Here is a 57,033-nt window from a genome sequence, read left to right on the forward strand (position 1 = left end):
ATCTATGACTTTTGCATCTGTCATCGTAAAAGATAGCTTTTCAGCAACGCCCGCACCAATTTGGAAATCAACACCACCAGCAGCTGTTAATTTACCAAAAAGATCGTTACCCGCGTAAGTGGTTTCACCCATAATACGCTCAGATTCTAAAATAAGTTGTTGGAACTCTGCATTAAGTGCCGTCATATCAGTTGTCGAGTTCACGCCGTTGGCGGCTTGAGTGGCCAATTCTTTTTGACGGTTAGCGATGTTGGTCAACTCTTCTAGGGCACCGTCAGCAGTTTGTAGCATAGAGGTAGCATCAGAAATGTTACGATTGGCCGTTTCCATGCCACGGATGTTGGCATTCATACGGTTAGCAATCTGTAAACCTGCCGCATCGTCAGATGCGCTGTTGATGCGAAGACCAGTAGATAAACGCTCCATAGCGTTAGTCAGTAGATCGTTGCTCTTAGTAACCGCATTTTGTGAAACCATTGAAGCGTAATTAGTGTGAACTGAAAGCATGGGTATTCTCCAAGAAATTAAAATGTTTCATTGTGATTCACAATAGATAAGACGGCAGTGCAAAAGAAAACTGAAAATAAAAATCTAAAAATTTTTAAATAAATTGATCTAACCTGTCATTCGAGCATCGATCGCCATAGCCGCTGTGGTGGTTATCAACCCCTCCAAAATAAAAAGATGCTAAGAAGACGATACAGAAAAAGCATAACGACACGGCAAGAGTTACCTCATTTTCATGAAAAAGCCGACCCTAGGGTCGGCTGAATATTCTCGCTCACTCATTGAAGTAAATGATCCCAGCAGAAATGGGCACAATTTAACCCAATAGCGCAGTCACTTGATCGCGATTGGCATTGCCCTGCGCCATCAATGACGTCAACTGGTATACAAAGGGTTGCGGCTGCATAAACTTTTCCAGTAATTGTAACTCCGCCTGTGTCGGAATCGTCGCCATCGATGTCTGCATCTGGCTCAGTAATGCGGCGTGGGTGGCTAAGATCCCTTGGATCTGGGCATCAATTTTTTGTTGTGTCTTGGTTACTTTAGCTAAGGTCTGCTTTAAATTGCTGTCGGCCTTTAAACCCCACTCGCGGGGATCTTGCAAACTAAAGCGCTCCTCTAAATGGATATTACGCAGTTCGCCAGCGGGCAAGCGTTGCCCCTCGCCCATCATGAGCAAGCCTTCTTGCACTTGTTGCCACACAGAGCTGGGTGCCTTAAACAGACATTCGCCATTGAGCAATTCAACATTAAGCCCTAAAGGGGCGAGTGCATTAGCTAACACTAGATTAAGCTGTTGCCGATCCAAGCCAGCCGCCAAGGTCACATGTAATGAGCGCTGACCAAGTTGCACCAATATGCGCTCGTCACGTTGCTTCGGCACAGTTAAGTCGACCGAGCGCAACACAAAAGCGTGCGGTGCAGCAGGGGTTTGCGATAGCAGGTTAAAATGGTGATCGAGTAATAGTTGGCCGCGATAATGGGGACGAATTTGGCTCAGACGTTGCCGCTCTTGCTCGGCTTGAAACAACGCCTGTTGACTCATCTCCCCAGAGCCTGAGCGGATAACATGGTATAACTGCTGGCGAATGTGGCTCAACAAGCTTGATGCCTGTTGCAACGCTTGCAATGCCACCTGAGAGGCACTCACCTGATGCTGCTCTTTAGTACTATTGGCCCAGCGGCCATAAGAAGCCAGTCGATGTTTAGGCAGGGCTCGAGTGGGTTGCGGCCCCTGCTGTACAGGGGCTACTGGCGCTGTATGGCTACTGCTAACAGTCTGATTCTGTCGTAACACATTGAGCGAATCACCTATCGCATTAACCATCTAACACACGCCTTATAAATGATTGAACAGAGTTAACTGACTCACCTGAACAAAAGTTTGCTGAGTCACTTTGAGGGCCGTGAGTTTAACATTAAATTCCGCGGTAGCGCTGGCATAATCTAGCTCTTGGGTTTCACCAATCACCTTCTTATTAAACAGCACCATCTCCTCGTGAGAGGTTTTCATCAACGACAGGCTGTTTTGCTTGCCCCCCATGTCGGTGATCGCGCTGTTAATACTGTCTAAAGTATCATTAAGCGAGGTTTGCATCGCATCGGCAGCTGCCGAAAAGGCAGCATCACCAGGCGCAAGCGTAGGATCGTTGAGCACCGCAATATAATCGGCAGTCTGATTTAAAATATCTTGGCTAGCGTTAGAGAACAGAAATTGCTCGGCGGTCACGTTGGCCGTCATCCATGATGAACCCGAGGTTTGCACCTCTCGCTGGCTATTATCACCTTGGTAGACATAACGCCCCGCAGCATCTTGGGTAATAGTCTGCTGCTCGGTGCGATTACCCGAAAACAGATAATTACCGCCATCGTCCTTGGCATTGACGTTATCTACCATCGCCTCGAGTAACTCATCTAACTCTTGAGCATAGGCACTGCGATCTTCTGGCGATAGGGTCGAGTTATTGGTGGCGACGCTGATTTCACGCATCCGTTGTTGCAACTCAACCATGCCCGACAGATAAGTCTCTGAGCGGCCTAAGCTGGTGCTCAGTGAGTCGATATTTTTAACATACTGCTCCATCGACGCTAAATCACGCTCATTAGCCATGACGCGCACCGCACCAATAGGGTCGTCTGAGGGACGCAGTATCGACATTCCCTTAGATAACATCTGGTTCAAGCGGGCCAAATCCATAGTCGTATTTTGTAGACTGTGAATATTGTTAGTGTACAAATTTTGCATTGTCACGCGCATTTTTAGGCCCCCTTAAAAGCTGCTTAGCATGGTTTGAAACAGTTGATCGGCTGTCGATATGACTTTGGCATTGGCCATATAAGACTGCTGATAAATGATCAAGTTAACGCCCTCTTCATCGGGGTTAACACCACTGGTGCTGGCCCACTGAGACTGCGCATCTTTTTGTAACTCAACACTGGTCTTGGCATTAGCAATGGCTTGACGCGACGCAGAGCCTAACTGACCCACTTTGCTGCTAAAGGATTCAGATAAACTGGTGCTCACACCTAAGCTAGTAAAGGCCAAATCTTTGTTGGCTAAGGCCACCAGGGCTTTTAGGTTGCTGTTATCACCTTGGGTGCCATCGGTAGCAAAAGCCAACTCTTCCGCGGTAAAGCCATCAGTCACCTGCAAGCTGCCAGCGGGGTTCCCGGGCTGAAAACTAAATAGGTTTTGAGTTGGTGCAGCACCATTTAAATCGGTACCGCCTGCCAATACAGCATTAAACTCATCGGCCAATTTAACGGCTAATTCATCAAGGTACGCTTGCGAGCCAGCTAATTCATTATCGCGATAATCGAGTAACGCCCCCATGCTGCCACCGGCTGAGGCCTCAAGGGTAAAGTGGCTCTGGCCAAAATTGATGTCGACAAGGCTAACTAGCGGATTGGCCGGATCGGGCACAACTGACAATTTAGCCACGGTATTGCCCGACAACAAAGGTTCACCACGTGCTAGCGAGATGTTCACCATGCCTTTGTCATCTTCGATAACACGTATATCAACAATGGCTGCAAGCTCATCGATAGCCGCATCACGCCCATCTTGCAATGCGGCTGGCACAGTTCCACTGGCGCTGGCGGCCTTTATGTCTTGGTTAAAACGGGCGATGATCTCCAGCTGGGCATTGACCTCTTTGGCCGAGGTGCCAAGCTGACCTGTCACCTGATCGCGCTGAGATACTAAGCTATCGTTAATGCCGTTAATCATCTGAGTTAAGGCTTTCGCCTCGTTTAACACCCCTTGACGATGCGCAATCAAATTGGGCTGCTCCATCGCCGAGTTGAGCGACGCAAATAACTGATCTAATCCGGCAGAAATATTATTGCCTTCAGAGCCAAAGACTTGCTCAGCTTGGCCTAAATAACTGCTGCGCACATTATCAAAGCCCACATCACTGGTGGTCTGCCACAGCTGAGCCACTTCATATTGGTCCGAAATCCGTCTTACGCCATCGATAAACACCCCTGCGCCGCCGCCATAAGCACCGCCACCCACAGAGCTGGTCATTACTTGCTGGCGTGAGTAACCCGCCACCATGGCATTGGCCACATTATTTGAGGTCGCATTGAGCGCCGCCATACTGGCTAACAGCCCAGATTTACCTATGTTCAACATGCTCATTTATTGTCCTTAGCGTGCGGCGGCACAAAAAGTGCGGGCTGCATAGCTGTGGTTGTCATCTGTTGCGGATCATAGGCGACAGGATCGGCGCTCGACTTAAGCGCGCCAGACAATTGTTTAGTCATCACCTCAGACAAGCCCATGCCTTGCATCTGACTCAAACGGCTAGCCAGTTCGGCATCGTGTAGATCGCGATATAAACCATCATTTTTTGACGACAACGGGCTCTCTTCATCGGCCATCGCATCGGAGGCTGAGCGCATCTGCTTTAATACGGTTTGCAAAAACTGCGCTTCAAACTGCTGGCTCACCACTTTAAGGGCTCCCAGCTCGCCATTGCTTTTAATCAGATCGCCAGCATTTAACTGGTTAAGATAACCGTTATTATTTTCAAGTTTCATTAGATCACCACTAACTCAGCTTCTAGGGCGCCAGCTTCATCGAGCGCCTGCAATATGGCCATCAGATCCATAGGCGCAGCACCTAAACTATTAACCGCCTTAACAATCTCTTCGATAGCAATACCCTCTGGCCAGACAAACATGCGGTTATCACCTTGCTCGACCGACACTTGGCTTTCATTGGTCACGACAGTTTCGCCATTATTGTTGCCAAAATAGCCACCATTAGGCTGGCTAACATTTTGCCCTTCAACTATGGTCACCGTTAGGTTGCCATGACTGACAGCCGCCTTGCGCACCACTACATTGCCCCCCATCACAACCGTGCCTGTGCGGCTGTTAAATACGATGCGCGGGCTGCGACGTCCTTGCTCTATCTGTAACTCTTCGAGCATCGACATAAAGGTCACGCGCTCACGGTTCGATTTAGGCGCTTGCACTAAGACTTTGCCGTGGTTTTCCGCTCTTGCCACATTGGGGCCAAATAGCGCATTAACCGCGCGCTCAATATTGCGCGCAGTCTTAAAGCTGGGGTCTTTGAGGTTAAGGATGATATCGGCGTTATCATTAAAGCTACTGCCAATGGCGGCCTCAAGTAAGGCGCCATTGGGAATACTGCCCACGGTAGGCACATTGACGGTGATCGAGGAGCCATTGCGTCCCGATGCCGAAAAGCCACCGACCACTAAGTTACCTTGGGCCACCGCATAAATTTCGCCATCGACGCCGCGCAGTGGCGTCATCAACAGGGTGCCGCCTTGTAAGCTTTTAGCATCACCCAATGATGACACTGTCACATCTATGGTCTGCCCAGGGCTAGACATAGGCGACACGGTAGCGTGCACCGCAACGGCGGCGACGTTTTTCAATTTAGGGTCGCTATTACCATCTATTTGCACGCCAAACTGCTTGAGCATGTTGACCACAGACTGGCTGGTAAATTTCACCTGCGAACGGTCACCGCTGCCATTGAGGCCCACCACGACACCGTAGCCCACCAGCTGGTTGTCACGAATACCTTGTACATCGACGATATCCATCAAATAGCGCGACTGCTCAGCAGCGTTAAGCTGGGCACAGATAAACACTGACAGTAATAAACACAAACGTAGCATGCTAAAAATCCTTGCCTAAAGAGGGAACCATGGGCTGTTGAAATAACGAGAAGCCCAACCCATTGCATTACTGTCGGCAATCGCCCCTTGGCCACCATAAATAATACGTGCATCGGCGATGCGCTGTGACGAGATAGTATTGTCGTTACCAATATCGTCGGTGCGGATAAGTCCTAATAGGCGCAAGTATTCGTCGCCCTGATTGAGCCTGAGCCACTTTTCGCCGCGGATCAGCAGTGCGCCATTGGGCAATACCTTGGCGACGGTTACGGTGATCGAGCCTGATAGCTGGTTTTGCTGGGTGCTTGACCCAGTACCATTAAAACCACGCCCTAAAGACACATCGCCGTCGGCGCCCAGATTATTGGCGCCAATTGAACCACTGGAGCCCGCGGCTAATCCAAAGGACATATCTTGCGCTTTGCTGGTTTTAGTGTCGGCTTTCTTGCTGGAATAGGTTTTTTCATCTAAGGCAACAGTCAATAGATCCCCTTCGCGAAAGGCACGCTTGTCTTTAAACAACGTCAGCATATAACCGGGACGATACAAGCTGCCATCTTTAGCATCTGGCAAACTATAATCTATCTCTGGTGGTGCCCATTCGGCGCCGCCCGGCTTAGTTAACGGCTCTGGTATATGTGAAATACATCCAGATAAAAACAAGGTCATCAGCAAGTAAAACCAACGCATCATACTTCCTTATAACGACTGGTTGAGGAACTTGAGCATATCGTCAGACGCCGATACCACTTTGGCGTTCATCTCATAGGCTCGCTGAGTCGAGATCATCTCGACCATCTCTTCAACTACGTTAACGTTAGCACCTTCCAAGGCACCCTGACGCAAACCGCCTAACGCTTGGTCGCCAGCCACCCCTTCAACAGCCACACCCGAAGCCGCAGTTTCGCGGTACAGGTTATCGCCGCGTGCTTGTAGGCCCGCTGGGTTGGTGAAGTTGATCAAGGTAATTTGGCCCAGCTCTTGTGGGTCCGCTTGGCCTGCCATTTGTGCGCTCACCAAACCGTCGGTAGCGATGGAAATTGATAACGCATCTTCTGGGATCACTATGTTAGGCACTAACGGTAGCCCCTGAGAGGTCACCATCATCCCTTCGCTGCTGCGATAAAATTGACCATCACGGGTATAGGCTAATTCACCATTAGGCTCTTCCACTTGGAAGAAGCCGTTACCTTCAATGGCTAAATCCAGTTGTTGATTGGTGGTTTGCATATCACCCGTGGTGAAGATTTTTTGTGTCCCGACCACGCGGGTACCGGCACCGAGTTGCAAACCCGATGGCAGTTCGTTCATGGCATCGACTTGACCACCAGGTTGGCGCTGTACTTGATAAAACAGATCGTTAAACGCCACACGGTCACGTTTAAAGCCTGTGGTATTCACGTTCGCCAAGTTGTTGGCGATAGTGGTCATTTTAGTATCTTGTGCCGTCAGGCCGGTTTTACTTACCCATAAAGCTGATTGCATGCTGAACTATCCTTTACACATTACGCAGTAGACGGTTGCCGACTTCGGCCAATTTCTCTGCGCTTTTCATTAATTTCACCTGAACTTCAAACTGACGGCTCAAATCCATTGAGGCGATAAGCTCGCTCACCGCTTGTACGTTACTGGCTTCGAGGAAACCACTATTGACGCGCACTTCATCGTCTTGTGGCAGATCAGCGCCGTCACGGCGATACAAGAGACCATCTGGGCCTTTTTGCATTTGCGCCATATCGCTATTCACCAGCTTTAGTCGCCCAACTTCCTCAATCACTCCGCCTTCAGATGGCAAAATGCTGATGGTGCCATCTTCACCGACAAACAAGTCTTTATGCTCAGGCAATACCAGTGGTCCATCGACGCCCAGCACGGGGCGACCGTCAACGGTCAACTGGCCTTCACCGTCGGCGATCATGGCTCCGGCGCGGGTATAGGCTTCGCCGCCATCGACCATGACACTGAACATGCCTTGGTCATGAATCGCCATGTCCAATTTGCGACCCGTGGGGTTCACCGCGCCGCTCTGCTGGCTAAAGCCGCTGCTTTGGGTCAAGGCTAACACTCGGGTGTCAAAGCTACCTGGTGTGTTAGGGATCGCCATGGCGTTCACTCGCTCCAGATCGGCCTTAAAGCCCGTAGTCTCGGCGTTGGCCAAGTTATTCGCGCGAATGGTTTGTGCTTCCATAATACGCGTAGCACCGCTAACGGCTGTATACAGCATCTTGTCCATGTTGTTAGCCCTTAAATAGCGTTAAGTAAGGCTTGCTGCATGGTCGAGTTAACGTCCAGCACCTTAGCGTTAGACTGGTAGTTACGCTGCGCTGACATCAAATTAACCATCTCTGCGGTGGTATCGACGTTAGAGCCTTCTAAGTAACCGCCGGTAACGTTACCCATGGTGCCGGTAGCAGGCGCGCCAAGAATAGCTTGGCCGGCACCGTTTGTGGCAATCCAGGCATTGTTACTGATAGGTTCTAGGCCATTAGGGTTAGCGAAGTTAGCCAGTGCCACTTGGCCCTGTAACTGCTCTTGGCCGTTAGTGTATGTGCCATATAGCAAACCGTTGTCATCGAGACGTACGCCCTTTAGATCACCAGAGGTGTAACCGTCTTGGCTCAGGCTAGAGTTATTGTACGCCGCCGCATATTGGGTGCTCTTATCAAAGCCCACATCGAATGCCATCGCCGTCGCGCCATCTAAGATAGCTGGGTCGTTGATGTTCATGGTCAGGGTATTGCCAGCGGTTAAGATACCGTTTGAATCAAAGGTCATGGTGTGACCGCCAGCAGGTGTCACATCAACACCTTCCATCATGTAGTGCACGCTCCACTCGTTAGAGGCGGTTTTTACATGGTATTGGGTGAGTGCGTGTTCGTTACCTAAAGAGTCATACACACTGACGGTGCTTGATGAGTGGTAGCTGTCCATGTTGGCAGGATCGAAAGGCACTAACGCTGGGTCAATCACATCGACGCGAGCATCAAGGTTTGAGACTAAGCCAACTGTAGTAGTGGCTTTGGCCGCCAAGGCCGCCGTTTGCACTTGCAGATCAGTGGTGTTACCCGCCTGGATTTGACCTGTGGCGCCCGCGGCATAGCCCTGTAAGCGATTACCCACAGGGTCGACGATAAAACCTTGTGAATCCTGATGGAACATACCCGCACGGGCATACATACCGCCGCCATCAACGCCTTTTAGCACGAAGAAACCTTCACCCTGGATCCCCATATCTAACTGGCGTCCGGTGTAAGTTAAACTGCCACCCTTGGAAAAGTTTTGGCTGGTCGACATGACGCTGACGCCACCGGCTTGGCCGCCGTTATAGATGGCGGCAAATTCACTACGGCCACCACGAAAACCCACGGTAGATGAGTTAGCAATGTTATTACTGATGGTGTTGAGATCTTGTGTCGTGGCCTGTAAGCCGCTTAGCGCTATGTTAAATGACATTCTAATACCCTATTAAAATAAATTTATGAAACTTCAGAAATATTCAGCACTGAAATTGTGCCTAGACCATGACCCATCTCGGCCATCATCATTCCTGATGCGCTCGCGAAATGAATTTTTTCGATTGGCGCTTTAATGTATGTGGGTGCCATTAACACCGACTCGCCCACAGTGGCGTTCGCTTTAAGCTCATATTTGCCCGCAGGCAAGCCTAAGGCTTCGGGGTCAATGTTAAAGGCGATATCGCCTTTAGATTGTGCGCCCAGCTTAACGGTTTGCACCACTTCGCCTTGCTCGTTGATCACCTCAATCTCTAGGTCTTCGACGCCGTTTTCTAAAAACACTTTGCCTTCAACCGCTTCATTGCCTAGTTCAAGGCCAGAGGCTGGCACCATGGCACTCTTGCCAATCAGCGATGCCGATTGCACTATGCCTAAGTTCTCCATCATCACCATCTGGTTCGACTGGTTTTCGCGCATATACTCTAAGCTCTCTACTTGCGAGAACTGAGCTAACTGCGAGACATATTCGGCGCTGTTAATCGGCTTAGTCGGATCCTGGTTTTGGATCTGAGCAATCATCAACGTCATAAATTCATTTTTGAGCGAGGCAGCATCATTGCCTGGCGCTTGCAACACATTAGCGCTCTGCTGCGCTTGGCTGTCCGTAGTACGTCCTACTTCCATTTACTTGTTTCCTAATTGCAGTAAGCCCTGCTGCATAGAGCGGGCACGATTCATCACTTCAACGCTGGTCTCAAACGAACGGCTCGCCGCCATCATGTCGGCCATCTCTTCAACGGTATTGACGTTCGAATACGCCACGTAACCTTGCTCGTTCGCAAACGGATGGTTGGGCTCATAACGCATTTCCAACGGCGCATCGGCTTGCACTATGTCGCTAATTTCAACCGAAGCGCTGGCGGCTTTGCCTTCTTGCATCTGGCTATAGATAGTGGCAAATACCGGCTTTAACGCACGGTAAGCTTGCTCTGGCGACTCAGCAGCCGTACCGGCATTGGCTAAGTTACTGGCCACAGTATTTAAGCGTATGGTTTGGGCATTCATGCCTGCACCCGCTATTTGGTAGATTTCTCCAAATGACATAGGGACTCCTAGCGACCTTCGATAGCCGTTTTTAAGCCGGCAATTTTCATGTTAAGAAATGTCAGGCTGGTCTGATAATCCATCGCATTTTGCGAATATCTCGCCTGCTCTTTGCCAAGCTCAACCGTGTTATTGTCGGCAGAGCTTTGATAAGGCACGCGATAACCGATATCGTAGCGATTAGCGTTGCTGGCACCCGATTCAATGCGAGCCATTACCTTACTGAAGTCCAGATCTCGCGCCTTGTAACCTGGGGTTTCGGCGTTCACCAAATTACCCGCCAGCACCTTGCTTCTCTCTACCCTAAAGTTCAGTGTTTGCGGGTGAATTCCCAACGCCGTATCGAGGTTGATAGCCATCTCAATTCCTAGTAATGTATGCTCAACAATTGTTTATGGCACTGAGTATCCAATTAATATGCCAAGTATTTTAAACCTCACAGAACAACAACTTAGATGTTAAAGGCCGCTGCAATCGGAAGCCTAACTTCCCTCTTCCTCTTAGGGGCATTCGGTTTACTTCCGCTGCCGGTGTATAGCCAGACAGACACCGCTTCCGCCACCGCACAAATTGAGCAACAAATGCAGCGCTCAATCGAAGCCCAGCTGAGCCGCTGGCAACAGCAACAGGCTATCGATAAGGTGCAACATAAGATGGTGATTCGGGTGCCATCAGGGGCGGATAACCTTGAGCCTTGCCCGCAACAAATCACCATAGACCCACCCCAAGGCTTACCCTTTGGCCGAGTGCAGCGCAAACTGAGTTGCCCCTCACAGGGTTGGTCTTTGTATGTCAGGGCAAAAGTGACGCTGCACGCCTATTTACCTGTCGCCAATAGGAACTTGCAAAGAGATGAGATAGTGACATCTGCCGATCTGCACTGGAAAATGTTACCGCTGAAGGCCTCAGATCAAGATGTGATCACCCAAGAGGCCAACTTGCTTGGCCAACAAGTAACCCGCAAACTGCGTAAAAATAAACCTATTCGCGCCGCCTATCTCGAGGCGCCAAGGCTGATTAATGTCGGCGATGAGGTGATTATCGAGGCCAGCAGTGAGGGGTTTTATGCTAATATGCTCGGCGTCGCCTTGGATGTGGGTAAAGAGGGCGATGCTATTCGGGTTAAAAATAGCAGTTCAGGCAAGGTGATCACCGCCTATGTGGTGGCCAAAGGTCGAGTCCGCACCCAGTTTTAGGCTTATTAGATTGAAAAAATCACTAAAAAAGTTTTAGCGATGTCACAATCCGGTCGCTCATATAGAGTATCAAGCCGAATTATCGAGTGAGTACAATGGAAATCAATAAAATCAACAGCGCTATTGGTGCTGAGATTGGTGCCAATAAGAGCAATGTTAATGCTCAAGCCACCCCAGCGCCTCAATCAGCCGCTACGTCTGCTCCAGCGCAGCTTTCGATCAGTCAGGATTGGCAGTCGCTTGAACAATCTCAGCAGGCACTACAGCAACTTGACGATGTGGATCATGACAAAATTGCCGCACTGCGTCAGTCGCTGCAAGACGGTAGCTTCTCAGTAGATTTAGATCAGATTGCCGATAAGATGCTTAACCAACATGGATAAACCCCAAGTTGATAAGCGCTTGTTAGTGCAGACGCTGCTACGTGATATTCGCTTAGATGTGGATGACTACAGCCAGCTAAAAAGCATGCTGAAACATCAAAGAGAATTAATGCAGCGCACCGACAACCAAGGGCTATCACTGCATAATACGCGTCAAACGGCACTGTGCGACAAACTAGCACAACGGGCCGCTCAGCGTAGTGAGATCCTGATACAATTGGGGTTTGATGGCGATGCCAATGGTATGAAGCGCTTACTGGCCGCCCTTCCGAATCAGTTGCGTCCACAAATTAAAATTTTGTGGGATAACTTACAGTTGCTAGTGAAAGATAGCCATCAGGCCAATGAAGTGAATGGCCGTCTATTAGCATTGCAGCAAGAAACCCTCACTCGGTTGCTCAATCCTGATAGCCAGCATCAACAGATAGATTACGGCAATAACCTAGCTCGCTAACGTTAAGCTTAAATTGCGCTAGCGAGACACATTGCCCCGCGTATAAAACCCTGCCATATCATCTAAGGTCGCTTGCTCTTGACGCATGCTGTGCTCCAGTAGCGCCTCCTTAGTCTGCTGCTGTAACCACTTTAGTCCTTGCTGTCGCCCCAACTGCTTACGCCATAAATTGTCGACTCGTGCCTGCTCGTGTTGCAGCAAGGTCTGCTGTTGAGCCAGTTTGCTCTTCATCGGCTCTAACGCTTGGGCCATCTGGGTCGCATTTTGCCATAACAGCGGATGCGCCCCATATTGGCGACCGCTATAATCGCTGATCATCTCACTTAAGGCTTGATGTTGTTGCTGAGCTTGCTGCATACGGCGCAACGCCTCATCACGCTTTAGCCCTAATTGCGCGAGCTTTTTCTCTTCCTGTTGACACAATCTAGACAGTTGTCGCTGACGCTGGCGCATAACCCATCACTTCCATTAATTGCTCTAACTGTTGCAGACTATCGGCGCGGCTGATTTTGGTCTCGGCCGCTTGCCGTAAAAACTTGGCCATCTCGGGATACGCTTGCACAGCCAAGTCCATCTCGGGATCTTGCCCCGCCTGATAACCCCCTAATGGCAATAACTCACGCACCTCGTTATAGCGGCTCAAGAGGTGGCGCATGATATGACTTTGTTCTAGCTGACTTGGGCTGGCGATCTGAGTGGCTAAACGGCTCACTGATGCATTCACATCGATGGCGGGAAAATGACCGCGCTCGGCCAGTTTACGACTCAGCACAATATGGCCATCGAGGATCGCACGGGCCGAATCGGCCACGGGATCTTGCTGGTCATCCCCCTCGGTTAATACCGTATAAAAGGCGGTTAAGGTACCTTGTGGATGCTGACCATTACCGGCCATCTCCACCAATCGAGGCAGCTGGGCAAATGCCGAAGGTGGATAGCCTTTAGTGGCTGGCGGCTCCCCCAAGCTGAGGGCGATTTCTCGCTGCGCCTGAGCGTAGCGAGTTAACGAATCCACCAGCAGTAATACTTGCTTGCCCTGATCGCGAAAACCACAGGCAATGGCATGGGATAGACGCATCGCGCGCAGGCGCATCAAGGGCGTAGTATCGGCAGGTGCGGCAATCACCACCGCGCGGCGCCGGCCAGCTTCGCCAAGGGTCTCTTCAATAAATTCTCGTACTTCTCGGCCACGCTCGCCAATCAACCCCACGACCACCACATCGGCTTCGGTGAAGCGGGTCATCATACCCAAGAGCACACTCTTACCCACGCCAGAGCCGGCAAACAAACCTAAGCGTTGGCCACGGCCTATGGGCAATAAGCTGTTAATGGCTCTCACGCCAACATCCAGCGCTTGTTTTATTGGCTGGCGCAACAAGGGGTTATAACTGGTGTCTGATTGTGGCACGCGGGCGATACCGGTTAACTCGCCTAAGGTGTCTAGCGGCTGGCCTAATCCATCGAGTACCCGTCCGAGCAGCCCTTCACCTATGGTTAGCGTTTGCTGCTCGACCATGGGTAACACGCGGGCGCCGGGCATCAGCCCTTGGGTGGTTTCAATCGGCATGAGACAGAGCACATCCTTATGAAAGCCCACCACTTCGGCTTCGATAAGCCGGCCGTTACGTCCTTCGATTTGGCAGCGATCGCCCATGCCAAGCTGGCAGCCAACGGCCTCCAGCAACAGGCCGTTGACTCGGGTCAACCGCCCATAGACACGGGCAACGGGCACATTAGGCCAGTCCTGCGATGCTAACTCAGGCTTCAAGATCCGCCTCATTCAATTTGGCTTCTACCTGCTGCATGCAGGCATCGAGCCGCGTTTCTACCGAGGCATCGGCGTCAGACTTATCGCTGACAATGCGGCAGCTACCGGCAGAAATACTGGCGTCTGCTACTAGGTTCCAGCCACGGATTTTATCTTCGGCCAGCTCTTTTAACTTAGTGACGGCCGAAGGCTCAAGGTGAATTTTAACGTCACTTTGATCATCGGGCAGTGCGCTTAAGGTCTCTTCCACTAGCTTAAGAATCTGCTGCGGCTGCAGGGTTAATTCACAGCGGATCACCTGTTGTGAGACGCGGCGAACCAGATCTAAAATCAGGCTCTGCTGTTCATTGACCTGTTTACAATGACCCTCTTCTAGCAAGGCTTTGAGCGCCCCCAGGGGAGCAATTATCTCATTGAGCTGCTCATCGATACTGGCTTTGCCTGCTTGCTGACCTTCAAGTTTACCTTGCGAAAAACCGGCGGCATGGCCAGTGGTTGTGCCCTCTTGCAAGCCTACTTCATAGCCGGCATCGCGGCCTTGCTGCATGCCTTCATCGTAGCCTTGCTCGAACGCTTGCTGATAATCTTGCCAGCCAGCGCTTTCACTGCCCGGTTCGCCTGTACTGGAGAGCGGCGGGAATCGATAGCGCCGTGCTAGCTTGTCATCTAAGCGCCAGCGGTTTGGTTTGTCCGCCATTAGCTCACCACCTGCTCTTCAAATAGCTGCAACTCAATTTCGCCATCTGCCATCATCTGTTTGGCGAGCGTCATAATATCTTTACGTGCACCGTTGGCGCGGCTTACCGGCACACCACCTAGGGCATCGACCTGAGTTTCAATGGCCGACGACATACGTTTAGGCAAGGCGTCGAGTAGCGCGTCTTTAAGTTCTAAGTCGATCCCTTTTAGGGCTAGGGCTAAGGTTTCACCTGGCACTTGTCCTAACAAGGTCTGCAAAGTATCTGACTTTTGACGTCCCAAAATAATAAAGTCGAACATGTTATCGGTGACATCGCTGGCCAACTGCTTATCGAACAGTTTAATCATCTCCATCAACTGCTCACGATCGCCTTCAAAACGGTTAAGAATATCGGCCACTTGCTTAACACCGGCCACTTGAGTGTGGCTCTTTTCCATCGCCATTAGCATGCAGCGCTCGACGAGCTGACGCAGTTCATCGACCACGTGGCGGTCGAGGTCACCCAGCTGAGCAATACGAATTAACACCTCATCTTGGCTGGCGCCTGGCAACATTTTTAAGATTTCGGCCGCACTTTCTGGCGGTAGCAAGCCCAGTAACACCGCCTGTAGCTGGCTATGCTCGTGAGCAATCTCCCTGGCAAGCAGCTTAGGCTCAACCCATTCGAGGCGTTTCACCAGTACCTTAATTTCATCGCCATAAATGTTATCGATAAGGCTTTTTGCCACGCGATCGCCCAAGGCGATATCGAGGGTTTTTTGTAAATAGGAACGCGAGGCTCTAGCAATACCCGACTGCTCTTTATAGCGTTCGAAGAAGCGGCTCAATACCGCCTCCGCTTTTTGTTGAGTAATGCTGGAGAGGCGGGCCATTTTGTGGCTCAGGTGCTGGACATCATCACGGTCTAGATGCGCCATCACCATCGCAGCGCCTTCTTCGCCCATGCTCAGCAGCAACATGGCCGCTTGCGAATAGTTGTCCATCTTGATGTCGAGATCGTTATTATCATTCACCGTCTTTATTACCTATCCAATGAGCTATCACTTCGGCAACCCGTGCCGGTTCCTTATTTGCAAGCATGCTGAGATGCTCCATCTTCACCGTTAAGGGTGAACCAGGCTCTGGCAGCCCTTGGCTACCCAACCAGTCGGCGTCGGCAAGCTGTTTGTCACCACCAGCTTTTGGCGGTAAGGCTGCTGGCGCGGGCTCGCCGATGGCTGCAGCAGGGAGCGCGGCGGCTTGGCTTTCGGCATCATCGGCTTGCTTCTTCGAGGTGCGAGTCAAGTGTGTCACCAGCGGACGCAACACAAAGAAGATAAGGCCTATGCCCAGCAATCCACCAATCAGGTAACGCAGGTATGTTTGGTAATGCTCTGCCTGCCACCAGGGCATTGGGCTAAATTCGGCTACAGTAATGGGCGCAAAGGCAAACGCATTAATGCTAAAGCTGTCGCCTCGCGGAGCTGAAAAGCCGATGGCATCTTTCACCATGTTGCCTAATTTGAGTAGCTGCGCCTCTTCCTGCGCGGCATCGGCGATAGTGGCACTATTGACCAATACCGACACCGAGAGGTTTTCTAACTGCATCTGCTGATAACGGATATGGCGCACTGAGCGGCCAACATCATATTGACGGCTCTCTTCTTGGCGTACATTACGGTTGGTATCTGTCCCTGCACCCTCTTCGTTAGGTTGCGGTGGCTGATTACTCAATGCGCCTGGGATCCCCGCTGCAATAGCGGCATTGTTGTCGTCTAAACTGGTGCGTTCTTGGGTCATCACCGCCTGGGGATCGAGTGACTCTTTGGTCTCTTCCACTTGGTTAAAGTTAACTTTGGCGTTGACTCTGACTTGGAAATTGTCAGCGCCAAGCACCGGGGCTAACATTGACGACGCATTAGCAATTAAGGTCTGCTCTAGTTCGCGGGTGTACTGCAGTTGGCGATCGCGCGCCTGAGTAATATCTTGATTATCAGCGATAGCGGCACTTAAGAAATTACCGTTTTGATCGACCACTTTAACGTTCGCTGGCGTCATACCTGTGACACTGCCCGCGACCAAGTTAACAATCGATTCGACTTGAACTTCGTTCAGTGTCGAACCTGAATAGAGTTGCACCATCACCGACGCCGTTGGCAGCTCGGGTTGCTGACGAATAAACAGGGTGCGCTTAGGTATGGCTAAATGCACTCGCGCGGCGCGAACTGGTTTAAGCGCCATAATGGTGCGCGATAATTCACCTTCGAGGCTGTGGCGGTATTTCGCCTGCTCCATAAACTGGCTGGTGCCTAGGCCTGAATTGTCGAGCTGATCCATCCCCGATGGCACTTTAGCCTTTACACCACGGGCAGCCAGTAACATTCGCGCCATGCCGAGTTGGTCTTCGGCCACCAGCACTAAGCCGGTATTGGCTTCGAGTCGGTAATTAACGCCTTCGGCCTCCAGCACTTCGATAACTTGCGAGGTTTCAACATTTTCCTGGCTACCATATAGAGGACGATACCCCTGACTGGCTGTCCATAACATAAGCACGATCACGCTAGCCACCACAGTGGATAGCAGTGCCAATACCATCACTTGACGGTCACCACTGGTGAATTGACGCCACTTTTGCGTCACACTCGCCAATGGGCTAGTGCGGGCATCTCCATTGATGTCCGGGCTAGATTGAATAACAGAAGTAGACATACAACAATTTCCTTACAAAGGCATCTTCATTACATCGTCGAAGGCTTGCACCAATCGATTACGGATTTGCATCATTGCCGAAAAGGATAGGCTAGCCTTTTGTGACGCGACCATGGCACCTACCAAGTCGTCGCTCGCGCCGCTATCTACCGCTTTCATCATCATTGATGAGTGGTTTTGATCTTGGTTTATCGCCGAGATTTTGTGTTTCATCAGCTCGGTAAACGAACCAACTGCCATGCCATTATCGGCAGGATTGGCGCTAATATTGATGGCTCCCTTGGCTATCTCACGATGCACGCTCAGGGTGTCGAGTAATCCAGTCGAGCTGACGTGCGTCCCATTAACCATAAAAATTCCTATTCATCTTTAGTTGCTTCATGCCGCTTGACCGGCACGTTGTAGTAATTGATCGACGTCGATACCCGACTCGCGCATTTGTGCCAACTTGTACCTCAACGCTCGCGTGGTCATCCCAAGGGCATCGGCACTTTTGTTACGATTTCCATTGAAACGTTTGAGGATGTCGACGATATATTGAAACTCTGCCTGACGCTTAGACGCCTTAAGACCATCACCCGTGTCGGCCGGCTCTGGCGACATCAGCAGCTCTACGGCTAAGCCTAACTCTGCCGCTTGTATCGCCTGTCCGCGGCGCATTACGAGTGCGCGCTGAATGCAGTTTTCTAACTCGCGCACATTGCCTGGCCAGTCGTGTGCCATTAACAGTTGCTTAGCCGGTTCGCTGAAGTAACACGGCGCAGCCGAACCGGGCGTGTCATATACACACAAAAAATGTTCGGCTATGGGTAAAATATCGGCCTTGCGCTCACGCAGGGGAGAAATGGTTAGCGGTAACACATCCAAACGATAGAAGAGATCTTCTCTGAAGGCGCCCATCTCAACCGCTTTACGTAAGTCTTTATTAGTTGAGGCGATTAATCTGATATTTAACGGGATCAGCTGATTGCCGCCCAAGCGTTCAACTTCACGCTCTTGTAATACCCGCAGTAATTTTGCTTGTAGCAATAGTGGCATTTCGCCAATTTCATCGAGCAGCAAGGTGCCACCGTTAGCTTGTTCAAATTTACCGGCTTTGTCGCTCAGCGCGCCGGTAAAGGCCCCTTTTACGTGACCAAACAGAACCGACTCCAACATGCTCTCAGGAATGGCCGCGCAGTTAATCGCGACAAAAGCGTTATTAGCCCGTGATGAGTGGCGGTGAATATAGTGGGCTAGCGGCTCTTTACCTGTGCCGCTTTCACCACAAAGTAAGACGCTGGCTTCGGTTGCGGCAGCGCGATGCGCTAACATCAATAGTTGGCGGCTCACTGCCGCGGCGACCACTAGACTCGTGTCTGGTTGCTCGAGACGGCGTAAACGGTTCACTAGCGCAAACAGTGACTCGCCGATCACAGGTAGTAATAAGTAATCCTGCGCGCCAGCTTGCATCGCCGCCGCCGCTAATTCACTTTGCTCTGGTGCCAACAATGCCACCAGATTACCGGCCTGATATTCGGTCAATTGCGCTGCAACCTCAGTAGGCTCGCATTGTGATAAGTTAACCAAGGTCAACCAAGGCTGGCAGTTACCTTGTTGCCATAGACTAAATCCAGCACTTAAAAGTTGTTGCTGGATATCATCTGGTAGCTCTATACCTAGGGTTCTAATACTGAGGGAATTCATATCGATGCTCTCCAATCGGAACCTATCACTTTGAGGTCTGCTTAACTAAACGTATGCTGACTCTGCGATTGGCCTGCCGACCCACCTCAGTCGTGTTGCTGCTTTTGGGGTAGCGGGTGCCATGACTGCGCACCTGTATCATGGCTCGGCTTATGCCCAGCTCAATCAAGCGTGCGACCACTTCGTCACTGCGTTGTCTGCTTAACATCAAGTTAGCCAGTCGATCACCGTTACTGTCGGCGTGGCCATCGACCAAAATTTGGTTAATCTGTTTATCGGCCTTGACGTAGGCGGCGATCGCTTGGATATCGGCCAGTTGTGCCGCAGTTAAGCTGTCTGAACCTTTGGCAAACAACAATTCACGCTGGCGAACATAAGAAAAAGGTTGAGGCAGCAGATTACCTATGCATTTACTCATCTGACGCGCTCCGGCTTGGGTCGATACCGCGCTCGAGTCTATTCGATAGAGCGACTCGCCTTGCTCGGCAAGCAAGATTTGCCACGCATAATTACTTTCTAATGCTTCGAGAAAAAGGTCTGCTGAAGAGGTGCTTGTAGCGCTTTTACTCTTACCCTGCAAGGTCGTGCGGGCTAAAATACTGGTCTGGGATTGCCATGTAGAAGGTTCGATACTGGCGGTGATCTCTAGACTGTCAAGTGCAAGCCAATCGGCATTAAGCGTCAAGCGGATCGGCTGACCAGGTTGGGCGACTAACGCCATAGCGCCGAATCCCGTAACGGGGTGGCGCAGCTCACAACCAAAGCGATCACCTTGGTACAGCCACTGGGCTTTTTCAAGCGGCGTTTTATAAACGGTCACATTAGGGTTAGATAATGCCACAGGAGCCGACAGCACAAGCAATAAGAATAAAGAAAAACTAACAAAACCACGCATAAACAACCTCAATGCCTTTATTCTTATGGCGTGATCGACACTCCTAAAGCTTAATCTTTGGCAATAATTACTCTGGAACACAATTTGTTAATAACTCGTAATGCGGTCCATCGCAAATGAATTGGCGCAAACATCAAAATAGTTAATCAAACACTTAATTATAAAGTAATACCGATTAACTCAGATTAATCAAACTATATATGTTGATAGTTTTTCATCCAAAAAAAACTAATCATCAATCAATGAAAATCAATTAGTTGATTCATTAATTAATACCTAGTCCATTGGGAGCCTAACGATCATGAAGTTGGTAAAAAACTTTATTTTTCAGCTAGTAGTTATTCCACCTATTTAAGCCGTTTTATCGATGACAGCTCGATATAAACACAAAGTACTTTACTAGTATGACAGATAGTATGTCAATTACACACTGATTAAAAAATAGTTCACTATTGGTGATCTTTTAAGATTGAAACCGACATACTTGACTGGTATGTTTAGCGCCAAATTAAGAGTGGCTGCATTTTAAATATAAAAAATACCACCTAAAGAGTCAATAAAACAACAATCGACAATTATTTGGCGCTAATTCAATAATTAAAATAGCAAATTGAAAATGAAATGTTCACTGATAAATAATTAGCAATCTTTATTTAACAAATCAGTAGTTATTAGTGAGCAAAAATAAAACAAAATCGAAATTGAGCTTTATTTTAAAAGTGTGATCTATTGCCCAGTTTTAAACTTTAGACAAAACAGATGACATGTCTATAGACAGATATTAGCGATTTTTAGTATTCGACCTTTATAAATCAATACTAAGCGTGATCAGTTAGGCGAACCTTGCTTTCAATGCGGAGAAAAAATGAAAACAACGACAAAATCTCGCCTACTAAAGGCAGGCTCGGGCCACAAGGTTAGGCCAGTGATGCTAGTACAGGAAAAACTCGCTCGGGCACGCTTGCTGCAGCAACTGATCCTTAGCAGAAGGCCATTACTGGATGCCATTAATACGGTACTGGCTCCCTTGATCCGTAATGGTCATGGCGCGGCGCACAACGTGACGCTGACAGAGCAGGATGGTCCGCAGCAGCCTGAAAATTACCATGCTTGGTTTGTGTGCCGTTATCAGCAAACAACCCTTGGTTGGTGGCGCATCGACAGCTGTACCTTAGATCAATTGGCCAGTTGCTATTACGGTAGCCTTGCCACACCTCTAAGCTCACCGCTGCGCGAGCCTAGCCAGTCTGAATTCAGATTGGTGAAAAACTTATTGCGCCAAACCCTGAGCGCACTGCCCATGGGGAAGATAGATCCTGAGCAGCTTGAGCTTGAGTTGGTTAAACCGCCAATGACACTTGATGCTCCAGCTGTCTGGTCTATCGAACTTGGCAAAGAGCGTTTCGTGGCTCCTATGTTGTTTTGTATGACCGAACACTTGCTCGGGCTAATGTCGGAACAACCCAAGGAACCTGTAGCCAACAAAGATCTGGCGAAAAAGCTCGAACTTTGGTTACAACAATTACCCATTAAGCTGCAGATGACCTTAGGCCAGCACGCCATGCCTGTCCGCTCGCTTAACCAGCTTAATGTTGGCGACATACTGCCAATGAATTTAAACCCTAAGGGCCAGCTTAATGTGGGTAACCGCCCCTTATTCCAGGCTTCCGTGCATAGTCATGAAGGCCAAATGGTCGCCAAATTGACCCAAGACATATTTCAACATGAGGACAGCAACATTGGCTGAACAGGACTTACTATCGAATGACGAGTTTTTACTCGACGATGACATTTTCGCCGAAGATAACTTTTCTACGCCTAAGGCTCAAAATAAACCATTGAAAGATATTTCATTCTTCCAACAACTTCCGGTGCAGGTCACGCTTGAATTGGCCAGTGCTGAGATGTGTCTTGGCGAGCTGACCCGCATGGGTGAAGGCGATGTCATAGCCCTAGACCGTATGGTGGGTGAGCCCTTAGATATCAGAGTCAATGGTGCGCTGCTAGGTAAGGGGGAAGTTGTTGAAGTGGGCGGACGCTACGGTGTACGCCTACTTGAAGTGGAAGATATCGGTTTAGGCGGAGCAAGCGACTAATGTTACTGCGAGCGTTGATACTGTGCCTATGCCTTTTAGCGCCTCAGGCATTTGCCGCTGATGGCCTCACATTACTCACGCTCGATGGGGCTCAAGAGAGCCAAGCCGTCAACATAAAGCTGGAGATCTTGGCGCTGATGACGGCGCTAAGCCTGTTGCCTGCACTGCTAATGATGATGACCAGCTTCACGCGCATCGTCGTGGTATTGGCGATTTTAAGGCAGGCATTGGGGTTACAGCAAAGTCCGCCCAATAAGGTACTTATCGGTATCGCACTAGTACTAACGATTTTTATCATGCGCCCTGTGGGGGATCGTATCTATCAAGATGCCTACCTGCCTTACGATCAAGGTCAGCTTGAACTAACCGAAGCTGTCGCTATTGCCAAAGTCCCCTTGAGTCAGTTTATGCTGGCACAAACCCGAGAAACCGACTTAGAGCAGATGCTTAAGATTGCGGGTGAACCTACCAATCTTAAGGCTGAAGAGGTGCCATTTTTTGTACTGATGCCCGCCTTTGTGTTGAGTGAGCTCAAAACGGCGTTTCAAATTGGCTTCTTACTCTTTTTGCCCTTTTTGGTGATCGACTTGGTCGTGGCCAGTGTGTTGATGTCTATGGGGATGATGATGCTGTCGCCACTGATCATTTCGTTGCCGTTTAAGCTGATGATCTTTGTCTTAGTCGACGGCTGGTCTATGACGGTCAGTACCCTGACTGCGAGTTTTGGGTAACATAATGGATACCAATCAACTCACAGTTTTATTCGCCGATGCCATGTATCTTGTGGTCGCCATGGTGATGGTACTTGTGACCCCAGGCTTACTGCTCGGCTTGTTGATCGCCGTATTTCAAGCGGCGACACAGGTCAATGAACAAACCTTGAGCTTCTTACCCCGCTTGGTCTTGACCCTGTTAATGGTACTTTTTGCTGGTCATTGGTTAATTCAGAAACTGATGGATTTCTTCGACCAGTTATTTATGAACATTCCCCACATCATAGGCTGACATGCTTTCGCTCACTTCAATCGAGATAAGCACCATGATTGGCAGCTTCTGGTGGCCTTTTTGTCGTCTAATGGGGGCATTTATCGTGATGCCTTTGCTAGGGAATGCCTTCGTGCCTGTGACAGTGAGAATTTTACTGGCTTTCAGCCTAGCTGCGCTGCTGGGCCCTATGCTACCTCCTGTGCCTCAGGTGGATGCCGTCTCCGCTGGAGCCCTATTACTGGCGATTGAACAGCTGTTAATTGGCTTTATGTTGGGGTTGTTTCTCAGTATTTTGCTGCATGTCATGAGTATGCTGGGCACTATCATGTCGATGCAGATGGGCTTGGCGATGGCCATTATGAATGATCCAGCCAATGGCAACTCCAATCCGATTTTAAGCCAATGGTTCTTAATGTTTGGCACCTTAATCTTTCTGGCCTTAGACGGTCACTTAGTGGCGATTGGCATATTGGTCGATAGTTTTCGCCTGTGGCCGATTGGCACGGGCATTTTTGAGCTGCCGTTAATGGGGCTGATCCATCGTGTTGGCTGGCTCTTTGCGGCGTCATTAATGCTGGCGATTCCAGCGGTATTAGCCATGCTGATGGTTAACATTACCTTTGGGGTATTAAGCCGCGCCGCGCCCTCATTGAATATTTTTTCACTGGGTTTCCCGATGACCATGCTGATGGGTCTGCTGTGCGTATTGCTCTCTTTTAGTGGCATCCCCAGTCGTTACAGCGATGTGTGCCTCGATGCACTCACCGCTATGTATCAGTTTATCGGTGGCAGCGCATGAGTCAGGACGATAAACACGATAAAACCGAGGAACCCACCCAGCAGAAACTGCGCAAGGCCAGAGAAGAGGGCCAGGTTCCGCGATCGAAAGATCTGGCAGCGGCGGCACTGATAATCAGCTGTTCTTTGATGCTCACCAGCAGTGCCGACTGGTTTGCCGAGAAAGTCAAAGAGCTGCTCAAATACAATATGTACCTGACCAAAGCCGATCTTAACCAGCCAGATATGATGACACGCCACTTAGGCGCGAGCCTGATGCATATGCTCGAGCTACTGGGGCCGCTGTTTATTATGGTCGCGCTATTGGCTGCCGTGGCTGGCGCCCTGCCCGGTGGCCCCCTATTGAGCTTTAGTAATGCGGGATTTAAATATAGCCGCATCGATCCTGTCTCTGGCATTGGTCGCATCTTCTCGGTGCAATCATTGGTCGAGCTGCTTAAGTCTGTGCTTAAAATTGTATTGTTGATCGGCATCATGTTTGCGTTTTTGAGCGGCCATTTACAAGAGCTACTGAACTACAGCCAACTGCCCATCGACGAGGCGATTAGCCGCGGTATGACTCTGCTATCGGAAGGGATGCTTTATTTAGGTACAGGCCTGCTGGCCATCGCGCTGATTGATGTGCCTTATCAATATTGGCATCACCGTAAAGAGCTGCGCATGTCTCATCAAGATCTTAAAGATGAACATAAGCAGCAGGAAGGTAAGCCCGAAATTAAGGCGAAAATACGTCAATTACAACAACGTATGGCGCGATCTCGTGCCGATACCGTGATACCAAAAGCCGATGTGCTCTTGGTTAACCCAACCCATTATGCGGTGGCCTTAAAGTATGACCCCAACTTGGCCGATGCCCCTTACGTTATCACTAAGGGCACCGAAGAGTTAGCCCTGTATATGCGTAAGCTCGCCAAGCAACATAATATCGAAGTGATTGAGATCCCGGCGCTTACCCGCGCTATCTATCATACGACACAGGTCGATCAACAAATTCCGGCAGCGCTATTTACTGCGATTGCCCATGTACTTAGCTATGTAATGCAGATTAAGGCGTCTCGCCAAGGCAAACAACAAAAGCCTGAGCCCTTGCCTCATTTCTTCATTCCTCCACATTTACGACACGATTAAAGGATTGCTTAACCTATGAACTGGCTATCACGCACCTTTTCAGGAAACTATAGCGCTATCGGCATCCCTGTGATGCTGCTGGCGATTCTGGCGATGGTGATTTTGCCGCTGCCACCTTGGTTGCTCGACGTCCTCTTTACCTTCAACATCGTCCTTGCGGTGATGGTGTTGTTAGTGAGTGTGTCGATCCGCCGGCCATTGGAGTTTTCGGTATTCCCAACGCTCCTACTGCTAGCCACCTTGATGCGCTTGACGCTGAACGTGGCATCCACCCGAGTGGTGTTAATTGAAGGCCACGAAGGCGGCGATTCTGCGGGTCGAGTCATTCAAGCTTTTGGTGAAGTGGTCATTGGCGGCAACTATGTTGTCGGTGCGGTTATCTTCCTCATCTTAATGATCATCAACTTTGTGGTGATCACTAAAGGTGGCGAACGTATTTCTGAGGTATCTGCGCGCTTTACACTCGATGCCTTGCCCGGTAAACAGATGGCGATTGATGCCGATCTTAATGCTGGCACCCTCACCCATGAACAGGCCCGCATCCGCCGCCAAGATGTCGCCAGAGAAGCCGATTTCTATGGATCGATGGACGGTGCCTCTAAATTTGTCCGTGGTGATGCCATTGCCGGCCTGTTGATCCTCGCGATCAACATTATTGGTGGTATCTGTATCGGTATCTTTATGCACGATCTCAGTGCCGCCGATGCCTTTAAAACTTACGCGCTACTCACCATAGGTGACGGCCTAGTTGCACAGATCCCCTCGCTATTGTTAGCCACCGCGGCAGCCATCATAGTGACCCGGGTCTCTGATGCTGAAGAGATGCCGGCGCAGTTAACGCGGCAACTACTGGCCAACCCAAAGACTTTAGCGACTGCGGCTGTCGTGATGTTTATCTTAGGCATCACCCCGGGCATGCCAGCAGCAGTGTTCCTGTCGTTTGCACTGTTACTGGGCTTCGCCTCATGGCGACAAAGCCGTAATGTGACGCCCATTGCCGAGAGTAGCGCCGATGAAACCATTGAGAACACCCTCACTGAGCCCTCGGCACCGAGCTGGGACGCACTGCCTTACACAGATATCATCGAGGTTCGCCTTGGCTATCGTCTAGTGCATTTAGTGGAAAAGACCAAGGGCGCCGAACTGCAAAAACGCCTCACGGGGATTAGACGCACCTTGTCAGAACAAGCAGGCTTCTTGCTTGCAGAAGTGCGGGTACGAGACAACCTCACTCTCGCCCCTAACGCCTATCAAATCAATTTTATGGGCACTCAGGTGGCCTATGCCGAGTTAGAGCCCGATCGCCTTATGGCCATTAAAAGTGGCCCAGTGTACGGCAAAATAGATGGTATCTTAACGGTCGAACCTGCCTATCAAATGGATGCGGTCTGGATAGAAACGGACATTAAAGCCAAGGCGCTGAATTTAGGCTACTCGGTGGTCGACAACGCCACAATTATTGCCACCCACGTGAGCAAACAGTTGCGAGAATCGCTGGCCGACTTACTGCAACACGATGATATTATGCATCTGAGCGATCGCCTCAGTAAACAAGCACCTAAGCTCGCAGAAGCCTTAACTACGGCGTTAACTCCGGTACAATTGCTGAAAGTATTTCGTTTACTGCTAAAAGAACAGGTGCCGTTAAAAGATATTCGCACCATCGCCACCACGTTACTTGAGTGCAGCGAGCAGACCAAAGATCCCGTACTACTGGCCGCCGATGTTCGCTGCGCATTGCGCAACAGCATCTTACAGCAGATAGTGGGCACCAGTGCGAAATTGAATGTATTGACCTTGGCGCCGGAATTAGAGCAGACCCTGATGACCGCACTCAACCAGTCGCAGCAACAGGGCAAAGTGGCACTCGACAGCTTTCCGGTAGAACCGAGTTTACTCGCCCAGCTACAACAGCGCATGCCACAACTGCTGAGCGAAACCAAAGAGAAAGGTCACAGCCCTATCTTACTGGTATCGCCACAACTAAGGCCGCTGCTGGCTCGTTATGCACTGGCTTTTGCCAGAGGACTACATGTGCTCTCCTATAACGAAGTCCCTGAAACAAAAGAACTGATGATCGCAGGGCAACTCGGTTAACCTAGCCGCTAGCCTTGGTGAACCCCAAGGCTAGCACGCAAGATTGATCGCCATCATAAGCTTATCTCTGTTACACTCATGGGCTTATAATGCACCCACTTTTATCTTGCTCACTCAATGACTGTAACCCCTATGGCACCGACAACTGGCTCAGTAACACCTCATCCTTACAGCAGTGAGCACACGCTTACCTCCCCCCAATTACAACGTTTTTGGCAACAAATCACCACTGGTGAACTGACGGTCAGCCCAGAGATCACACTGGCTTATATGGCAGTGACTCATCCCAGCCATAAGCGCACCCTAGTGCTCAGTAATGGCCGCGTCGAGTCTTACCTTAAGTACCAAGAAGTGATCTACGATTGCTATCAGCAAGGTTACAATGTTTATGCTCTGGATCACCGAGGACAAGGACTCTCTAGTCGGCTGACATTGAATCCTCATAAGGGACATGTCGAGCATTTTGATGACTATGTTGATGACTTTGAAAAATTTATCGAACAGGTTGTCCTACCCGCACAAGCTCAAGAGAGCCCACTATTTTTACTGGGACATTCAATGGGCTGCGCCATCAGTAGCCTGTATGTCGCACGTAATCCCCACACCTTTAGCGCGGCTGCATTTTCTGCGCCCATGTATGGCATACGGTTACCCGCGCCTAAACCGGCGGTCCTCTGGCTTGCCACTTGGTTAGACAAATTCAGACGAGATGGCGAACCCAACTATGTACCTGGCGGGTGCAACTATCGTCAGGTAGCCTTTGAAAAAAATGAGCTTACTCATTGTCAAATACGCTATCAGCGTTACCAACAGCTCTATAACGAGCGTCCCGAATTACAGTTAGGCTCACCCACCAATCGCTGGCTAACCGAGTCAATTAAGGCCGCTGAATACTGCGTTAACAGCGTCAAACACAGTACTGTCCCTATGTTAATTCTGCAAGCAGATGAAGACACCATAGTCGATAACACGGCACAAGACAGGGCAATAGGGGAGAAGGCCCAGCGGGTCATTATCCATGGCGCGCGGCACGAAATACTGTTTGAGAGCGACAGCATCCGCAATCACGCCCTTAACAGCCTATTTGACTTTTTCCAGCAATACGCCTAAACCCCATCACTTTGGGGTAGTCATACCCAATAAGGGCTATCCCAATAAACTAGCGGTAAACATCGCTCACCGCTCTCCATTGGCTTTATCTACATACAGATAAACGCAGTCATAAACCACCTCCCCATCTGCATTGAGCCACCCAGTCATATCTATGCATTAAAAACAGCCCTAAACTTATCGAAATAGTGGTTCGATATTCACCAACTTATCCGCAGATACCGCTTCGAGCAATCACAAGGGCACCCTAACCCGCTTAACAAAAACATTCGACCAACATGGAGTAGGGTATATAGACAGCGAAATAGACAGGGAAAATATGACGTAGTAATAAGCTTATGAACGAGAGCTAGAGTCAACTTGGCGACAGCCAAATGCTAGCGAATGAGAAACAAGGATACTGAACTGGCTTTTATATAGGGATATATTGAGTCGAACTGGCTATTGGCAGAATGCAGACGGCTTTCTACTTATAAAGAGTCAGCCCCTAGGGGTGGGTAAATGCCAAACAATGTCGGCAACATAGTTGTTCCAGCTGAACGACTAATACCAATTGAAGTAAATATATGATCTAATTGGTGCCCCATTATCAATTAGGTATCTATATGTCTGTAGCTGAATTAGAGCACTTAGCAAAAAAAGAAAAACGCAGTCGTATTAAAGTTCGCTATCTTGCCATCTGCCATTTTCTTGAAGGCAAATCACGAACTGAGATTGCAAGGTACCTAAGGGTAGCGAGAGGCAGTGTAAATAAGTGGGTCACCCTCTACTTGACGGACGGAATTGATAGTTTGAAGGATACGCCTAATCCTGGTCGGCCATCTAGATTAACACCGCAACAGCTAGAATCTGTCGCAGGTTTTGTGAAGGAAAGAAGTTCTTCTACTTATGGCGGACGGCTTCAAGCAAAAGACGTTGGTGAGTTTATACACACTCAATTTGGTGTTGAATATGAGGGCAGAAATGTCTATAGGCTGCTTCATCAATTAGGCTTTTCGTGGATAACAAGCCGCTCTAAGCATCCGAAACAAAATGAAGAGGCTCAACGCCTTTTTAAAAACCTTCCTCATGGAAACGATCCTTAACACCCCAGGCCATTTACCGCTTGATAGGATCGATGTGTGGTTCCAGGATGAGGCCAGATTTGGCCAGCAAAACACGACGACTCGAGTTTGGGCGCTAAAAGGCTCAAGACCAAGAGCAATTAAGCAACAACAATTCGAATATGCCTACTTGTTCGGCGCAGTCTGTCCCAGCAACGGTAAAACAGAGGCATTGATCACGCCATGTAGTAACAAAGAAGTCATGATAGAGCACTTGTCATTGATCTCTCAAACAACTCCTTTAGGGCGACATGCTGTCGTTATTATGGATGGAGCAGGCTGGCACCAACTGTCTTTAGCTGACGAGTTTGACAACCTTACCATTATCAAGTTGCCACCGTATTCCCCAGAACTCAATCCTGTCGAGCAAGTATGGCAATGGATGAGACAAAATGAGCTAGCCAACCGTTGTTTTGATGGATATGACGATATAGTGAATCAATGTACTAAAGCATGGAATCGTTTTAGGAGCGAGCGAAGCCGCGTAAAAAGAATATGTGATAGAGATTGGATTAACCTGGTCAGTTAATTAATTCAATTGGTATAAGTGCATGAATGCACCAATGTCACGTAGACCATGGATGATCGAGAGTGACCACTGCTTTAGCAACGCCTTACCCACTGCACTTAGTACCATCGTTATCATTTCTCTGAGAAACAAATACGAAAAAGCCCTTAGCATTGCTGCTAAGGGCTTATCGTAATGTTGGCGGAGCGGACGGGACTCGAACCCGCGACCCCCGGCGTGACAGGCCGGTATTCTAACCAACTGAACTACCGCTCCTTTAGACCGAAGTCTAAATTCTTTTATCGTCGCTAGCGTGTCATGGCTAGGAGACGTGCTCTATTGAGCTTATTAGGCGTCTGGAAATGACCTACTCTCACATGGGGAGACCCCACACTACCATCGGCGCGATTGCGTTTCACTTCTGAGTTCGGGATGGGATCAGGTGGTACCACAATGCTATGGTTTCCAGACAAATTTGGGCTATTACTTTCAGCTTTTTAAAAGCTAAAGGTAAAAAATCTAGAAAGCTGCTCTCGGCTCTGTATTTCAAGAAGCAAGAGAGTTTAAAATTGAGTCACACTAAATCAAGTGGCGGTATTCTTTCGCTAAAGTTAACCATTAACTGAAACCCTTTTGGGTTGTATGGTTAAGCCTCACGGGTCATTAGTACAAGTTAGCTCAACGCCTCACAACGCTTACACACCTTGCCTATCAACGTAGTAGTCTCCTACGGCCCTTTAGAGGACTTAAAGTCCTAGGGATGACTCATCTTAGGGCTCGCTTCCCGCTTAGATGCTTTCAGCGGTTATCGATTCCGAACGTAGCTACCGGGCAATGCCATTGGCATGACAACCCGAACACCAGCGGTTCGTCCACTCCGGTCCTCTCGTACTAGGAGCAGCTCCCTTCAATCATCCAACGCCCACGGCAGATAGGGACCGAACTGTCTCACGACGTTCTGAACCCAGCTCGCGTACCACTTTAAATGGCGAACAGCCATACCCTTGGGACCGACTTCAGCCCCAGGATGTGATGAGCCGACATCGAGGTGCCAAACACCGCCGTCGATATGAACTCTTGGGCGGTATCAGCCTGTTATCCCCGGAGTACCTTTTATCCGTTGAGCGATGGCCCTTCCATTCAGAACCACCGGATCACTATGACCTGCTTTCGCATCTGCTCGACGTGTATGTCTCGCAGTTAAGCTGGCTTATGCCATTGCACTAACCGTACGATGTCCGACCGTACTTAGCCAACCTTCGTGCTCCTCCGTTACTCTTTGGGAGGAGACCGCCCCAGTCAAACTACCCACCAGGCACTGTCCTCAACCCCGATTCAGGGGCCAGAGTTAGAACATCAACACTACAAGGGTGGTATTTCAAGGTTGACTCCACAAGAACTGGCGTTCCTGCTTCAAAGTCTCCCACCTATCCTACACATGTAGGGTCAATGTTCAGTGCCAAGCTATAGTAAAGGTTCACGGGGTCTTTCCGTCTAGCCGCGGGTATACGGCATCTTCACCGCAATTTCAACTTCACTGAGTCTCGGCTGGAGACAGCGTGGCCATCATTACGCCATTCGTGCAGGTCGGAACTTACCCGACAAGGAATTTCGCTACCTTAGGACCGTTATAGTTACGGCCGCCGTTTACCGGGGCTTCGATCATGAGCTTCTCCGAAGATAACCCAATCAATTAACCTTCCGGCACCGGGCAGGCGTCACACCGTATACTTCCTCTTGCGAGTTTGCACAGTGCTGTGTTTTTGATAAACAGTTGCAGCCACCTGGTATCTGCGACTCCCGTCAGCTTAGAGAGCAAGTCTCATCACCAACAGGAGCGTACCTTCTCCCGAAGTTACGGTACCATTTTGCCTAGTTCCTTCAGCCGAGTTCTCTCAAGCGCCTTGGTATTCTCTACCCAACCACCTGTGTCGGTTTGGGGTACGATTCCTGCTAACCTGAAGCTTAGAAGATTTTCCTGGAAGCATGGCATCAACTACTTCAGTTCCGTAGAACCTCGTCATCAACTCTCAGTGTATGTGCACCCGGATTTGCCTAAGTGCACCACCTACAGCCTTAAACGCGGACAACCAACGCCGCGCTAGCCTAGCCTTCTCCGTCTCTCCATCGCAGTTAGCAGAAGTACAGGAATATTAACCTGTTTCCCATCGACTACGCCTTTCGGCCTCGCCTTAGGGGTCGACTCACCCTGCCCTGATTAACATTGGACAGGAACCCTTGGTCTTTCGGCGAGGGGGTTTTTCACCCCCTTTATCGTTACTCATGTCAGCATTCGCACTTCTGATACCTCCAGCGTGGGTTACCCCTTCACCTTCAACGGCTTACAGAACGCTCCTCTACCGCACTAGCGCAAGCGCTAGTACCCATAGCTTCGGTGTATTGCTTAGCCCCGTTAAATCTTCCGCGCAGGCCGACTCGACTAGTGAGCTATTACGCTTTCTTTAAATGATGGCTGCTTCTAAGCCAACATCCTAGCTGTCTAAGCCTTCCCACATCGTTTCCCACTTAGCAATAACTTTGGGACCTTAGCTGATGGTCTGGGTTGTTTCCCTTTTCACGACGGACGTTAGCACCCGCCGTGTGTCTCCCGAGTAGTACTCATTGGTATTCGGAGTTTGCAAAGGGTTGGTAAGTCGGGATGACCCCCTAGCCTTAACAGTGCTCTACCCCCAATGGTATTCGCTCGAGGCGCTACCTAAATAGCTTTCGAGGAGAACCAGATATCTCCCGGTTTGATTGGCCTTTCACCCCCAGCCACAAGTCATCACCGCATTTTTCAACATACGTGTGTTCGGCCCTCCAGTTGATGTTACTCAACCTTCAACCTGCCCATGGCTAGATCACCGGGTTTCGGGTCTACACCTTGCAACTAAACGCGCAGTTAACACTCGGTTTCCCTACGGCTCCGCTATTCGCTTAACCTCGCTACAAAATGTAAGTCGCTGACCCATTATACAAAAGGTACGCAGTCACGGTCTCAAGAACCGCTCCCACTGCTTGTACGTATACGGTTTCAGGTTCTATTTCACTCCCCTCACAGGGGTTCTTTTCGCCTTTCCCTCACGGTACTGGTTCACTATCGGTCAGTCAGGAGTATTTAGCCTTGGAGGATGGTCCCCCCATGTTCAGACAAGATGTCACGTGTCCCGTCCTACTCGTTTTCACGTAAAGTTAGTTTTCATGTACGGGGCTATCACCCTGTGCCGCTGTGCTTTCCAACACATTCCACTAACACCCTCTACGCTTAAGGGCTAATCCCCGTTCGCTCGCCGCTACTAGGGGAATCTCGGTTGATTTCTTTTCCTCCGGGTACTTAGATGTTTCAGTTCCCCGGGTTCGCCTCACAACACTATGTATTCATGTTGTGATACATGCTTATGCATGTGGGTTTCCCCATTCGGACATCGTTAGCTCAAATGCTTGTTACTAGCTCGCCAACGCTTTTCGCAAGTTACTACGTCCTTCATCGCCTCTGACTGCCAAGGCATCCACCGTATACGCTTAGTCACTTAACCATACAACCCAAATGAGTTTCACAAACTAATGTTTACAAAACACATCCTATCAAGCGGGTAAGCCTGATGGGTGTATCGCAACTAATGGTGTTTACTTTCGCCAAAAGAATACTCATGAATCATCATTACAATAATTCGGCACTTGATTTAAGTGTTTGAGAACTCAATTTTAATTTTCGCGTCAATGCTACAAACCATAACCACCTACAAAGTAAGCAATCACAGTCCCTTTCACATTAACACTATCAGCTTTCCAAATTTTTAAAGAACAAGCATCGCCGTTAAGACGTGCCACCTGCTCTAACAAGAACAAGTTATCTGTGTGAACACTCAACAAACATTAAGTTAGTCGTATAGGTAAGGAGGTGATCCAGCCCCAGGTTCCCCTAGGGCTACCTTGTTACGACTTCACCCCAGTCATGAACCACACCGTGGTAAACGCCCTCCCGAAGGTTAAGCTATCTACTTCTGGTGCAGCCCACTCCCATGGTGTGACGGGCGGTGTGTACAAGGCCCGGGAACGTATTCACCGTGGCATTCTGATCCACGATTACTAGCGATTCCGACTTCATGGAGTCGAGTTGCAGACTCCAATCCGGACTACGACAAGCTTTGTGAGATTAGCTCCACCTCGCGGCTTTGCAACCCTCTGTACTTGCCATTGTAGCACGTGTGTAGCCCTACTCGTAAGGGCCATGATGACTTGACGTCGTCCCCACCTTCCTCCGGTTTATCACCGGCAGTCTCCCTAAAGTTCCCACCATTACGTGCTGGCAAATAAGGATAAGGGTTGCGCTCGTTGCGGGACTTAACCCAACATTTCACAACACGAGCTGACGACAGCCATGCAGCACCTGTCTCAGAGTTCCCGAAGGCACTAAGCTATCTCTAGCGAATTCTCTGGATGTCAAGAGTAGGTAAGGTTCTTCGCGTTGCATCGAATTAAACCACATGCTCCACCGCTTGTGCGGGCCCCCGTCAATTCATTTGAGTTTTAACCTTGCGGCCGTACTCCCCAGGCGGTCTACTTAATGCGTTAGCTTGGGAACCCAGTGTTCAAGACACCAAATTCCGAGTAGACATCGTTTACGGCGTGGACTACCAGGGTATCTAATCCTGTTTGCTCCCCACGCTTTCGTACCTGAGCGTCAGTCTTTGTCCAGGGGGCCGCCTTCGCCACCGGTATTCCTTCAGATCTCTACGCATTTCACCGCTACACCTGAAATTCTACCCCCCTCTACAAGACTCTAGTTTGCCAGTTCGAAATGCAATTCCCAGGTTGAGCCCGGGGCTTTCACATCTCGCTTAACAAACCGCCTGCGTACGCTTTACGCCCAGTAATTCCGATTAACGCTTGGACCCCTCGTATTACCGCGGCTGCTGGCACGAAGTTAGCCGGTCCTTCTTCTGCGAGTAACGTCACACCTAAGCGCTATTAACGCTTAAGCTTTCCTCCTCGCTGAAAGTGCTTTACAACCCGAAGGCCTTCTTCACACACGCGGCATGGCTGCATCAGGCTTGCGCCCATTGTGCAATATTCCCCACTGCTGCCTCCCGTAGGAGTCTGGGCCGTGTCTCAGTCCCAGTGTGGCTGATCATCCTCTCAGAACAGCTAGGGATCGTCGCCTTGGTGAGCCATTACCTCACCAACTAGCTAATCCCACCTAGGTACATCCAATCGCAGAAGGCCCGAAGGTCCCCTCTTTTCCCCCGTAGGGCGTATGCGGTATTAGCAGTCGTTTCCAACTGTTATCCCCCTCGACTGGGCAGTTCCCTAGGCATTACTCACCCGTCCGCCGCTCGTCAGCAAAGAAAGCAAGCTTTCTTCCTGTTACCGCTCGACTTGCATGTGTTAGGCCTGCCGCCAGCGTTCAATCTGAGCCATGATCAAACTCTTCAATTAAAGTTTTGTTGTTTGACTTACGTCAAACGGCTCAACGAATTCTGTTCGAACTAATCTTGCGATTAATTCTTTGTACATATTGCTATGAACACTCATCACCTCTCGTGAGAGAAAGTGAAAGAATTGGTTGATTTAATTCTTTTATTGCCAACCCGAAAGTTAGGCAATTTCGATTAACTCAACACCTGTGAGTGTCCACACAGATTTCTTGTTTCATCTTGTTAAAGAGCGTTGCTAACATCAGAGCAATTAATGCGTTAAGTTAGCTGCCGTTGACGCTAGGTCGTTGGCTTAGGGATGCGTATTCTACACTTCCCGTTGTTGGCGTCAAGTGATTTTTAATAAGTTTTTCAACTTGTTCACTTTAAACTCAACTTGCTGATTCACTGCATTCATGTCGCTTAGCGACGCTGTTTGCCGTGTCAGTGGGGCGCATTATAGGGCGTTATCGATTACGCGCAAGGGCTTTTTTAAAGAAAACTATTACTTTTGCACTGTTTGAATACTTTTTAGCCTGACTAGCTACTTTTCAGCCTGACTAGCTACTTTTTACCCATTATACTGCTAGATTCTCGCTATTTTAGCCGTTTTAAGGACTACCCAATGGCAAATTGTTTACGATCTTATAAGGGTATCAGCCCGCAGTTTGATAACAGCGTCTATATTGACCAAGCTTGTGTATTGGTTGGCGACATGTTTTTAGATACCGATGCTAGTGTTTGGCCTTTAGTGGCAGCTCGTGGCGATGTGAACCACATAAGAATTGGGAAGCGCTCTAATATTCAAGACGGCACTGTATTGCACGTGACCCGTAAATCGGCCGCACGTCCGCAGGGTCATCCGTTGATTATTGGCGATGATGTCACTATTGGCCATAAAGCCATGCTGCATGGTTGTCAGTTGGGAGATCGTATTCTCATTGGTATGGGAGCGATTATTTTAGATGGGGCGATCATTGAAGATGATGTGATCTTGGGAGCGGGCTCTTTGGTTCCTCCGAATAAGACACTTGAGAAGGGCCACCTTTATGTGGGAAGCCCTGCGAAAAAGATCAGAGCCTTGACCCAAGATGAATTGAACTTCTTACCGCAATCGGCCGACAACTATGTGCGGTTGAAGAATGAGTATATAGAAGAAGCGCTACAGAACTTACCGACTTAAATTGAATTAATCACTAAACAGCCCTGCTCATCGACCGCTTCCTGGTCGATGAGCTCTTGTGCCTTATCCTCTATATCGAAACGAAATTGTTCAAACAGGTCGATAGCCTGCTGTGGCTGCCCCCCTTCCGTACCTGATAGTCCCTGTAATACCGCTAGGTCAATGTAACAGTCGATCGTCATCCCTTGTTGCTGCGCGACAAAATGAATGGCGCTGCGCTCTGCATCCCATTGGCAACTGTCGCTAAATATGACGCTTTGATTCATGCCCTACCCTTTACCACTTTAAAAAATTACTAAATTACAGGTTTTACTGCGCCTAGTGCTAGCTTAATTGCTCGCGCAAGCTAGCGAGTACTGGGGTAACATCAGGCTCGACGCCACGCCACAAGGCAAAGCTTATAGCCGCTTGGCCGACAAGCATCCCGAGACCATCAATCACTTGCTTAGCACCTTGCTCCCGCGCCCACAGATTAAAGGCAGTAAGCTGCTTGGCATACATCATGTCGTAACAAGCGGTATGAGTACCGATTACCGAGCTTGGTAATGCAGGAGCTTCACCGCTTAGGCTCGATGATGTGGAGTTAATCACCAGATCAAAAGGCTGCTCTAGCTCATCTAGTCCCTTAGCCTGAATATCGCCAAAGGGAGCAAATAGCTTGGCTAAAGCGGTAGCTTTCTCGTGGGTACGGTTATGGATAACTATCGAGTCGATGCCACTATTCAGTAGAGGAAGGATAGAGCCTCTTGCCGCACCACCAGCACCCACGAGTAATACTTTCTTGCCATGAAGCTTGCCGATATGACGCTGCAGATCGGCAACCAGCCCGATGCCATCGGTATTGTCACCTCTTAATCGACCGCCTTTTAATACGCTTAAGGTGTTCACTGCGCCAGCCAGTTTGGCCTCTTCGCTAAGTTCATCGCATAAGGCAAATGCCTGCTCCTTAAAAGGCACGGTAACATTGGCCCCTTTGCCACCATTAGCAATAAATTGCCGTAAACAAGACTCAAAGCCATCGATTGGCGCGAGTATCGCTTCATAACTTAATACTTGTCCTGTGGCTGCGGCAAACGCTTGATGAATCGCGGGCGATTTAGTGTGACCTATTGGATTACCCAATACGGCATATCTGTCTGTCATCGATTGACTCAGTTTTTTGACGATGGCATCAGTCTACCCATGCTTTATCTGTGAATCAAAGCCAAAAAACCAAGTGTTACTTATTTATAAGCTGCCATTGAAGGGCTAAAGGCGCTGGTTGATCGCTTTGAGCGGATAAGCTAGTGTGCGCTACATATAACAAGGCTAAGGTAATGGCAGTTTTGGCAATGAAGTGGTTAACAAAGTTAATATCTAAAAAGCAGGAGCAACGAGATCCACAGCAGTCGAATGCTTACGATCGTATCGGTGGTGAGAAAGTCATTGCGGCATTAGCAAAACAGTTTTATGTGCAGATGCAGAGCAATCCTGAAACTCAGGCGCTGTTAGCGATGCATCGCTCACCTCTCGCCGAATCGGAGCAGAAACTGTTTGAGTTTTTAAGTGGCTGGCTAGGTGGCCCACCGCTGTTTGAGCAAAAATACGGTCATCCTGCTCTTAGGGCAAGGCATATGTCTTTTGCTATCGATAGTGACATGCGCGATCAATGGTTACTGTGTATGAAACGCGCTATTGAGCTAGAGATTAAGCAGCCGCAGCATAGAGAAGCCATCTATCAAGCCATATCGACTCTTGCCGACCATATGCGTAATCGATAAAGATGACGTAATAACCCACAAAAAAGGAGCTGATTAGCTCCTTTTTACTGTGTTACTTAGCGCCTAACCAATCTCTTGGCGCGAGGTAATGGCTATAAAGCAGCGCCTCTGGGCTACCCTCTTCAGGGGTGTAAGCATATTGCCAACGCACTAATGGCGGCATCGACATCAAAATAGACTCGGTACGGCCACCGGTTTGCAGCCCGAATAAGGTGCCTCGGTCATACACTAAATTAAACTCGACATAGCGCCCGCGACGATAGAGCTGGAAGTTACGCTCGCGCTCACCATATTCAGTGTCTTTGCGGCGTTCAACTATAGGCGCATAGGCGTTTAAAAACCCATTACCCACCGCCTGCATAAAGGCAAAGCTCGTATCGAAGCCTTGTTCATTGAGATCATCAAAGAACAAGCCACCCACACCACGGGTTTCGTTGCGATGTGGCAAGAAGAAATAGTCATCACACCATTTCTTGTATTTAGGATAAACATCATCGCCAAAAGGCTCACATAACTCTTTGGCACTTTGATGCCAGCCAATGACATCTTCTTCAAACGGATAATAAGGAGTGAGGTCGAACCCACCACCAAACCACCATACTGGATCGGCGCCCTCTTTTTCGGCAATAAAGAAACGAACATTAGCGTGAGTGGTTGGGATATAAGGATTTTTGGGGTGAATAACCAATGACACGCCCATCGCCTCGAAACTACGGCCCGCCAACTCAGGACGATGCGCCGTGGCCGATGCTGGCATGGCGGCTCCCGTCACATGGGAAAAATTAACCCCGGCCTGTTCGAACACTTGTCCATCGGTCATCACACGACTGGTTCCGCCGCCACCCTCTTCTCGCGTCCAAGAGTCAGCAATAAACTCAGCCTTACCATCGAGGCGCTCTAAACCTTCGCATATCTGCTGTTGCAGACCGAGTAGGAATGCTTTGACCTCACAGGTAGTTGGCTTACTCATATTTAGTCCTTGTTATGGTTTTATCTAATTTCAACGTAAAAGCGGTTTTATCTCAAAATCTTGCCGCTAATGGCATCGATTATCGTCGAAGGCTTTAGCTCACGGCCTAACTCGCCTGTAACCAGCGCATCGATTTTGCCATCAAACTGCAAAATCACCTCTGCTGCCGTCATCGCAGGATCTTGGCCGGTCAAATTGGCGCTGGTCGAAACAATGGGTTTACCCAGAGCTTGGCATAAGGCTTGTACACCGGGATGATTAGAGACCCTTACCGCCAATGAATTAAATTGGCCGCAGAGTAACTGAGATAAGTTAGGTTTAATGGGCATGATAAAGGTGAAGGGCCCAGGCCATTTGTCGAATACTTGTTGCAACCGCTCGGCACTAAGCTGCGATTCGTCAATATAGGGCTTTAGCTGTGAAAAATCGCTAGCCACTAAGATCAGCCCTTTTTGCCAAGGCCTTTGCTTTAATTCAAGCAACTTTTGAATGGCACTGTCATTATCAGGATCGCAACCTAAGCCATATACCGCCTCTGTTGGGTACGCGATGACACCGCCTTGTAAAACAACATCAACTACCGCATGGGGATCTTGCTGCAACATTTAGCCTAACCTTCTCGTCGAACTTATTTAGACGCATTATCATTTTCAATGAGTCGAGATTATACAGAGATGGCTAATACTGACAACGCTGTAAACATAAGCGCCTATAAAGGGCGTTTATATTTACATGCCTTTTGCGGGCATTCCACACGCATACCGGCTGCGCCTTTACGCTCGACCAAGATACCAAACCCACAGTCGGGGCAGGTTTCTGCCACTGGAGGATAATTGACTAAAAATTTGCATTTAGGGTAAGCACTACAGGCGTAAAATGTTTTACCGAAACGACTGGTTCTATGCTCTATGACTCCCTTTTTACAACTAGGACAAGCAATCTGCGCCTGCTCGTCGTCATGATCATGCTTTTCAATATGAGTACACTCGGGATAACGAGTGCAGCCGATAAAAATACCAAAACGACCCGACTTTACCGCGAGCTCCGCACCACACTCTGGGCACTCTGAGCCTTCAATGACCTGACTCTCTATCGACTCATGATGCACCAACGGCCGAGTGTAATCGCAAGTTGGGTAATTATTACAACCGATAAACCCACCATGCTTACTGTTTTTTATCGACAACTCACAGCCACACTTAGGACAGAGTTCATACTCTTTTTCTAACGCGTGCTCATGCGAGCTAAACAGTTGCTGATCTATTTTAGACATGCTTTCCTCAATGGGCGCCGTTGCTGATACTCAGGTATTTTAATCCCTAGGGTATGATGTTAATCAATTATCATCTGCCACTAAACCTATGGTGATTTAAACTCAAAAAGGAGGCTATCGCCTCCTTAATGTGTTGCCATTGCTGTGTCGATTATGAATGGAACCGACCATCTGGCTGCTCAAAAATCAGATCTTCCATCTGCTCATAAGCAGATTCGTTACCAGGCACATTAAATAATACCATTAAGATAACCCACTTGAGATCTTCTAAAATCAGTACAGGTTCATCCAGTTCCATGACGCGATCGATCACCATCTCACGGGTTTCGACGCTCAATACTTTTATCTGCTCTAAAAACAGCAAAAAGCCTCGACATTCGACATCGAGCTTTTCCATCTCATCTTGAGTATAAATACGAAATGAATGTTGATCATGATTGCACAAATAGGGCTGATCACTTTCTTGCAATGAAGCCAAATGCTCTAACCAAGACAAGGCCTTGATAATTGCAGACTGATGAAAACCAGCGCGGGTTAACTCTTGCGTCAACTCATCCTCGTCGACCAACAGCTCAACCTCACCGTGAACATAGTTTTCAAATAGATACATGAGGATATCAAACATGGCTAGCTCCTCTTAAGTCTTATATAACCACCGGGTACCGCTGAAACCCAACCTTGCAGTTCAAGTTCAAGCATTTGCTCTAGTACTAGCTCTATCGTTTTTCCACTATGTTCGACCACCACATCTAATGGCGTGGCCTCATAACCTACACTAGCTAACAGTGAGGTAAATGGCAAATCAGAAGCATCGTTCCCCCCTATATGGTGGCGACGATGTAACTCTTCAAGGTGGAAACTCGATAAAGGTGTCAGCTCTTCAATAATATCGGCCGCACACTCGACAAGTTTGGCGCCATCACGCAGTAAATCATGACAACCTTGATGATCGCCCGCCAAAATATTCCCCGGCACTGCAAACACTTCTCGTCCCTGCTCTAATGCCAACCTAGCGGTGATCAAGGAACCACTTTTACGCGTGGCTTCAACCACGAGTACACCTAACGACAGGCCGCTAATTATACGGTTACGTTTAGGGAAGTTACCAGCATAAGGTTTCATATCTGGCCAAAACTCACTGATCACGCATCCTTGCTGCACAATCGCCTGATATAACGTCCTATGGCGCTTAGGATAAACCACATCGACCCCAGTCCCCAGCACAGCGACCGTAGGCTTCTTGGCATCAATCGCCGCCTGATGAGCCGCACCATCAATACCGGCAGCCATGCCACTTGTAACGCCAATATGCGCATCGCTTAGCTCGGTTGCCAATTGATAAGCGGTTGAAAGCCCCGTTTGAGATGCAGCGCGACTGCCCACCACTGCAATACTTGGATGCAGTAAAGCGGTCGGTGCTCCTTTAACAAAGAGCAGGGGCGGAGGATCACTGATGTCGAGCAACAAACTGGGATAAAGAGAAGAAGTTTGACAAATAATATGATGATTATCGGCTTTAGCCAGCCAGTTGAGCGCCGCTTCAACACGGGTAAAATCAGGTGCGAACGAGCGATTCAGCAGTTTCTCAGGCAAAGGTAGCGCATGCGGTTCATGCTCTAGCCTATGCCTGAGTTCCTCTACTTCCATGTAGTTTAATAATTGTTTAATCCGAGCGGGTCCAAGCCCAGATACAGCACAAACAACTAGCCAATCGACCAGTTTGTCGTCTATTTATTCACCTTGTAATAACGTGTCCGGTTGCAGCAGCTTATCGTTAACGCGCACCGGTTTTTTATTGAGTAAGATCAACCCAAGACTCACCTTATCAAACACTTTAAACACCATGAGTTTGCCATGATAGATATCGGGCATCTTAATTTCATTATCGGCAGAGATACTCGAAAGAAGATCTTCATAAGTGCTGCGATCTTCTGGTTTTACCGGCATGCCATCGCCATCGATCACTATGGCTTGGCCATCTCTGAAAATGGAATATACCTGACCAGGCTCGACACCCCCATTACTGCCTTTATCGATATACACCACATCGAGTTTACCCACTTCTCGCAAACTCCCCTCGGCCGCCAATACCGAAGCAGGCGTTGTCGCAGCCTTAGGCATAAAGTACGCAGACATGAGTGAGTCATCATCAATAGGTAAGATACGATAACCGGCTTTGGTCTCTTGCAGATTACTCAACAAACGGACTTTTGAAATTGGCCCAGACTCAACGACACGACCACTAGCGGTCATGATCACCTCTTGGCCTAAGTTATCGCCCGAGTCGGGGGCCACAAATTCACGCCCAGGTGCATACACGCCCAATTTGTCACCCACGGTGAGTTCAGCCTGCACATAAACAATGTCATTGATGATGTGATGCTTAGATTCACTTTCTCCGCCCATCACCATGGGTTGCTGCTCAAACCAACGGCTATCAACCACACGGTTTTGCACTAAATAAGCTTGGATTAAGGACAAATCGATAGCAGGAATCGCACCGTCTTTGGCCATGATACGCCCCTGTGGACTTTTACGCACATGGGGTTTAACCACTAATCTGGGCTCGCCATCGATAAACACCAACGTCAGCCTGTCGCCAGGATAAATGAGATGAGGATTGGCAATTTGTGGGTTCGACCCCCACAATTTAGGCCAACGCCAAGGATCATTAAGGAAGTGTGCAGAAATGTCCCAAAGGGTATCGCCTTTCTTTACTATGTAAGAGTCAGGATGACCAGACTTCAATGTCAAAGTGTCTGCGAAAACAGACGAACAACTTAATATCATTAAACCGAGTAAAATTAGTCGTTTCATGGGGGTATCCATGCTGTTTGCTCTTTAAATAGAGCTTTTGCTGTTATTGAATGCCACTAAGGATTAAAATTAACCTATTAGCCTGAGTCAGTATAACTAACTGGCTCAAATTTGACAGACTTGTTAAGAGTTTATGTATGAGCTTACTCAAAGTATTACGTTTTCCAGATGAACGCTTACGCACCATTGCGGAGCCAGTGACAGAATTTACCCCCGAGCTGCAAACACAGATCGATGATATGCTCGAAACCATGTATGAAGAAAAGGGCATCGGCCTAGCCGCCACCCAAGTCGACTTTCACAAACAACTTATCGTCATGGATCTACAAGATGATATAGAGCGACCCAAAGTCTTTATTAATTTAGAAATTCTCGAAAAAAGCGGTGAATTTACCAATGAAGAGGGCTGCCTATCGGTACCCGGGGTTTATGCCAAAGTCGATCGCGCCGAGTGTGTAAAAATCAAAGCCCTCGACCGCCATGGTAACGAGTTCACTTTAGAGGCTGATGGGCTTTTTGCTATCTGTTTGCAACATGAACTTGACCACCTCAATGGCAAGTTATTTGTCGATTATCTGTCGCCCCTGAAACGGCAGCGCATTAAACAGAAGCTTGAAAAAGCCGCCCGTCTCGAAGCCAAGCAAGGATAAGTTGCACTTGAAACCACTCAATATCATTTTTGCGGGCACGCCAGACTTTGCTGCCCGCCACCTACAAGCGCTGATCGAATCTGAGCACAATGTGATAGGGGTTTATTCTCAACCTGACAGACCCGCAGGGCGCGGTAAAAAGCTGCAAGCAAGCCCAGTGAAAGCATTGGCACTTGAGCACAATATTCCTGTGTACCAACCCAGTAGTTTGCGCACACCAGAGGCACAAGCTGAATTAGCCTCATTGAATGCAGATATCATGGTGGTGGTCGCCTACGGATTGATTTTGCCGCAAGTGGTACTCGACACACCACGATTGGGTTGTATCAATGTGCACGGCTCAATACTGCCTCGCTGGCGAGGTGCTGCACCTATCCAGCGCGCACTTTGGGCGGGCGATGCCGCCACTGGCGTGACCATAATGCAGATGGATATTGGCCTAGATACGGGTGACATGCTGCTTAAAACCCATCTGCCCATCGAAGATAGCGACACCTCGGCGACTCTCTATGAAAAGCTCGCTCAACAAGGGCCAGGTGCACTGATTGAAGCGCTAGCAGGGATAGCTCAAGGCACGCTCATTCCAGAGCCACAAGATGAAGCCCTCGCCAATTACGCTGAAAAACTCAGCAAAGAGGAAGCGCTGCTCGACTGGAGTAAACCTGCCGTACAACTGTGGCGTGAGATCCGAGCCTTTAATCCTTGGCCGGTAAGCCACTTCAATCATATGGATGCCAGCATTAAGGTATGGCAAGCCGCCGTTGGAGAGCATTCAACTGACGCCGTGCCAGGGACCATTTTAGCCGCCGATAAACAAGGTCTTACCTTGGCGACGGGTGCTGGGACCTTAGTGCTACAAACCATACAGCTCCCAGGTAAAAAAGCGCTGCCTGTGGCCGAGATCCTAAACTCTCGCGCCGACTGGTTTACTCCAGGCACTCGACTGCACAATGGCGCAGACAATCTTGAGGCTAACTCGTGATGAATTTACGCGCGTTAGCGGCCAAAGTGATTTTTCAGGTGCTGGAAAAAGGCGTGTCATTGTCAGTCGCTCTGCCCGAGCAACAGCAGAAACTGAGTAGCGCTAAAGACAAAGCCTTATTGGCCGAACTCAGCTATGGCGTGATGCGTCATTTGCCTCAGTTAGACAAACTAGTGAGCGATTGCATGAGCAAGCCGATGAAAGGCAAGCAACGTATCGTCCACCAGCTGCTATTAATTGGTTGCTACCAACTGTATTTCACTCGTATTCCAAGCCATGCGGCCATTTCAGAAACCGCCGAAGCCTGTCGACAGCTTAAATTCGATGGTTTAGTCAAAGTGGTTAATGGTGTATTGCGTAACCTACAGCGTAATCAAGCACCACTGCCAACCGATAACGACACCTTGGCCTTTAATACGCCGGCGTGGCTGATCAAACGCCTTAAAGAAGCGTATCCAGACACTTGGCAACAGGTGATAGAGCAGAGCCATCAACGTCCACCTATGTGGCTGCGTAATAACGCGTTATCACAAACGCGCCAGCGCTACCTAGAATTACTCGCTGAGCAAGAGATTGGTGCCACTGCAGGCAACAGCGACAACGCCATTTTACTGGACAGCCCTAAAGATGTGGCTCTACTGCCAGGCTTTAGCGACGGCGCTGCATCGGTACAAGATGGCGCAGCACAATGGGCGGCCACCTTACTGGCACCGCAGGCCAACGAATTAATACTCGATGCCTGTGCCGCGCCCGGGGGCAAAACCTGCCATCTGCTAGAAACCGAAAACAGCATAGATCTAGTCGCCGTAGACTTTGACGCCAAACGACTCGAACGGGTACAACAAAATCTAGACCGTTTGTCACTGCACGCCAAGGTGATCCACGGTGATGCCGCCAATATTGACTCATGGTGGCAAGGGAAAAAATTTGATCGCATCTTACTCGACGCCCCCTGCTCCGCCACTGGCGTAATACGTCGTCACCCAGATATTAAGTGGCTTAGAAAACAAGCGGATATCGAAGAGTTAGCCACGTTGCAATCACAAATTTTAGATCACTGCTGGCAGTGGCTAAAACCGGGTGGCACATTGCTATACGCAACCTGCTCTATTTTGCCGCAAGAAAATGCCGAGCAAATCAGCGCCTTTTTGGCCAGAACGGCGGACGCCACGCTCGTACCCATTACGCAGCAGACTCATCGCGACGATATCGGCTGGCAAATCACGCCAGGACAAGACAATATGGACGGGTTTTATTACGCACGTCTGCTTAAAGGGTAACGTTAGTTTATGAAAATTATCATATTAGGTGCAGGACAAGTTGGCGGCACATTAGCCGAAAACTTAGTGGGCGAAAATAACGATATCACTATCGTCGATAACGACAGAGAAAGATTGCGTTCCCTACAAGACAAGTACGATCTTCGCGTTGTACTCGGTCATGGTGCTCACCCCAGCGTACTCAAAGACGCCGGGGCCGAAGACGCCGATATGTTAATTGCAGTAACCAATAGCGATGAATGCAATATGGCCGCCTGCCAGATAGCCTATTCGCTTTATGGTACCCCGACGAAAATTGCCCGTATTCGCTCAGAGCAATACCTTGCCCTGCGTGACAAACTGTTTATTAACAGTGAAACTAAAAACAGCGAAAACCGCCCACGTGGCGGCTTTATTATCGATGAACTCATCGCACCAGAGCAGTTGGTCACCTCCTATATTCGCCGCTTGGTAGAATACCCGGGGGCATTGCAGGTACTAGAGTTTGCCGAAGGGCGCCTAAGCTTAGTGGCCGTGCGCGCCTATTACGGTGGCCCGTTAGTCGGTAATGCATTGGCAGCATTGCGTGAGCACATGCCAAATATTGATACCCGGGTCGCGGCCATCTTTAGGCAAGGCCGCGCTATTATGCCGCGCGGCACCACGATTATCGAAGCCGACGACGAGGTCTTTTTCGTAGCCGACAGCCGCCATGTCCGCGCGGTGATGAGCGAAATGCAAAAGCTCGACAACAGCTATCGTAATATCATGATCGCAGGCGGGGGTAACATAGGCCTAGGGTTAGCTAAGCAGTTGCAGCGCAATCATTCGGTCAAACTGATTGAGCATCGACAAGATCGCGCCGAAGCGCTATCAGAAAAGCTAGAAAACACCACGGTATTTTGCGGTGACGCGTCAGACCAAGAGCTGCTGCTTGAAGAACATATAGATCAAACCGATGTCTTTATTGCCGTAACCAATGACGATGAAGCCAACATCATGGCAGCACTGCTGGCTAAACGTATGGGCGCGAAAAAGGTGATGGTGCTGATCCAGCGTGAAGCCTATGTGGATATTGTGCAAGAGGCCAATATCGATATCGCTATCTCCCCCCAACAAGCCACTATTTCGGCACTGTTAACTCACATTCGTCAAGGGGATATCTGTAACGTCTACTCCCTCAGACGTGGCGCAGCAGAAGCCATTGAGGCCATTGCCCATGGCGACCCCAGCACCTCAAAAGTGGTGGGTAAACAGATTGGCGAAATCAAACTCCCCCCGGGTACAACCATAGGTGCCATTGTGCGAGATGAAGAGGTCTTGATGGCCCATGACAGAACCGTTATCGAACAAGGCGACCATGTCATCCTTTTCTTAGTCAATAAGAAGTTTGTTGGTGAAGTTGAAAAACTGTTTCAACCTAGCGCCTTCTTCTTTTAGCCGTTCCTTTAATTCAGTGGCAGCTCAATATGCTTAATATTCGGCCATTACTGTTCATATTAGGCGTTTTCCTGTCGACCCTGACCGCCTTTATGTTTATCCCGCTGCTCTTTGCCCTATTCTATGGTGAAGAAACAGTGGGAGCCTTTATGATCGCCTCATTGGTTACCGGCACTTGTGCAAGCGCCTCGATGCACCAAGGACACAGAGACAAATTGCGTCTTAATATACGCGATATGTTTCTGCTCACCAGCCTCACCTGGCTGATTGTTAGCTTGTTCGCTGCCATGCCTTTTACCCTCTATCACGGCATTAACTACACCGACGCGTTCTTCGAAACCATGTCGGGGATCACCACCACAGGCTCGACGGTATTATCTAACTTAGACACCATGGATCACAGCATTCTTATCTGGCGATCACTACTGCAGTGGCTCGGCGGTATAGGCTTTATTGTGATGGCAGTGGCCATTTTGCCCTTCCTTAACGTCGGTGGCATGCGGCTATTTAGAACCGAGTCATCAGACTGGGGCGAAAAAGCGGTGCCGCGCACGCAGAATATGGCCAAGCAGTTGTTTTTTGTCTACGTGGGGCTGACTGTAGCTTGTGGAGTCGCCTATCACCTTGCCGGCATGACTTGGTTCCAATCCATAAACCATGCCATGACGACTCTTTCAACAGGCGGCTATTCGACCTCTGACAGCTCGATGGCGGCCTTCTCGAACTCGGCGCATTGGGTTGGCATCCTGTTTATGGCAGCAGGTGGATTACCACTATTGATGTTTGTGCATTCGCTGTCACAGCGTTCGGTAAAAATATGGAATGATGATCAAGTTAAAGGCTACCTATTATTTTTAGTGTGCGTCTCTTGCAGCCTAGCCTTTTGGCTTTGGCAGGGGCACGAAATGACGCCTATCGATGCCTTGCGCCTAGCCAGCTTTAACGTGGTTTCCGTGGTCACCACCACAGGTTATGGGCTCACTGACTATACCGCCTGGGGAGCACTAGCCAACGTTGCCTTTCTGTTTTTAATGTTTGCAGGTAGCTGCTCGGGATCGACATCGGGCGGGATTAAAATTTTCCGCTTTCAAATTGCCATCGCCATTATGCGCGAGCAACTTAAGCAGCAGTTCCACCCTAACGGTATTTTCAAAGAACGCTACAATGGCCGCACCATTAGCGAAGATATTGTGCGCTCGCTGGTCACCTTTATTCTGCTGTTTATGCTGGTTATTGTGACGCTATCGGTCATACTCGTGATGACAGGTCTCGATCCAACCACCAGCTTTACCGGTGCGGTTACCGCTGTGACCAATGTCGGCCCCGGGCTTGGCCCCATTATCGGCCCTGCGGGGAATTTTGCCTCACTGCCTGATGTGGCTAAATGGGCATTAGCGATCGGCATGTTACTGGGGCGTTTAGAAATTTTGACCGTTGCCGTACTATTCCACCCGCATTTTTGGAAATATTAACCTCAGTCTTAACCGCGAAATTTATGCCAGATTTGTCGCTGAGGCGGGGTGAGAAAACTCCACGCCAAGACTCGTGTTAACTTATTACCTTGAGCCATATCTATGGTTTTCACCGTGACGGCGCCGAGCCGTTCTAGCGCGTTATAGCAAGGCTTTACGTTATCTTTTTTCGACACTAAACTGCTAAACCACAGGCATTGCTGGGCAAAGGCTTTGCTCTCATCGATCATATCCAGCAAGAACCGCAACTCTCCCCCTTCACACCATAGCTCCGCCTTTTGACCACCAAAGTTAAGCTTAGCCGTAGGATTGTTGGCCAGGATTGCATGTCCTTTGGCACGGCGATTAGCAGCAAGGTTCGCCAGCTTGCGCTCACTGCCAGCTGCAGCCTGCGCCAATGAGGCATGAAACGGCGGGTTACACATGGTCAAATCAAAACGCTCTTGTGGCTTGATGACGCCATTGAAAATTGCTTTAGGTCTGCTCTGCAGCCGCAAGTTGACCTTACCCTGTAGCGACGGGTTATGGTCAACAATGGTTTGTACATTGGCTATCGATAGGGGATCGATGTCGCTGGCCACAAAACGCCAGCCATAGGTTTGTACGCCCAAAATAGGATAGATACCATTTGCCCCAGTGCCTATGTCTAACACCTGAATTTTTGCGCCTTTAGGTGGCTTAACTTGGGTGGTGCGCCCACTGACGCGATGCGTATTCGCTGCACAGTCCTCAGCTAAGAGATCGGCTAAATGATGCAGATAATCGACCCGCCCAGGGATAGGAGGACACAAAAACCCGGCAGGGATATCCCAATAATCGATACCGTAATGCAACCGAAGTAAGGCTAAATTCAAGATTTTAACCGCCTGATCATCGGCGAAATCGATCGACAAATTACCGTAAGGATTCGGTCGCACAAACGGGCTTAGCTGCTCTGTCTTGGCAATCAAGGCGTTAAAGTCATAGCCATTACCATGCACGTTTCGCGGGTGAAGTCCTTTAGCGCGTGGGGCATCGCGGCCTTGTATCTGGCTTGGCTTCTTATGTGATGATGGCGTCTTTTTCACTAACTTAGCCTTATTGGTTGGCTTAATCTGGCTCGATTTAGCCAATGTGGGTTTAGATTTGCTGTGAGCTGTAGAGGTGTTGTTATTCGCGCGCCGAGGAGTATCTGGCTGAGTCATGAAGCGGTTACCATTAAAGAGGTCATCGCGCAGGCTCGGCTGCGCGATGACTAAAAATTTAGGGTGTTAACTGACGCCAATTAGTCATACAGGTATTTGGTAAACAGCATATTGACGACCAAAGGTTTACCCACCTCTTGTTGCAATAGTCGATTGACAGCCTCATAGCACTCTCGACGGATCTCTTCTTTGCCCACTAATGATTTCACCTTGTCTTCCGTTTGGGCACCTAATATTTCCAAAATTGCCGCGCGTAGTAAGGGATCATGATGTTGCAACACCACAAGATCTTCTGGGGCTTTAACCATCAGCTCAACGCTAATCTTTACAAAACCGAGTTTCTTTCGATTAGAGATGTAATTAGTAACGATATCGGGAGTAAAGCCGTAATAGGCATAAGTATCGACCTCCTCTTCGGCAAAGGTGCCAACACTCATGCTGCAGCTAGCCAGTATTAGCAGTAGCAATGCAAACTTTTTCATTTTTGGTGGGTACTCCCTAATTATTTAAGCTCGCCATTGTTAGCTTAAGCGGCTTCATCTTGATTCTATTGATACTCAATTATCGCCACATTTTGCCAATACTTTAATTACCGACATCATAGTTCCAGCATGATAAACTGCTGACGTTTGGGAGTATAGTACCGAGAATCCAATGAGTGTAACGAAATTAAGCTTTCCCTATGGTGAATCTCTTCACTGGTATGCCGCTGATAAGATTCCGCACCTGCCGCCTTCCCCCTTAAAGGATTGGCTGCTCGCCCCGGGTAGTTTAACCCAAAAGCTTAAGTCTCACTGTGGTCAATTTGAAGTAAAAGTCTTGGGTGAAGATATTCTCAGCCCCTTCGCAAATGAGATGCCACAGCAAAAACAGGCCTGGATTAGAGAAGTACTACTGTGCCTTGACGGTTTACCTTGGGTCTTTGCCCGCACGCTAGTCCCCGGCAGTATGCTCGACAATGCTCAGTCAGACTTTTTAACCTTGGGTAGTCGCCCCCTTGGCGAACTGCTGTTCAACAGTGGTGAGTTCATCCCAGGTAAAATTGAAGTGGGTCAGTTTAACGCCTGCAGCACCTTAGCCAAGCTTATCGAGTCCCTACACCAGAGCAGTGAGCATACGCTCTGGGGCAGAAGGCGTTATTTCAGTCATAACGAGCAGCAGCTTATCGTCAGCGAAATCTTTTTACCGGCGGCGCAGCGACTTATCGAACAACATAGACTCGAATAACCCTTATTGCTGCTTATGCCCACAAAAACGATAACCGAGCAATAATAACAACGACAGCGCCATCCAGCCCAAACTACCACCGCCGCCAGAGTCGGAACCGGTATCGTCATTACGGGTCGTGGCCACGATAACCGTTTGCGTCGCACTCGATTGAGTATTGCTGCCATCGGTGACCGTTAATGTCACCAGGTAACGCCCAGCATTGGCGTAGGTATGAGTAGGAGAGATATCGGTACTGCTACTGCCATCACCAAACGTCCACACATAGCTAAACGGCCCGCTGCCACCGGATGTGGTATTGCTAAACGCGACCCTTAACTCGGTCGCCTCATAATCAAAATGAGCACTGGGCAGATTGACCGATTCACTGCGGTATTCAAACCGCACCGTAGCAACGCTAGAATCCGCTTGCTGTTCAATAACCTCCATAGTGAGTCCTAATACTGGTAACACTAAACCTGATTGTGGCTGTAAGGGCGCACTGTAATCACGGCGATCATCGAACAAACTGATAGCCGATAGGTGATTGTCATTAAAATAGCGTGATTGATTGAACATGCTGAAAGTCGCATCGCGGATCTGTACTTGCGTGGCGGCGTTGCCAATTAAGTTTTGATCTGCGTCCACCACGCCAATCAAGCCTCTGCCCGGATGATTGCTGACGTTGTTATCGACCTCACTCAAGTTTTCCAACCATAACAGCACACCGGGCTCATAATCGCGACTGGCCAAGCCGGCATCGAGACCATTATGGCTGCGAAGTTGCACTAGGTAACGGCGCTCACCACCGGGGCGATTGTTATCAATTCGCACAAAACCCCCGGTTAACTGCATCACTCCGGCAGCTTCTGCGCCATCGAAATAAAGGCGATTATTACCATCAAATAAACCAATATCGTCAACCACAAAACCATATCCACCCACAGCTTCATCGGTGCGGTACACAATACTTAGTTGCCTACCCGTACTGCCAGCGTATCCAGAAACATCAAACGTTAAGTCGACCCAATTATCCACGCCCTCGGCCGCGCCGATATCCGCCGACGTGCCGGTGATAATATTGGTCGCACCATTAATCCCATTACTGGATCGAGTGTAATTACCCTTAAGCACTACACCATCGATCATCACCTGAGCATAATCATAATTAAGTTCAATATCCCAATGCGCTTTCATCTTAAGGGTCAAATTATTGCTTGCTGGAAAATCGATATTCACCGCTACCGCGGTACTCAGTAAATTGCCTTGATTGGAATAGTATTGATAAGCGCCAGAATAGGGCGCCTTAAAGGCAATATCGACCGCTGGCAGCCTCAGGGCAATTTGATTGACTTGGTCATAATTAACCGCCTCGACAAGGCGCACCTCTTGGCCGCCAATAGGGATACTGTCGAGATCGACTTGTAACTCTCTCACCCAGTTACCCCGATATTTATCCTGTAGATAAGAGCGAGCATAGGGGCTAAAACCCACAGGCTGGGTACCAGCAAGTTCACCCGACCAGCTGCCACTAGACATAATCGACCAATCTCCCACTGGCGAACCATCGCCAGTGTTGGTGGTGTCATATTCATCGGGCAAACCCAGTGCATGGCCAAATTCATGCACTACAACGCCAGCGGCGGCATCTATGGGCTGAATAGTGTAGCCAAACACTTTCTTGTTAGTGCCCGCAATAGCGTATCCTGGAGCACCGGCTTGATAGACAAAATAACGATGCGACCAAATTGCATCGCGCCCCAGTACGCCACCCCCCGCCTCTTCACCAATACTGGAATGAAACAGCATCACATGGTCGATATCACCATCGGCTTCATTAACATTACCATCGCCATCGAGATCGTAAGGGTCTTCCACGTCATAGGTGTCGATTTCGGCTTGACTCATATTAGCTAAGGCCTGCGTCACCGCCTCTTTAACTAATTCGGGCACGGCTTGATCGTCATCACTGTTATTAGGGTCATTTTCACCATAGTAAGCCGCATTTTGACTAGCGGTATACCAGCCCTTAACGTTACCCGTAAAAAATAAACTGCCGCCAGAAGCGGCTTGATAATATTTATAAGCACTGATGAGGTTTTGCCCCTGCGGCCCAGCAAAGCCCGAGGTGGAAAACATCAGATCTTGATAATGAGCGCGCGGATAACTGGGATAATACATGCTGGTATCGCCAGCAGATAAGCGATTGTTGTCGTGGGGTAGATCGGGGAAATCAATCAAGATAGCCAGCACTTTAACGGTTTTACTTATATCGGCGTCGGCGCGGGCGGCGGCAAAACTCATGGTGCGAGTGGACGGCAGACTCTTAGCCCGCAATCTTTGCTGGCGCTCAAGGCGGCTCAAGATAATAGCCGTATTCTGCGGGTAGCCCTTAGCTCTGGCGGTAAAGGCCGCAAGCGCATCACGGCGCTCGGCATCACTGGCATCGCTGGCCAATTCACCTCGTTTGACCAGCCAATAGAGAATGCGCTGCTGATTAATCACCCCTGCATCGGCAAATCCCCCAGAAGCATCGCCATTGCGCACTTGCGGGGCGGCAAGGGTACTTGAAGCCAGCAAAACTCCTGCCAAAAAAAACGCCGAGAGTTTTCTTGCAACACACTGATACTTCATCGTAATCCCCCCATACCCAACGGTAATAAATCGCCACAGTCATGAGCTAATCCACGCCAGCAGATATGCGGTATAGATTGGTTTATAGTGTTTATTCTAGTCTGCTAAGCACTAAAAGGATCACTATCACAGTCAATACACCATTGTGACGCTATGGCAATGGTTAGGGGGGAGATAGACAAAAAGGGGGGATTAAATAGTCACAGGGCTTACGATATGCGTTCACACAAGGCTTACCACATTTGCTGGCAAGCCTTGATGCTACAACTAGTTAGCTTGCCCCGTGTGCGCCATATAGTTGGCTATGCCATCAAGGAACATCTGCACCGAAATCATCACCAACACCATTCCCATTAGGCGCTCGACAGCGGTCAGACCTTTGTCACCCAGTAGCTTAGTGAACCCTTTATAGAAGAGTAAGATAACGGCACTGGCTCCCCAAGCACCTAACAAGGCGAGCGTCCAATCCATCATGCGGGTGCTATCGGTATGGGCTAACAAAATTAAGGCCGCTAATATCGACGGTCCAGCCATGAGTGGAATAGCCATTGGCACGATAAATGGCTCTTCGCCCGCAGCTAATCCCACCACGCCACCGGGCTGTGGGAAAATCATCCTAATGGCAATCAAAAATAAGATGATACCGCCTGCGATGCTCACCGACTCAGAACGCAAATTAAGGAAGTTCAATATGGCTTCGCCAGCATACAGAAACAGCAGCATAATGATCAGCGCAAAGATTAACTCTCTGATCAGGACTCGGCGCCGCTTCTTGGGCTCAATATGACGCAATATAGAGGCAAAAATTGGCAGGTTGCCAAGCGGATCCATAATCAGAAACAACATTACCGCAGCAGAAAATATGTCCATAACTCAAATATTGGTCAAAAAATTTAAGCCTCATTGTACAACTTATTCTCAATACTTATCAGCAAATAGCACAACAAATGCAGGTTTTACACAACATCTTTACCCCATGAGCTGCGACGCTTATCGCCTTAGCTATGTAAATTAAATGATGCTGCGCGCTAATTATTCGATTGGACAGCATAACACTGGTATACTATCTGGCTTTCTAGACTCCCTTGTTAACACTAAATATGTACTATCTCGTCGCCAGTTGTATTGCACTCCTGCTAGGCCCACTGTTCTACCGTTTCTTTACCACGGGAACAGGCCTGCAAAAAGGCTTAGATGGATTTATCTTTGTCTCGCTAGGCGGCTTAGTGTTAATCCATATTCTGCCTGAACTATTAGAGCACGGTGGCTTCTTAGCCATAGTGTTTGTGATCATAGGTTTGTGGGGCCCCACCCTGAGTGAGCGCCTCTTCCATCGCTATTCTGAAGTGACCCATAACCTCACGCTAACGCTGGGTATCACCGGCCTATTGCTACACACCATGACAGATGGTGGCGCCATGGTATTAGCCCAACAAGAGGGCAACTCAGCGCTACTGGCCTTGGGTGTGATACTGCATCGGCTGCCAGTAGGTTTAGCCATATGGTGGTTACTTAAACCCCAAGTAGGCAACCGCTGGGCTATGGCGGTATTGGCTAGCATGATGCTACTCACGGGTGTCGGCTACTTCGCGGGCGAACAACTGCTTAACCACCTTAGCCTAGATAACACAGTTTACCTGCAAGCCTTTGTCACCGGCTCCATTTTGCATGTGGTACTGCATCAGCCTCATGGTAACAATATCAGCGATAAACAGGGTAAGTACGAATACCAGGCCGGTATTGGCAGCCTGCTCGGCATCGCCTTGCTGTTTATTTTACTCGCCATGGATTCAGGTGGGCACGAGCATCATGATCACAGTCACAGCACAGAACAACTGATGCAATGGTTACTGACCTTGGCGCCAGTGCTTATTTTGGCCTACGTTATTGCCACCTTGCGCTATCTGCTTGGTTTATCGCCACAGCACCCACAATTAGGCAAGCGCTGGCTGCAACGACTGGCAGGCCCTGAAGCGCTAGTGATCACCTTACTACTGTTAGGGCCAAGCTTAGCGATGATCCAACTGATTGGCCTAACCCTTATCGGCCTATTGCTCACGCTAACCAGAGTGCAACTAACCGATCCTCATCAAGGGCTGCCTATCTCGGCGTGGCGTTTTGGCTTCGCCCATTTAGTGGATAGAAGCGCGCCGTGGATCATCCTCAGTTTGATTTTGGCCAACCTCATCGGCCATCCATCAGTGCCGCTAGAAAGCCCATTGGTACAAGTGATGGTGCTAATGGCGCTGTTTTTACCTATGCGTTTTTGTAATCTTGGCGGCGCCGTCTTAGCCTTATCGCTGGCCTACAGTGGCTGGAGTATCGAGGCTGTCATGGTCGCACTGCTCGCCGCACCGGTATTTAATCTGGCGCAGCTAAAACTGATGAACTGGCCCCAAAGGTTGCTATTAGCCGGACTTATTATTATCTGCCTTTTAGGCACCCATTGGCTGATCCCGCAGTGGAGCACTATTATTGCCCTGCCGCAAAACCTGAATACCGCAGCCTTAGCCGTTATTGCCTTCCTGTTTGGCGCAAGCTTACTTAGGTTAGGGCCACGTAAATTTATGGCGCGCATCACCTTGTGGACACCAAAAGTTCACGACCATCATCACCATGATGATACGGCTCATGCACACGCTGATGACGCCATAAGCGCAAAACCTGAGCAGCACACTCACAAACATCATCACCATTAGTCAGGCGATGATGCCCATTTAGATGGCTTTTATGACGCGACAAAGCTAAATTAAAGCCATCATTTATCCTGTGAGTTTGAGCTAATGTGCATTCTCTTTGTCGCGCTTGGCGTACATCCTGACCATCCGGTTATCATCTGCGCTAACCGCGACGAGTTCCATGTGCGCCCCACAGAACCCGCCCACCTCTGGCCGAGTGAGCATCATGTTCTGGCAGGCAAAGATCTCCAAGCGGGGGGAAGCTGGTTAGGCATCAATCAACAGG

General features: G+C 49.2%; 55 protein-coding genes, 1 tRNA gene and 3 rRNA genes (2 of these 59 running past the window's edge). 22 read left to right on the plus strand and 37 right to left on the minus strand.

Annotation, left to right across the window (positions count from 1 at the left end; genetic code table 11):
- The 13 genes from AC0VXX_RS17300 to flgB form a co-directional block, all read right to left on the minus strand.
- A protein-coding gene (locus tag AC0VXX_RS17300) for a flagellin N-terminal helical domain-containing protein (protein ID WP_475515283.1) crosses the window boundary here: on the minus strand, positions 1–507 show its 5' portion. It extends 309 nt beyond the left edge of the window; 507 of the gene's 816 nt are visible here — the first part of the coding sequence; it begins with the start codon at positions 505–507; its stop codon lies beyond the left edge, outside the window.
- A 316-nt stretch (positions 508–823) separates the two neighbouring features.
- Positions 824–1,834 carry a hypothetical protein gene (locus AC0VXX_RS17305; RefSeq protein ID WP_475515284.1) on the minus strand — a complete coding sequence of 337 codons (1,011 nt, stop codon included), beginning with the start codon at positions 1,832–1,834 and terminating at the stop codon, positions 824–826.
- A gap of 12 nt (positions 1,835–1,846) precedes the next feature.
- Positions 1,847–2,752 carry a flagellar hook-associated protein FlgL gene (flgL, locus tag AC0VXX_RS17310; protein ID WP_475515285.1) on the minus strand — a complete coding sequence of 302 codons (906 nt, stop codon included), beginning with the start codon at positions 2,750–2,752 and terminating at the stop codon, positions 1,847–1,849.
- A 24-nt stretch (positions 2,753–2,776) separates the two neighbouring features.
- On the minus strand, positions 2,777–4,150 hold the full coding sequence (gene flgK, locus AC0VXX_RS17315; RefSeq protein WP_475515286.1) for a flagellar hook-associated protein FlgK: 1,374 nt from the start codon (positions 4,148–4,150) through the stop codon (positions 2,777–2,779).
- Positions 4,147–4,551 (minus strand): rod-binding protein, encoded by a 405-nt coding sequence (locus AC0VXX_RS17320; RefSeq protein ID WP_110458427.1) that lies wholly within the window; start codon positions 4,549–4,551, stop codon positions 4,147–4,149. Before AC0VXX_RS17320 ends, flgK begins: the two co-directional genes overlap by 4 nt.
- Positions 4,551–5,666, minus strand: a complete 1,116-nt coding sequence (locus tag AC0VXX_RS17325; protein ID WP_475515287.1) for a flagellar basal body P-ring protein FlgI — start codon at positions 5,664–5,666, stop codon at positions 4,551–4,553. Before AC0VXX_RS17325 ends, AC0VXX_RS17320 begins: the two co-directional genes overlap by 1 nt.
- 15 nt (positions 5,667–5,681) lie before the next feature.
- A complete protein-coding gene (gene flgH / locus AC0VXX_RS17330) occupies positions 5,682–6,356 on the minus strand; it encodes a flagellar basal body L-ring protein FlgH (RefSeq protein WP_475517066.1) in 675 nt (224 codons plus the stop codon).
- Positions 6,357–6,365: 9 nt separating this feature from the next.
- Positions 6,366–7,151, minus strand: coding sequence for a flagellar basal-body rod protein FlgG (gene flgG, locus AC0VXX_RS17335; RefSeq protein WP_475515288.1), 786 nt, complete (start codon positions 7,149–7,151; stop codon positions 6,366–6,368).
- 13 nt (positions 7,152–7,164) lie between these two features.
- The gene (locus tag AC0VXX_RS17340) at positions 7,165–7,899 is read right to left on the minus strand and encodes a flagellar basal body rod protein FlgF (protein ID WP_475515289.1); all 735 of its coding nucleotides are present in this window, start codon (positions 7,897–7,899) and stop codon (positions 7,165–7,167) included.
- An 11-nt stretch (positions 7,900–7,910) separates the two neighbouring features.
- Positions 7,911–9,119 (minus strand): flagellar hook protein FlgE, encoded by a 1,209-nt coding sequence (flgE, locus tag AC0VXX_RS17345; RefSeq protein WP_475515290.1) that lies wholly within the window; start codon positions 9,117–9,119, stop codon positions 7,911–7,913.
- Between the two features lie 23 nt (positions 9,120–9,142).
- Positions 9,143–9,805: a flagellar hook assembly protein FlgD gene (locus tag AC0VXX_RS17350; RefSeq protein WP_475515291.1), complete on the minus strand. Its 663-nt coding sequence runs from the start codon at positions 9,803–9,805 to the stop codon at positions 9,143–9,145.
- On the minus strand, positions 9,806–10,225 hold the full coding sequence (flgC, locus tag AC0VXX_RS17355) for a flagellar basal body rod protein FlgC (protein ID WP_475515292.1): 420 nt from the start codon (positions 10,223–10,225) through the stop codon (positions 9,806–9,808).
- An 8-nt stretch (positions 10,226–10,233) separates the two neighbouring features.
- Complete coding sequence (gene flgB / locus AC0VXX_RS17360) at positions 10,234–10,584, minus strand: flagellar basal body rod protein FlgB (protein WP_110458435.1); 351 nt, start codon at positions 10,582–10,584, stop codon at positions 10,234–10,236.
- Positions 10,585–10,680: 96 nt separating this feature from the next.
- Between flgB and flgA the strand changes: the two genes are divergently transcribed.
- The 3 genes from flgA to AC0VXX_RS17375 all read left to right on the plus strand — a co-directional run bounded on the left by flgA (position 10,681) and on the right by AC0VXX_RS17375 (position 12,258).
- Entirely contained in the window at positions 10,681–11,421 is a 741-nt protein-coding gene (flgA, locus tag AC0VXX_RS17365) for a flagellar basal body P-ring formation chaperone FlgA (RefSeq protein WP_475515293.1), read from the plus strand.
- Between the two features lie 95 nt (positions 11,422–11,516).
- Positions 11,517–11,804, plus strand: a complete 288-nt coding sequence (flgM, locus tag AC0VXX_RS17370; RefSeq protein WP_475515294.1) for a flagellar biosynthesis anti-sigma factor FlgM — start codon at positions 11,517–11,519, stop codon at positions 11,802–11,804.
- The gene (locus tag AC0VXX_RS17375) at positions 11,797–12,258 is read left to right on the plus strand and encodes a flagellar protein FlgN (RefSeq protein WP_475515295.1); all 462 of its coding nucleotides are present in this window, start codon (positions 11,797–11,799) and stop codon (positions 12,256–12,258) included. The genes flgM and AC0VXX_RS17375 overlap by 8 nt, the downstream gene beginning before the upstream one ends.
- Before the next feature lie 18 nt (positions 12,259–12,276).
- On the opposite strand, the gene AC0VXX_RS17380 is transcribed toward AC0VXX_RS17375, so the two are convergent.
- From AC0VXX_RS17380 to AC0VXX_RS17415, 8 genes are read right to left on the minus strand one after another with little or no spacing between them, the layout of a single operon-like run.
- Positions 12,277–12,711, minus strand: a complete 435-nt coding sequence (locus AC0VXX_RS17380; protein WP_475515296.1) for a flagellar FliJ family protein — start codon at positions 12,709–12,711, stop codon at positions 12,277–12,279.
- Positions 12,683–14,038 (minus strand): FliI/YscN family ATPase, encoded by a 1,356-nt coding sequence (locus AC0VXX_RS17385; protein ID WP_475515297.1) that lies wholly within the window; start codon positions 14,036–14,038, stop codon positions 12,683–12,685. The genes AC0VXX_RS17380 and AC0VXX_RS17385 overlap by 29 nt, the downstream gene beginning before the upstream one ends.
- Entirely contained in the window at positions 14,016–14,723 is a 708-nt protein-coding gene (gene fliH / locus AC0VXX_RS17390; protein WP_475515298.1) for a flagellar assembly protein FliH, read from the minus strand. Before fliH ends, AC0VXX_RS17385 begins: the two co-directional genes overlap by 23 nt.
- Positions 14,723–15,709, minus strand: coding sequence for a flagellar motor switch protein FliG (locus AC0VXX_RS17395; RefSeq protein WP_475517067.1), 987 nt, complete (start codon positions 15,707–15,709; stop codon positions 14,723–14,725). The genes fliH and AC0VXX_RS17395 overlap by 1 nt, the downstream gene beginning before the upstream one ends.
- 22 nt (positions 15,710–15,731) lie before the next feature.
- Entirely contained in the window at positions 15,732–17,414 is a 1,683-nt protein-coding gene (gene fliF / locus AC0VXX_RS17400; protein ID WP_475515299.1) for a flagellar basal-body MS-ring/collar protein FliF, read from the minus strand.
- A 12-nt stretch (positions 17,415–17,426) separates the two neighbouring features.
- Positions 17,427–17,765, minus strand: a complete 339-nt coding sequence (gene fliE / locus AC0VXX_RS17405; RefSeq protein ID WP_110458443.1) for a flagellar hook-basal body complex protein FliE — start codon at positions 17,763–17,765, stop codon at positions 17,427–17,429.
- 27 nt (positions 17,766–17,792) lie between these two features.
- Positions 17,793–19,100: a sigma-54 interaction domain-containing protein gene (locus tag AC0VXX_RS17410; RefSeq protein ID WP_475515300.1), complete on the minus strand. Its 1,308-nt coding sequence runs from the start codon at positions 19,098–19,100 to the stop codon at positions 17,793–17,795.
- A gap of 25 nt (positions 19,101–19,125) precedes the next feature.
- Complete coding sequence (locus tag AC0VXX_RS17415; RefSeq protein ID WP_475515301.1) at positions 19,126–19,995, minus strand: OmpA family protein; 870 nt, start codon at positions 19,993–19,995, stop codon at positions 19,126–19,128.
- Positions 19,996–20,860: 865 nt separating this feature from the next.
- On the opposite strand from AC0VXX_RS17415, the gene AC0VXX_RS17420 reads away from it, so the two are divergent.
- The 9 genes from AC0VXX_RS17420 (at position 20,861) to AC0VXX_RS17460 (ending at position 29,843) form a co-directional block, all read left to right on the plus strand.
- On the plus strand, positions 20,861–21,742 hold the full coding sequence (locus tag AC0VXX_RS17420) for a FliM/FliN family flagellar motor switch protein (protein ID WP_475515302.1): 882 nt from the start codon (positions 20,861–20,863) through the stop codon (positions 21,740–21,742).
- Complete coding sequence (gene fliN, locus AC0VXX_RS17425) at positions 21,735–22,091, plus strand: flagellar motor switch protein FliN (protein WP_110458447.1); 357 nt, start codon at positions 21,735–21,737, stop codon at positions 22,089–22,091. Before AC0VXX_RS17420 ends, fliN begins: the two co-directional genes overlap by 8 nt.
- Entirely contained in the window at positions 22,091–22,822 is a 732-nt protein-coding gene (gene fliP, locus AC0VXX_RS17430; protein ID WP_475515303.1) for a flagellar type III secretion system pore protein FliP, read from the plus strand. Before fliN ends, fliP begins: the two co-directional genes overlap by 1 nt.
- 4 nt (positions 22,823–22,826) lie before the next feature.
- Positions 22,827–23,096: a flagellar biosynthetic protein FliQ gene (locus AC0VXX_RS17435; protein WP_110458449.1), complete on the plus strand. Its 270-nt coding sequence runs from the start codon at positions 22,827–22,829 to the stop codon at positions 23,094–23,096.
- Position 23,097: 1 nt separating this feature from the next.
- Positions 23,098–23,877, plus strand: a complete 780-nt coding sequence (gene fliR / locus AC0VXX_RS17440) for a flagellar biosynthetic protein FliR (protein WP_475515304.1) — start codon at positions 23,098–23,100, stop codon at positions 23,875–23,877.
- Complete coding sequence (gene flhB, locus AC0VXX_RS17445; protein ID WP_475515305.1) at positions 23,874–25,004, plus strand: flagellar biosynthesis protein FlhB; 1,131 nt, start codon at positions 23,874–23,876, stop codon at positions 25,002–25,004. Before fliR ends, flhB begins: the two co-directional genes overlap by 4 nt.
- Before the next feature lie 15 nt (positions 25,005–25,019).
- On the plus strand, positions 25,020–27,101 hold the full coding sequence (gene flhA, locus AC0VXX_RS17450; protein ID WP_475515306.1) for a flagellar biosynthesis protein FlhA: 2,082 nt from the start codon (positions 25,020–25,022) through the stop codon (positions 27,099–27,101).
- 132 nt (positions 27,102–27,233) lie between these two features.
- A complete protein-coding gene (locus AC0VXX_RS17455) occupies positions 27,234–28,211 on the plus strand; it encodes an alpha/beta fold hydrolase (protein ID WP_475515307.1) in 978 nt (325 codons plus the stop codon).
- 605 nt (positions 28,212–28,816) lie between these two features.
- Positions 28,817–29,843, plus strand: a protein-coding gene (locus AC0VXX_RS17460; RefSeq protein ID WP_475514127.1) for an IS630 family transposase whose coding sequence is annotated in 2 segments (ribosomal slippage) — positions 28,817–29,272 and positions 29,274–29,843 — 1,026 coding nt in all. Because the reading frame shifts where the segments join, the coding sequence is not laid out codon by codon here.
- A 178-nt stretch (positions 29,844–30,021) separates the two neighbouring features.
- Here the strand turns inward: AC0VXX_RS17460 and AC0VXX_RS17465 are convergent.
- The 4 genes from AC0VXX_RS17465 to AC0VXX_RS17480 form a co-directional block, all read right to left on the minus strand.
- A tRNA-Asp gene (locus tag AC0VXX_RS17465) sits at positions 30,022–30,098 on the minus strand.
- A gap of 78 nt (positions 30,099–30,176) precedes the next feature.
- A 5S ribosomal RNA gene (gene rrf, locus AC0VXX_RS17470) occupies positions 30,177–30,292 on the minus strand.
- Between the two features lie 172 nt (positions 30,293–30,464).
- Positions 30,465–33,358: ribosomal RNA gene (locus AC0VXX_RS17475) — 23S ribosomal RNA — on the minus strand.
- 358 nt (positions 33,359–33,716) lie between these two features.
- Positions 33,717–35,261: ribosomal RNA gene (locus AC0VXX_RS17480) — 16S ribosomal RNA — on the minus strand.
- The 16S, 23S and 5S rRNA genes sit together here with 1 tRNA gene alongside, the layout of an rRNA operon.
- A gap of 603 nt (positions 35,262–35,864) precedes the next feature.
- Here AC0VXX_RS17480 and AC0VXX_RS17485 point away from each other — a divergent pair.
- The gene (locus AC0VXX_RS17485; RefSeq protein ID WP_475515308.1) at positions 35,865–36,422 is read left to right on the plus strand and encodes a gamma carbonic anhydrase family protein; all 558 of its coding nucleotides are present in this window, start codon (positions 35,865–35,867) and stop codon (positions 36,420–36,422) included.
- On the opposite strand, the gene AC0VXX_RS17490 is transcribed toward AC0VXX_RS17485, so the two are convergent.
- Entirely contained in the window at positions 36,419–36,688 is a 270-nt protein-coding gene (locus tag AC0VXX_RS17490; RefSeq protein ID WP_475515309.1) for a DUF1488 family protein, read from the minus strand. The genes AC0VXX_RS17485 and AC0VXX_RS17490 overlap by 4 nt on opposite strands.
- Before the next feature lie 58 nt (positions 36,689–36,746).
- Entirely contained in the window at positions 36,747–37,565 is an 819-nt protein-coding gene (gene aroE / locus AC0VXX_RS17495) for a shikimate dehydrogenase (protein ID WP_475515310.1), read from the minus strand.
- A 188-nt stretch (positions 37,566–37,753) separates the two neighbouring features.
- Between aroE and AC0VXX_RS17500 the strand changes: the two genes are divergently transcribed.
- Positions 37,754–38,182 carry a group II truncated hemoglobin gene (locus AC0VXX_RS17500; RefSeq protein ID WP_475515311.1) on the plus strand — a complete coding sequence of 143 codons (429 nt, stop codon included), beginning with the start codon at positions 37,754–37,756 and terminating at the stop codon, positions 38,180–38,182.
- Positions 38,183–38,234: 52 nt separating this feature from the next.
- Here AC0VXX_RS17500 and hemF read toward each other — a convergent pair whose 3' ends face one another.
- The 6 genes from hemF to AC0VXX_RS17530 all read right to left on the minus strand — a co-directional run bounded on the left by hemF (position 38,235) and on the right by AC0VXX_RS17530 (position 43,254).
- Complete coding sequence (gene hemF, locus AC0VXX_RS17505) at positions 38,235–39,152, minus strand: oxygen-dependent coproporphyrinogen oxidase (protein ID WP_475515312.1); 918 nt, start codon at positions 39,150–39,152, stop codon at positions 38,235–38,237.
- 47 nt (positions 39,153–39,199) lie between these two features.
- A complete protein-coding gene (gene tsaC, locus AC0VXX_RS17510; RefSeq protein ID WP_475515313.1) occupies positions 39,200–39,757 on the minus strand; it encodes an L-threonylcarbamoyladenylate synthase type 1 TsaC in 558 nt (185 codons plus the stop codon).
- Positions 39,758–39,861: 104 nt separating this feature from the next.
- Positions 39,862–40,425, minus strand: coding sequence for a DNA topoisomerase family protein (locus tag AC0VXX_RS17515; RefSeq protein ID WP_475515314.1), 564 nt, complete (start codon positions 40,423–40,425; stop codon positions 39,862–39,864).
- Positions 40,426–40,576: 151 nt separating this feature from the next.
- On the minus strand, positions 40,577–41,050 hold the full coding sequence (locus AC0VXX_RS17520; protein WP_475515315.1) for a DUF494 family protein: 474 nt from the start codon (positions 41,048–41,050) through the stop codon (positions 40,577–40,579).
- A gap of 2 nt (positions 41,051–41,052) precedes the next feature.
- Entirely contained in the window at positions 41,053–42,072 is a 1,020-nt protein-coding gene (gene dprA / locus AC0VXX_RS17525; RefSeq protein ID WP_475515316.1) for a DNA-processing protein DprA, read from the minus strand.
- An 84-nt stretch (positions 42,073–42,156) separates the two neighbouring features.
- Entirely contained in the window at positions 42,157–43,254 is a 1,098-nt protein-coding gene (locus AC0VXX_RS17530) for a LysM peptidoglycan-binding domain-containing protein (protein WP_475515317.1), read from the minus strand.
- Positions 43,255–43,379: 125 nt separating this feature from the next.
- Here AC0VXX_RS17530 and def point away from each other — a divergent pair, with 125 nt between their 5' ends.
- Genes def through AC0VXX_RS17555 form a run of 5 tightly spaced genes read left to right on the plus strand, consistent with a single transcriptional unit; the run spans position 43,380 to position 49,045 of the window.
- Complete coding sequence (def, locus tag AC0VXX_RS17535; protein ID WP_475515318.1) at positions 43,380–43,892, plus strand: peptide deformylase; 513 nt, start codon at positions 43,380–43,382, stop codon at positions 43,890–43,892.
- Positions 43,893–43,899: 7 nt separating this feature from the next.
- On the plus strand, positions 43,900–44,874 hold the full coding sequence (gene fmt / locus AC0VXX_RS17540) for a methionyl-tRNA formyltransferase (RefSeq protein ID WP_475515319.1): 975 nt from the start codon (positions 43,900–43,902) through the stop codon (positions 44,872–44,874).
- Positions 44,874–46,154, plus strand: coding sequence for a 16S rRNA (cytosine(967)-C(5))-methyltransferase RsmB (rsmB, locus tag AC0VXX_RS17545; protein WP_475517068.1), 1,281 nt, complete (start codon positions 44,874–44,876; stop codon positions 46,152–46,154). The genes fmt and rsmB overlap by 1 nt, the downstream gene beginning before the upstream one ends.
- Positions 46,155–46,163: 9 nt before the next feature.
- Entirely contained in the window at positions 46,164–47,573 is a 1,410-nt protein-coding gene (gene trkA / locus AC0VXX_RS17550; RefSeq protein ID WP_475515320.1) for a Trk system potassium transporter TrkA, read from the plus strand.
- A gap of 29 nt (positions 47,574–47,602) precedes the next feature.
- Positions 47,603–49,045 (plus strand): TrkH family potassium uptake protein, encoded by a 1,443-nt coding sequence (locus AC0VXX_RS17555; RefSeq protein ID WP_475515321.1) that lies wholly within the window; start codon positions 47,603–47,605, stop codon positions 49,043–49,045.
- 8 nt (positions 49,046–49,053) lie between these two features.
- Here AC0VXX_RS17555 and rlmF read toward each other — a convergent pair whose 3' ends face one another.
- Positions 49,054–50,229, minus strand: coding sequence for a 23S rRNA (adenine(1618)-N(6))-methyltransferase RlmF (rlmF, locus tag AC0VXX_RS17560; protein ID WP_475515322.1), 1,176 nt, complete (start codon positions 50,227–50,229; stop codon positions 49,054–49,056).
- Positions 50,230–50,309: 80 nt separating this feature from the next.
- Complete coding sequence (locus tag AC0VXX_RS17565; RefSeq protein WP_475515323.1) at positions 50,310–50,711, minus strand: flagellar basal body-associated protein FliL; 402 nt, start codon at positions 50,709–50,711, stop codon at positions 50,310–50,312.
- Between the two features lie 172 nt (positions 50,712–50,883).
- Between AC0VXX_RS17565 and AC0VXX_RS17570 the strand changes: the two genes are divergently transcribed.
- On the plus strand, positions 50,884–51,456 hold the full coding sequence (locus AC0VXX_RS17570; protein WP_475515324.1) for a chorismate--pyruvate lyase family protein: 573 nt from the start codon (positions 50,884–50,886) through the stop codon (positions 51,454–51,456).
- A 3-nt stretch (positions 51,457–51,459) separates the two neighbouring features.
- Here the strand turns inward: AC0VXX_RS17570 and AC0VXX_RS17575 are convergent, their stop codons facing one another.
- Positions 51,460–54,069, minus strand: a complete 2,610-nt coding sequence (locus tag AC0VXX_RS17575) for an immune inhibitor A domain-containing protein (RefSeq protein ID WP_475515325.1) — start codon at positions 54,067–54,069, stop codon at positions 51,460–51,462.
- A 267-nt stretch (positions 54,070–54,336) separates the two neighbouring features.
- Positions 54,337–54,939 (minus strand): YhgN family NAAT transporter, encoded by a 603-nt coding sequence (locus tag AC0VXX_RS17580; RefSeq protein WP_119979302.1) that lies wholly within the window; start codon positions 54,937–54,939, stop codon positions 54,337–54,339.
- A 230-nt stretch (positions 54,940–55,169) separates the two neighbouring features.
- Here AC0VXX_RS17580 and AC0VXX_RS17585 point away from each other — a divergent pair, with 230 nt between their 5' ends.
- Together AC0VXX_RS17585 and AC0VXX_RS17590 are read left to right on the plus strand one after the other, a co-directional pair.
- On the plus strand, positions 55,170–56,768 hold the full coding sequence (locus AC0VXX_RS17585) for a ZIP family metal transporter (protein ID WP_475515326.1): 1,599 nt from the start codon (positions 55,170–55,172) through the stop codon (positions 56,766–56,768).
- 84 nt (positions 56,769–56,852) lie between these two features.
- Positions 56,853–57,033, plus strand: partial view of an NRDE family protein gene (locus AC0VXX_RS17590; protein ID WP_475515327.1) — the 5' end (the start) only. The gene runs 590 nt beyond the window's last position; the window shows 181 of its 771 coding nt (coding positions 1–181); its start codon is at positions 56,853–56,855; its stop codon lies off the right edge, out of view.

This window comes from Shewanella sp. QJM3NY_23 (genome assembly GCF_056173105.1).

What these genes read in the sequence shown, in the direction of transcription:
- AC0VXX_RS17305 (WP_475515284.1), bottom strand. Translation starts at nt 1,834, where the DNA reads ATGGTTAATGCGATAGGTGATTCGCTCAATGTGTTACGACAGAATCAG.
- flgL (WP_475515285.1), bottom strand. Translation starts at nt 2,752, where the DNA reads ATGCAAAATTTGTACACTAACAATATTCACAGTCTACAAAATACGACT.
- flgK (WP_475515286.1), bottom strand. Translation starts at nt 4,150, where the DNA reads ATGAGCATGTTGAACATAGGTAAATCTGGGCTGTTAGCCAGTATGGCG.
- AC0VXX_RS17320 (WP_110458427.1), bottom strand. Translation starts at nt 4,551, where the DNA reads ATGAAACTTGAAAATAATAACGGTTATCTTAACCAGTTAAATGCTGGC.
- AC0VXX_RS17325 (WP_475515287.1), bottom strand. Translation starts at nt 5,666, where the DNA reads ATGCTACGTTTGTGTTTATTACTGTCAGTGTTTATCTGTGCCCAGCTT.
- flgH (WP_475517066.1), bottom strand. Translation starts at nt 6,356, where the DNA reads ATGCGTTGGTTTTACTTGCTGATGACCTTGTTTTTATCTGGATGTATT.
- flgG (WP_475515288.1), bottom strand. Translation starts at nt 7,151, where the DNA reads ATGCAATCAGCTTTATGGGTAAGTAAAACCGGCCTGACGGCACAAGAT.
- AC0VXX_RS17340 (WP_475515289.1), bottom strand. Translation starts at nt 7,899, where the DNA reads ATGGACAAGATGCTGTATACAGCCGTTAGCGGTGCTACGCGTATTATG.
- flgE (WP_475515290.1), bottom strand. Translation starts at nt 9,119, where the DNA reads ATGTCATTTAACATAGCGCTAAGCGGCTTACAGGCCACGACACAAGAT.
- AC0VXX_RS17350 (WP_475515291.1), bottom strand. Translation starts at nt 9,805, where the DNA reads ATGGAAGTAGGACGTACTACGGACAGCCAAGCGCAGCAGAGCGCTAAT.
- flgC (WP_475515292.1), bottom strand. Translation starts at nt 10,225, where the DNA reads ATGTCATTTGGAGAAATCTACCAAATAGCGGGTGCAGGCATGAATGCC.
- flgB (WP_110458435.1), bottom strand. Translation starts at nt 10,584, where the DNA reads ATGGCTATCAACCTCGATACGGCGTTGGGAATTCACCCGCAAACACTG.
- flgA (WP_475515293.1), top strand. Translation starts at nt 10,681, where the DNA reads ATGTTAAAGGCCGCTGCAATCGGAAGCCTAACTTCCCTCTTCCTCTTA.
- flgM (WP_475515294.1), top strand. Translation starts at nt 11,517, where the DNA reads ATGGAAATCAATAAAATCAACAGCGCTATTGGTGCTGAGATTGGTGCC.
- AC0VXX_RS17375 (WP_475515295.1), top strand. Translation starts at nt 11,797, where the DNA reads ATGGATAAACCCCAAGTTGATAAGCGCTTGTTAGTGCAGACGCTGCTA.
- AC0VXX_RS17380 (WP_475515296.1), bottom strand. Translation starts at nt 12,711, where the DNA reads ATGCGCCAGCGTCAGCGACAACTGTCTAGATTGTGTCAACAGGAAGAG.
- AC0VXX_RS17385 (WP_475515297.1), bottom strand. Translation starts at nt 14,038, where the DNA reads ATGAGGCGGATCTTGAAGCCTGAGTTAGCATCGCAGGACTGGCCTAAT.
- fliH (WP_475515298.1), bottom strand. Translation starts at nt 14,723, where the DNA reads ATGGCGGACAAACCAAACCGCTGGCGCTTAGATGACAAGCTAGCACGG.
- AC0VXX_RS17395 (WP_475517067.1), bottom strand. Translation starts at nt 15,709, where the DNA reads ATGGACAACTATTCGCAAGCGGCCATGTTGCTGCTGAGCATGGGCGAA.
- fliF (WP_475515299.1), bottom strand. Translation starts at nt 17,414, where the DNA reads ATGTCTACTTCTGTTATTCAATCTAGCCCGGACATCAATGGAGATGCC.
- fliE (WP_110458443.1), bottom strand. Translation starts at nt 17,765, where the DNA reads ATGGTTAATGGGACGCACGTCAGCTCGACTGGATTACTCGACACCCTG.
- AC0VXX_RS17410 (WP_475515300.1), bottom strand. Translation starts at nt 19,100, where the DNA reads ATGAATTCCCTCAGTATTAGAACCCTAGGTATAGAGCTACCAGATGAT.
- AC0VXX_RS17415 (WP_475515301.1), bottom strand. Translation starts at nt 19,995, where the DNA reads ATGCGTGGTTTTGTTAGTTTTTCTTTATTCTTATTGCTTGTGCTGTCG.
- AC0VXX_RS17420 (WP_475515302.1), top strand. Translation starts at nt 20,861, where the DNA reads ATGAAAACAACGACAAAATCTCGCCTACTAAAGGCAGGCTCGGGCCAC.
- fliP (WP_475515303.1), top strand. Translation starts at nt 22,091, where the DNA reads ATGTTACTGCGAGCGTTGATACTGTGCCTATGCCTTTTAGCGCCTCAG.
- AC0VXX_RS17435 (WP_110458449.1), top strand. Translation starts at nt 22,827, where the DNA reads ATGGATACCAATCAACTCACAGTTTTATTCGCCGATGCCATGTATCTT.
- fliR (WP_475515304.1), top strand. Translation starts at nt 23,098, where the DNA reads ATGCTTTCGCTCACTTCAATCGAGATAAGCACCATGATTGGCAGCTTC.
- flhB (WP_475515305.1), top strand. Translation starts at nt 23,874, where the DNA reads ATGAGTCAGGACGATAAACACGATAAAACCGAGGAACCCACCCAGCAG.
- flhA (WP_475515306.1), top strand. Translation starts at nt 25,020, where the DNA reads ATGAACTGGCTATCACGCACCTTTTCAGGAAACTATAGCGCTATCGGC.
- AC0VXX_RS17455 (WP_475515307.1), top strand. Translation starts at nt 27,234, where the DNA reads ATGGCACCGACAACTGGCTCAGTAACACCTCATCCTTACAGCAGTGAG.
- AC0VXX_RS17485 (WP_475515308.1), top strand. Translation starts at nt 35,865, where the DNA reads ATGGCAAATTGTTTACGATCTTATAAGGGTATCAGCCCGCAGTTTGAT.
- AC0VXX_RS17490 (WP_475515309.1), bottom strand. Translation starts at nt 36,688, where the DNA reads ATGAATCAAAGCGTCATATTTAGCGACAGTTGCCAATGGGATGCAGAG.
- aroE (WP_475515310.1), bottom strand. Translation starts at nt 37,565, where the DNA reads ATGACAGACAGATATGCCGTATTGGGTAATCCAATAGGTCACACTAAA.
- AC0VXX_RS17500 (WP_475515311.1), top strand. Translation starts at nt 37,754, where the DNA reads ATGAAGTGGTTAACAAAGTTAATATCTAAAAAGCAGGAGCAACGAGAT.
- hemF (WP_475515312.1), bottom strand. Translation starts at nt 39,152, where the DNA reads ATGAGTAAGCCAACTACCTGTGAGGTCAAAGCATTCCTACTCGGTCTG.
- tsaC (WP_475515313.1), bottom strand. Translation starts at nt 39,757, where the DNA reads ATGTTGCAGCAAGATCCCCATGCGGTAGTTGATGTTGTTTTACAAGGC.
- AC0VXX_RS17515 (WP_475515314.1), bottom strand. Translation starts at nt 40,425, where the DNA reads ATGTCTAAAATAGATCAGCAACTGTTTAGCTCGCATGAGCACGCGTTA.
- AC0VXX_RS17520 (WP_475515315.1), bottom strand. Translation starts at nt 41,050, where the DNA reads ATGTTTGATATCCTCATGTATCTATTTGAAAACTATGTTCACGGTGAG.
- dprA (WP_475515316.1), bottom strand. Translation starts at nt 42,072, where the DNA reads ATGGAAGTAGAGGAACTCAGGCATAGGCTAGAGCATGAACCGCATGCG.
- AC0VXX_RS17530 (WP_475515317.1), bottom strand. Translation starts at nt 43,254, where the DNA reads ATGGATACCCCCATGAAACGACTAATTTTACTCGGTTTAATGATATTA.
- def (WP_475515318.1), top strand. Translation starts at nt 43,380, where the DNA reads ATGAGCTTACTCAAAGTATTACGTTTTCCAGATGAACGCTTACGCACC.
- rsmB (WP_475517068.1), top strand. Translation starts at nt 44,874, where the DNA reads ATGAATTTACGCGCGTTAGCGGCCAAAGTGATTTTTCAGGTGCTGGAA.
- trkA (WP_475515320.1), top strand. Translation starts at nt 46,164, where the DNA reads ATGAAAATTATCATATTAGGTGCAGGACAAGTTGGCGGCACATTAGCC.
- AC0VXX_RS17555 (WP_475515321.1), top strand. Translation starts at nt 47,603, where the DNA reads ATGCTTAATATTCGGCCATTACTGTTCATATTAGGCGTTTTCCTGTCG.
- rlmF (WP_475515322.1), bottom strand. Translation starts at nt 50,229, where the DNA reads ATGACTCAGCCAGATACTCCTCGGCGCGCGAATAACAACACCTCTACA.
- AC0VXX_RS17565 (WP_475515323.1), bottom strand. Translation starts at nt 50,711, where the DNA reads ATGAAAAAGTTTGCATTGCTACTGCTAATACTGGCTAGCTGCAGCATG.
- AC0VXX_RS17570 (WP_475515324.1), top strand. Translation starts at nt 50,884, where the DNA reads ATGAGTGTAACGAAATTAAGCTTTCCCTATGGTGAATCTCTTCACTGG.
- AC0VXX_RS17575 (WP_475515325.1), bottom strand. Translation starts at nt 54,069, where the DNA reads ATGAAGTATCAGTGTGTTGCAAGAAAACTCTCGGCGTTTTTTTTGGCA.
- AC0VXX_RS17580 (WP_119979302.1), bottom strand. Translation starts at nt 54,939, where the DNA reads ATGGACATATTTTCTGCTGCGGTAATGTTGTTTCTGATTATGGATCCG.
- AC0VXX_RS17585 (WP_475515326.1), top strand. Translation starts at nt 55,170, where the DNA reads ATGTACTATCTCGTCGCCAGTTGTATTGCACTCCTGCTAGGCCCACTG.